The sequence below is a fragment of the Candidatus Pantoea communis genome (assembly GCF_011752685.1).
GTDB lineage: Bacteria > Pseudomonadota > Gammaproteobacteria > Enterobacterales > Enterobacteriaceae > Pantoea > Pantoea communis.
Map to the genome: position 1 here is coordinate 230,227 of NZ_VWXC01000005.1, position 44,210 is coordinate 274,436.

The window sequence follows — 44,210 nt, forward strand, 5'->3', positions numbered from 1 at the left end:
TCATCGGCAAAGGTCCAGCGCCAAAACGCCAGCGGCCAACGCATGCTGAGCGGCCAGGGGATATCACTTTTGCGATTCTCCTGACTCACCGGTTTCACACCCTGCATAAAGTAGTCATACAACGCGTGCATATCGCTGTCGCTGATTTTGGCATACGACGGGAACGGCATGGCGGGGTAGAGCGAGCTGCCATCTTTCGCCACACCGCCACGTACCGCTTTGACGAAGTCGTCGTAGCTGTAGTCGCCAATGCCGTGCGTTTTATCTGGCGTGATGTTGGTGGAGTATATGGCACCAATCGGCGTGCTCATTTTGAGCCCACCGGCGAAAGGTTGCCCGCCTGCTGCGGTATGGCATGCGGCACAATCGCCCGCTTTGGCCAGATACTCGCCTTGCTTAACCGAGGCATCGGTCGCGGCCGATGCGGCGTGGCTGATCAGTGCGCCGCCGAGAGCGAAAAAGAGTGCGGAAAATTTCACTATAACGCTCCTTATCAGGCCTGAACCAGCGGACCAGGGTTAGCCAGATAGCGGTTGCGAATCGCATCCGCCGCGAATAATGCGGTGGCACAGACAATCCCGGTTGGGTTGTATGCCAGGTTTTGCGGGAAGCAGCATGCGCCCGTAACGAATACGTTCGGTACATCCCAGCTTTGCAGGAACTTATTCACCACGCTGGTACGCGGATCGTCGCCCATCACTGCACCACCGGTGGTGTGCGTTGATTGGTAAGGGCGGACATCGTAATGGCTGTTGAGGGTTTTGAAGCCCACTTCATAGTGCTTAGGATTCATCACCTTGACGATCTCCTCGGCCTTATCTTTGATGAAGTTGGTCATCTTCAGTTCATTCTGCTGCCAGTCAAAGGTCATACGCAGCAACGGTTGGCCGTAGATATCACGGTACGTAGGATCAAGGTCGAGATAGCACTGCTTATACGGCATCACTGAACCTGACGAGCCGACGTTCATGTTGTGCAGATAATTATCTTTGATGGCCTGTTTCCAGCCGGAACCCCAACGCGGCGCATCTTTAGGGATGCCCATCTGCTGGATAGGACGTCCACCGGAGAAGGCCGCAGAAATGGTGGCACCGCCAACAAAGCCGACTTTGCTGTGATCGAAGTTTTCCGCATTGAAATCATCGATAACGGTGGAGGTGGCACCCGTGGCGGCAAATGGATTGAACCAATTGTCGTTGTCATAGAACAGCTTGATACCGCCGGTCATCTGGTAGGCATAGTTTCTGCCCACCACGCCGTCACCGGTTTGTGGATCGTATGGCTTACCGATTTTTGACAACAGCAGTAAGCGCACATTGTGCAACTGGAAGGCACTAAGGATCACCAGGTCAGCCGGTTGCTCGACTTCGTTACCTTGCGCATCGATATAGGTCACGCCAGTGGCTTTTTTACCGCTGCTGTCGGTATTGACACGAATCACGTGCGCCTGCGTGCGCAACTCAAAGTTACTAAACGGCTTCAGAGCAGGGATAACACAGCTTTGCGGTGAGCCTTTGGAGTAGTTGAAACAGCCGAAGCGTTCGCAATAACCGCAGTAGTTACACACGCCAAGTTGCACGTTGTAAGGGTTGGTCCAGGGTTCGGTGGTGTTGGCTGCAGGGCACTCAAAGGGGTGATAGCCCAGTTGCTTTGCGGCTTTAGAGAATAATTCGCCGGCATACAGCGTTTTTAACGGTTTGGTGGGATAGCCATTTTTACGAGGAGATTCGAACGGGTTACCGCCTTCGACGGTTTCACCGTTGAGGTTACCGACCTGACCGGCCGCGCCGCAAATTTTCTCAAACTTATCGAAATAGGGCTCCATCTCGGCATAAGAGAAGGGGTAATCCTGCACCGTCATGTCTTTAGGGATGAAGTCAGCACCGTATTTTTCGATGACTGTGCTGCGCATTTTTAAGTCCGCTTCCAGCGGACGCCACAGCTGACCGTTCCAGTGGGTACCGGCGCCGCCCACACCATCACCGGGCAGGAAGGAACCGAAGCGGCGATAAGGCAGCGCGGTTTCCTGCGTGGTGTGACGAACCGTCACGGTCTCTTTCGAGGCGTTTTGGAACAGTTTTAAACGAATGCCGTAAGTCAGTTCATCGGCAATACGCGGATAGGAGAAGTCGGGGTAGGTATCGCGATTTTCGCCGCGCTCCAGTGCCACAATATTCAAACCAGAACTGGCCAGTTCCATCGCCATGAGCGAACCGGTCCAGCCGAACCCGACGATGACCACATCGACGGGCGCTTTTTTTACTGCCGCCATTACACGCTCCTTTTACTGGAAATGCTGACTGGGCCAAGAGGGTAGGGTTTATTAGGCTGCTGTACGGTATCGACGAAATCCGCACGTGCACCGGGGAAACCGATCATTTTCCACGAGGCCAGCGTTTGGTTGCCGCCGTGAATTGGATCGGCGAGATAACCCTCTTTGGTGTTCTCCAGCAGTTGCTCGAAAAACTGCTTGCCGTGAATGGCATCGTTACGCAGTTTGTCGGCTTCCAGCGCACGCAAAACCTCTTCCTGTTGCGCCGTCTCCAGTTGGTAAAAATCTTTTTGGTACTGCTGCTGACAATGCTGGTCAGCTAAGGCGATGCCTAACCGATAGGTATCGCGTGGTACCAGATGGGATTGGTAACCCATTTCCGGAATCGAATCGGCGAACGGGCCTTGCATGTACCACAAGCGACCATAGCCGTAGGGCAATTCCATCTGCTTATCGATAAACACCTGTACACCTTCACTGACGGCGCCAGGACCGTTGGCATCGGCAGGGATCAGGCGATCCAGCGCGGCGAGCAGAAATTTCCACTCTTTATCGTTGAAGTAAGCGGGAACATAGTCGGATAACACGCCTTGCGGCTTGTCGGCAGCGGGGGAGGAGAGTGACACCACACCGGTACTGGCTGCGGCGGCGAGGGGAATGAGCGAGAGCGATTTTTGTAAAAATCGTCTCCTGCCCGATGGTTGCTCTTCAGGCTTTTTAAGTGACATTGCTAATCTTCCTTACGAAAAACCCACCCTGGGTTGATTTTGTTATAAGTATGTAATTTTTTGTTATGAGGAGATTAATCAGACGTCACAATAGGTTGCAAGCTAAAAGTTAGCAGCCTAATCGTTTAAGCGTTGTTGAAGGTAAAGTTATGTCAGCGCCTGAAGCGATTCAGCCACAGAGAACGCAAGGGTTTAGAATTTGTTCAATAACAATAGGAAGAGTGGGACTAAAAAGGTAACAAAATGTGAGATCGTGCAAAGGATCCGTTGAGAAAACGGATCCTGAGAAGGAATTTATGGATGAATCAGCCGCGCCAGATGAGATTGGGGCAAGGGCGCTCGGTCAGCTGTTTGCCGGTCAGCTTTTCAATCAGCATCAGACGCAGGGCAAAAGGCGAGCGTTTAAACAGGCACAGCAGCGATTTCAGCTCAAAAGCCGGTTTGCTTTGCTCAACCTGGAAGCATTTGCCACAGTCGAGGCAGTTTTTCATGGTGGTCATGTTCACCTCCCGAATGAATAACGACGTAACAGTAAGCACAAACCTGCGATAAACAGCAGGAAAAGGAGTAGCAGCAGATAGGGTGCGTTCATCGTTGCCTCCTAAATAAGCTATTCGCTTACATTACGAACAAAGATAGCACTGGCTATACTCTTTAGCCAACACTATTTAGGAAAAATTTGTGCTTATTTGTGCCTGGTTTACAATGAGCGCAGCCAGGCCCGCACCGCAGGTAAAGTGCGGCAGATAATAAAGAGGAAGCTGAATGAGTCGTCGTGCAAAGAGCGCCACCAATACGCCCCAGGGGCCGCTTAAAGATATAGAGGAGCATGTCGAAGGATTTCGCCAGGTGCGCGAAGCGCATCGACGTGAACTTATTGATGACTACGTAGAGTTAATCTCTGATTTGATTCGTGAATTTGGTGAAGCCCGCCAGGTCGATATGGCCGCGCGCCTCGGCGTTTCACAGCCCACCGTGGCAAAAATGTTGAAGCGTTTAGGCACCACCGGTCTGGTGGAACAGGTTCCTTATCGCGGTGTGTTTCTGACGCCTGAAGGTGAAAAGCTGGCTGAAGCGAGCCGCGTACGTCACCATATTGTTGAAACTTTCCTGCTGGCGTTAGGTGTCAGCCCGGAAACTGCCCGCCGGGATTCTGAAGGCCTGGAGCATCACGTCAGTGATGAAACCCTCGCCGTCTTCCAGAAGTTTTACGAGAGCCGCTAACCTACAAGGCCTTCCGCCATCATGCCCATCGTGCTGCGTTCCTTAATGCGTGATCGTATTTTGCATTTGCTGTTGCTGTTGGGTGTGATTTTATTGCCGCTGGCGGAGTATCGTTGGTCGCAATTGCCTGCCGCCGTTGACTGGCACACCATCATGACGCTAACGGGTTTATTGATGTTGACCAAAGGGCTGGAAAACAGCGGCTATTTTGATGTGCTCGGCGCACGTCTGGTACAGCGCTTTCAACATGAGCGCACGCTGGCGCTGTTTATGGTCTGTGCTGCGGCGCTGCTTTCCACTTTTCTCACCAACGATGTGGCACTTTTTATTCTGGTGCCGCTGACGCTGACGCTGCGCAAATTCTCACGTCTGCCGATTTCCCGACTGATCATTTTTGAAGCGCTGGCGGTGAATGCCGGATCGCTGTTGACCCCGGTGGGCAATCCGCAAAATATTCTGTTATGGAGCCACGGTACGCTCAGCGTGCCGGGATTTATCCTGCAGATGGCACCGCTGGCTGCAGTATTAATGATCAGCCTGATGGCGCTCACCTGGTGGAGTTTTCCCAAGCGAACCATCCAGAAGCATGCGCAAAGCGAAGCGCATCAATGGCAAAAACCGTTGTTTATCATTAGTGTGCTGCTGTATCTGGTGTTTATTGTGGCTTTGGAACTGAAAATGACCGGATGGGCACTGTTATTGGTGGCAGGCTGCTTCCTGATCATGGCGCGCAGCGTATTGATCAGTATTGACTGGAGCTTGTTGCTGGTATTTGTCGCGATGTTCATCGATGTGTTTTTACTGATGCATCTTCCCCTGCTGCAACCCTATTTCGCCGCGATAGGTCATTTAAGCGAAGGGGGGGTATATTTGCTGGCGATCGGTCTTTCACAGGTCATCAGCAATGTGCCGGCAACCATTCTTTTGCTGCAAAAAGTGCCGCCTACAGAGGCGCTCGCCTGGGCCGTCAACATTGGTGGATTTGGCTTGCTGCCGGGTTCATTGGCTAACCTGATTGCGCTTCGTATGGCGCAAGACAACAAAGTCTGGTGGCGCTTTCACCTGTTTTCTTTACCCATGCTGGCGTGGTCGATGCTGTGTGGCTGGTTGCTGTTGCGCTGGCTACACTAAGCCTGCCATTTTGTTCTGCCCGATGAGCTGACGCGCTGATTATTCAGCGCGTTATCGCACTCAGTGGCAGAAAATGCGTTGATTGTTGGCTTGTGTAAAGTTGTACTGGCATTTGTCAATTTTCGATCTAAGGTTAAGTTGACCGTTTTTGCCCGTGGATCGGGATCACAGCCAGCGATGATAACCTATGAGTGATAACCACAATCAGCCGCCCGCACGCGAGCAGCAGGATGCGCAGCACGCTTCAGACTCCAGTCAAGACAACAACGAACCACAACGTAAACGCCCCGGCAAAAAGCCACTGGTCATTCTCGCCATCGTGGTCGTGATCATGCTGTTGGTGGGCCTGTGGTTCTGGTTTACCACGCGCAACATTGAATCCACGGATGATGCCTTTACCGAAGGTGATGCCGTGACCATCGCACCGAAAGCGGCCGGTTATGTGGTGAAACTGCTGGTGAAAGATAACCAGCGGGTGAAGCAGGGCGATTTGCTGGTGGAGATCGACCCACGCGATACCAGTGCCCAACGCGATCAGGCTAAAGCCCAGCTTGGCCTGGCTCAGGCGCAACTGCATCAGGCGCAGGCACAGTTAGCGCTGTCACGCGTGCAGTATCCTGCGCAGCGCGATCAGGCGTTAGCCGATCAAGCCAAAGCGCAGGCCAATCTTTTGAATGCGCAGGCGGACTATCGTCGTCAGCGCGGCGTGGATCCGCGCGCGACGTCACAACGCAACATCGATACCGCAGCCGCGCAGCTGCGATCCGCTGAAGCACAACTGCAAAGCGCCAAAGCGCAGGTCGAAGTGGCTTCGCAGGTGCAATTGCAGATTCGTCAGCAGGAAACCAACGTAGAAGCGCGCCAGCAGCAGGTTGAGCAGGCGCAGGCTCAGCTCAATACCGCCGAACTGAATCTCTCTTATACCCAAGTGCGCGCCCCGTACGATGGCTTTGTCACCAAGCGCAACGTGCAGGTCGGTACGCTGGTACAGGCTGGCACGGCACTGTTTTCACTGGTGTCGCCGGATATCTGGATCAATGCCAACTTCAAAGAGTCCCAACTGGCGCGGATGAATCCCGGCGACAAAGTGGATATCAGTATCGACGCCTGGCCAGATATGAAGCTGGAAGGGCACGTTGATAGCGTGCAGATGGGGTCCGGCTCGCGTTTCTCCACCTTCCCGGCTGAAAACGCCACCGGTAACTACGTGAAAATTGTGCAGCGCGTGCCGGTGAAAATCGTCATCGATAAAGGATTGGATCCGAATCATCCATTGCCACTGGGCCTGTCGGTTGAGCCGAAGGTCACCGTCGAATGAGTGCGAGCGAAAGCTGGCGTCCGGCCAGCAATCCCTGGCTGGTCGCCATCACGGTGACGCTGGCGGTGTTTATGGAGATCCTCGACACCACCATCGTTAACGTGGCGCTACCGCACATTGCCGGCTCACTCTCTTCCAGTTACGACGAATCCACCTGGGTGCTGACTTCCTATCTGGTGGCTAACGGCATTGTGTTGCCCATTTCCGCCTTCTTTAGCCGCTTGTTTGGGCGTAAACAGTTCTTCCTGATCTGTATTGTCATGTTCACCATCTGCTCGTTCCTGTGCGGTATCGCCACTGAGCTATGGCAAATCATTCTGTTCCGCGTGTTGCAGGGTTTTTTCGGCGGCGGTTTGCAGCCGGTGCAGCAATCGGTGCTCCTCGATTACTTTAAAGCGGAAGATCGTGGCAAAGCTTTTGGTCTCTCCTCGATTGCGATTATCGTTGCGCCAGTGATCGGCCCAACACTCGGCGGCTGGATCACCGATAACTACAGCTGGCGCTGGGTGTTCTTCATTAACATCCCGGTCGGAATTTTAACGGTGCTGGCGATCTATCAACTGCTGGAAGATCCACCGTGGGAGCGTAAATGGGCGAAGGGCAAGCTGAAGATCGATTACATCGGTATCAGCTTGATCACTCTTGGACTCGGCTGTTTGCAGGTGTTCCTTGACCGTGGTGAAGATGAAGACTGGTTCGCCTCGCACTTTATTCGCCTGTTTTGCATGCTGGCGGTGATCGGCATTGTCGGCGCCGTCTACTGGCTGCTGTATGCACGTAAACCAGTGGTAGATATCACGGTCATGAAAGATCGTAACTTCTGGGTGGCCGGTTTGCTGATGGCAGGCATGGCGATGATTCTGTACGGCAGTTCGGTAGTACTTCCACAACTGGCGCAGCAGGATCTGGGCTATACCGCGACCTGGTCGGGGCTGGTGCTCTCGCCTGGTGCGATATTGATCGTCCTGACCATTCCGCTGGTGCTGAAGCTGATGCCGATTGTGCAAACACGCTACATCATTGCTTTCGGTTTTACCTGTCTCGCCAGCGCCTTCTTCTATTCCACGACCTTGACGCCGAACGTTGATTTTACCACCCTGGTATTAATGCGCAGTGCGCAATCGATAGGGCTGGGTTTCCTGTTTGTGCCCCTGACGACCATTGCTTTTATTACGGTGCCACAACGGCTCAATGCGGATGCATCGGCATTGTTTACCATGTTCCGTAATGTGGCGGGATCGATCGGTATTTCACTGGCAACGGCGGGGATCACTGAGCGTATGCAGGCGCGGTCGGCGAGTATGGTGCATAACATGACGCCGCTCAACGAGCCGTTCAATCTCACTTTGCAGCATTGGGCGCAGTCGATTCGCGACTTTACGTCTGCGGTGGGCGATCCCCTGACGCTGGCGACCGGTCAGCTGTACAAAGAGATGATTGCACAGGCGCGAATCTTGGCGTACATCGACGTATTTATGGGCCTGAGTATTGTGGCCTTGCTGTTGATTCCATTTTGTTGGTTGCTTTCGCCGATCAAGAGCGAAGGCAGTGCAGGAGCACACTAAGATGATCACCTCTCCGCGCTTGAGTTTGCTGGCGCTGTCTCTGCTTCTGGCGGGTTGCGCTGTGGGCCCTGATTATCAGCCACCCCATGCGCAGACGCCGGGCAGCTATCGCGATTTGCCGTCGCAGGAAGCCTCAAAACCGCAATCGGCGGCCACCAACCCGCTGTGGTGGAAAAGCTTTAATGATCCACAACTGGATAGCCTGATTGAACGCGCCATTGCCGGTAACTTATCCCTGCAGCAGTCGGTGTTGCGCATTGCTGGCGCGCGTGAGCAACTGGCGCAGGCGCGCGGCGGGCTTTTTCCGTCACTCAATGGCTCGGCTAAAGTCACACGTCAGCAGTTGGGCCTAAAAGGCATACTGAAATCCAACGGGGTTTACGATCAGGTGGACAGTGACGTCGCCAATCAACTGAACGGCCTCGATCATTCTGTCACCCTTTATCAAGGCAGCTTTGACGCCAGCTGGGAGCTGGATCTGTGGGGCAAAGTGCGCCGTCAGATGGAAGCCGCAGATGCGCAGCAGCAGGCTGCCATCGAACAACGCAATGATGCGCTGGTGTCACTCGAAGCAGAAGTGGCACGTACCTATCTGCAATTGCGCGGCGCGCAAGCGGTACTCAATACGCTGCAGCAGCAAATCGATGTGGCGCAGCAAACCTGGGAACTGACGCAAAGCCAGCAGCGTAACGGCATGGCGCCGCTCACCGATGTGGAAAATGCGCGCGCACAACTTGCCTCGCTGAACGCGCAATTGCCGGGCTATCAGTCGCAGGAACGTCAGGCCATGAATGGTTTAGCGGTATTGCTGGGCAAAACGCCGGGCGCACTGGATAACGAGCTGATGAGCAGTAAAGCGTTACCGGCGTTGCCGAAAATGGTGGCGGTGGGGATTCCATCCACGCTGGCGCGACGACGTCCGGATATTCGACAGGCGGAAGCCAATCTGCATGCGCAGACTGCCAACATTGGCGTCTCGGTGGCGGATCTGTTCCCCAGCCTGTCACTGACGGGTCAACTCGGGGTTCGCAACACCGATGCCAGCTATCTGGATGACTGGAGCAGCCATTTCTACAGTATCGGGCCCTCGCTCTCCATTCCGATTTTTCAGGGCGGGCGTTTGGTCTCCAGCGTGAAACTGGCACGCGCGCAGCAGGCCAATGCGGCGCTGGAATATCGTCAGGCGGTGCTGACTGCGTTGCAGGATGTCGAGAATGCCCTGGTCAGTTATCGCGCCGATCAGCAGCAGGTGACAGCTCTGGATGAAACCACTGGCGCATTGCAGAGAGCATTTGATCTCGCCAGTGATAGCTACAAGCAGGGGATTTCCAGCTTCCTGGATGTGTTGGACGCACAGCGTCAGTTAGCGCAGGCAGAAGCACAATCGACACAGGCACGAATGCAGAGTGCACTGGATTTAGTCGCGTTGTACAAAGCGCTGGGCGGCGGTTGGGAACCTTATCAGAACGTTAATTTGCCGGAATATTCTGTGTTTGGCCCTGCCACCGCGGTGCCTTAGTCGTAAAAGGGGGCAGTCTGCGGGTTGCCCCAGCATCAGGCATCACAATTCGCCCATTTTGAAACGAAAGTTTTCATTTTGGACTAAATGCAAATTCCCCTCTGATCACTCTTCACCGATTTACACGCAGTAAAGCCCCTTTTTGTGATCTGCTCCGCATGTAAATGCGGGGTTTATGATCTGTAGCGCAAAATTTAAATTTCATAATTATTCCTGTTGGTTGAAATAAACTATTTTTAAATCTTCTCTTACTGTTAAGGAGTGGATTATGCCGCGGGAAAACTACCTTACCCCCAACAAAGCATCAGGGCCGAACAGCAGCACGCGCACTGAACCCTTTGTGAAGGTGATAGCAATGATTGCCACCTTAGGGGGGTTGCTGTTCGGCTATGACACCGGTGTGATTTCTGGCGCACTGTTATTTATGGGCAACGATCTCCATCTGACACCCTTTACCACGGGGTTGGTCACCAGCAGCCTGCTGTTTGGCGCGGCTTTTGGTGCCCTGGCATCAGGCCACTTTGCCGCCGCGGCCGGGCGGAGAAAAATCATTCTGGTGCTGGCGGTGATTTTCGCCATTGGCGCAATCGGCACCGCGTTAGCACCTGACGTTGAATGGATGATTTTCTTCCGCCTGGTATTGGGTGTGGCGGTGGGGGGCGCGTCAGCGACAGTCCCGGTGTACATCGCGGAGATGGCGCCCGCCAACAAACGTGGCCAGTTAGTGACCATGCAAGAACTGATGATCGTCTCCGGGCAGATGTTGGCTTACATCTCCAACGCCGGTTTTAACGCGGTATGGGGCGGTGATACCACCTGGCGTTGGATGCTGGCGGTAGCGACGGTGCCTGCCGTGCTGCTGTGGTTTGGCATGCTGTTTATGCCCGACTCACCGCGTTGGTATGCGATGAAAGGGCGGTTAGCAGAAGCGCGTCAGGTGCTGGAACGCACGCGAGCTAAACAAGATGTTGAGTGGGAACTCACGGAAATAGAAGAAACCTTAGCTGAAGAGCAACATGAAACGCGCCCACGCCTGCGTGAACTTCGTCAACCCTGGCTGTTTAAATTATTTTTGATTGGCGTGGGTATTGCGGTCATACAGCAGTTAACCGGGGTGAATACCATCATGTATTACGCTCCGACCATGTTAAAAGCCGTGGGCATGAGCGATAACGCAGCATTAATTGCCACCATCGCCAATGGCGTTATTTCAGTATTAATGACTTTCGTCGGTATCTGGCTGCTGGGGCGCATTGGGCGCCGTACCATGACGATGTTAGGACAGTTTGGCTGTACCGCCTGTCTGGTATTTATTGGTGCCGTCAGTTATTTCATGCCGGAGACGGTAAATGGTCAACCTGATGTTCTGCGCAGTTATATGGTGTTGCTGGGAATGCTGATGTTTTTGAGCTTCCAGCAAGGTGCACTCTCGCCCGTGACCTGGTTGCTATTGTCTGAAATTTTCCCTACACGTCTGCGTGGGATATTTATGGGCGGCGCCGTGTTTGCTATGTGGATCGCTAATTTCCTTATCTCGCTGATGTTCCCAATCCTGTTGGCATCGGTGGGTTTATCGGGAGCGTTCTTTATTTTTGCGCTAATCGGAATAGGGGGAGCCATTTTTGTGGTTCGCTTTGTACCGGAAACACGAAATCGTTCGCTGGAACAGATCGAGCATTATTTGCACGACTGGCTGTCAAATGAAGAACCGCAACCGCAGTTGACGCACGCTGTGAAGAAAAGCTCGTAACCTGAGGTGACGTTTTTATGAGGGTAAAAGCCGGTGCATGCACTGGCTTTTTATCGATAAGTGGGGATAAAAATGCGATTGTGGTCTCAACTGTGAAAATAGAATAATCACCTGTGAAAATAGATTTTCGGCCATAACATTAATCTTCATTAATCTGCTAACACACATCAGCCAGGCAAGGCATTAGCCGCTAAATGCTTGTTTATCAGCCGGGAATAACCTCTGAAATCGGTACCAGTTCCAGTCGGTGGTACTAAAATGCTGTTGTTAATTCACCGTTAATTAAAGCTTCCCGCTGGGGATATCGCTCAAATTGTGAATACGTTAATCAGTTAGGAATTATCCGTCCGCATAAATTAATTTATTTTTTTATTTGAATTGGGTAATCTTGCCACTACAGTTTATTTAAACCCCCCTTAAGCAAGGACCTTGTGATGAGTGACGCATTTAAAGTTCTGAACAACATTCGCACATTACGTGCGCAGGCTCGTGAACTGCCATTGACCGATCTGGAAGAGATTCTGGAGAAATTAACCGTGGTGGTGACTGAGCGCCGCGACGAAGTTCATGCAGAAGAAGCGCAGAATCGCGAGAAAGAAGAAAAGCTGTCTAAATACCGCGAAATGCTGCTGGCTGACGGTATTGACCCGAACGAATTGCTGGGTGCGTTGGAAACCGGTAAAAAACGCGCGAAGCGTGCACCGCGTCCGGCTAAATATTCTTACACCGATGAGAACGGTGAAGAGAAATCATGGACCGGCCAGGGCCGTACCCCAGCAGCGATTAAGAAAGCGCTGGACTCTGGTAAAAGCCTGGACAGCTTCCTGATCAAATAATCGACACAATCCTTGTAAGCGGGAGCCGAAGACCACGTTGTCTTCGGCTTTTTTATTTCTCTATTTGCAACAACGCGTTTGGCGCCTTCGCTCGCTGCCTGCAGGCGCAGAGGTGGCGTCCCGGTGCTGCTTTCTGGCATAATGCCCGCTGTTTTTTCCTCCACTGCGTAACAAAGGTCAATGCCGTGTTAGTTTCCAGCAATATTACTATGCAGTTCGGCAGTAAGCCGCTGTTTGAGAATATCTCCGTTAAGTTTGGCGGCGGTAATCGTTACGGTTTAATCGGTGCGAACGGCAGCGGTAAATCGACCTTCATGAAAATACTGGGCGGCGACCTGGTACCGACCAACGGTAATGTTTCACTCGACCCTAACGAGCGTATCGGTAAGTTACGTCAGGACCAGTTTGCCTTTGAGCAATTCAGCGTGCTGGATACGGTGATTATGGGTCACGCCGAATTATGGGCGGTGAAGGAAGAGCGCGACCGTATTTATGCTTTGCCAGAAATGAGCGAAGAGGAAGGCTATAAAGTTGCCGACCTGGAAGTTGAATACGGCGAAATGGATGGTTACAGCGCAGAATCTCGTGCCGGGGAATTATTACTGGGCGTGGGTATTCCGGTGGAACAGCATTACGGTCCGATGAGCGAAATCGCACCAGGTTGGAAACTGCGTGTGCTGTTGGCGCAGGCATTATTCTCAAACCCAGATATTTTGCTGCTCGATGAACCGACGAACAACCTGGATATTGATACCATTCGTTGGCTGGAGCAGGTGCTAAACGAACGTAACAGTACCATGATTATCATTTCGCATGACCGTCACTTCCTGAATATGGTGTGTACGCACATGGCGGATCTGGATTACGGCGAACTGCGCGTGTATCCAGGAAATTATGACGAATATATGACCGCGGCGACGCAAGCGCGTGAACGTTTAATTTCTGATAACGCGAAGAAGAAAGCGCAAATTGCAGACCTGCAATCATTCGTTAGCCGTTTTAGTGCCAACGCCTCCAAATCGCGTCAGGCGACTTCGCGTGCCAAGCAGATTGATAAAATTAAACTGGATGAAGTGAAAGCCTCCAGTCGTCAGAACCCTTATATCCGTTTTGATCAGGATAAGAAGCTGTTCCGTAATGCGCTGGAAGTTGAGGCACTGACGAAAGGATTCGATAACGGACCGCTGTTCAGCAAGCTTAATCTGATGGTTGAAGTTGGCGAGAAAGTGGCCATTCTCGGTGCCAACGGTATTGGTAAAACCACGTTGCTGAAAACATTGGTCGGCGAATTAACGCCTGACAGCGGCACTGTGAAATGGTCCGAGAATGCGCTGATTGGTTATTATGCGCAGGATCACGCAGAAGATTTCGCCGATGACCTGAGTGTTTTCGACTGGATGAGTCAGTGGAAGCAGGAAGGTGACGACGAGCAAGCGGTGCGCAGTATTCTGGGCCGTCTGCTGTTTGGTCATGATGAAATCAAGAAGCCTGCTAAAGTGCTGTCTGGTGGTGAGAAAGGCCGCATGCTGTTTGGCAAGCTGATGATGCAGAAGCCGAACATCTTGATCATGGATGAACCGACCAACCACCTTGATATGGAATCGATTGAATCGCTTAACCTGGCACTTGAAGGTTACGAAGGCACGCTGATTTTCGTTTCGCATGACCGTGAGTTTGTCAGTTCACTGGCAACCCGCGTGATGGAGATGAAGGGCGATCGCATTATCGACTTTACCGGCAACTACGAAGATTATCTGCGTAGTCAGGGTATTGTTTAAATCGTTACATACCCATAGCTTCGCCCGCCGCATTCCTGCGGTGGGCGCTTTGTTCTGGTTTGCCATTTCGCCTGAGAGTTCTGCACCGTCAGGCATGAATGGTGGGCCGCTCCGTAAAGACGGCGTGAATACATCCCTGTAGCCTCGACTGCCGTATTCCTGCGGCGGGCGCATTGTTCTGGTTTGCCATTTCGCCTGAGAGTTCTGCACCTTCAGGCATAAATGGCGGGGCGCTCCGTAAAGACGGCGTGAATACATCCCTGTAGCCTCGACTGCCGTATTCCTGCGGCGAACGCTTTACTCCGGACCCACCATTCCTGCCTTTATCAATATTTGTGCTCTCTGTTGGTTAATTCAGTCTGCACGGCCGATGCGGTCTATACAGCAACACCATAGGTTAAAGGGAAGATAAGGTTCGCCCGAAGAGCAAAGCGTCTGGGCCATGGATGGCCCAGCCGATCGGCATGGATGCCGGTTTCCTTTGCGATCGGGCGGACCTTATCTGACCCAGCACATGACCTTCAGCGAAAAAGCCAAACTACCCAATCTGCCCAATATTCACATACTGGGTTTCCAGATACTCCTCCAGCCCAACATCCGCGCCTTCGCGTCCTAATCCTGACGCTTTTACACCCCCAAACGGCGCCACCTCTGTCGAGATAATCCCTTCATTAACGCCAACCATGCCGCTCTCCAGTTGCGGTGTCACGCGCAGTGCCCGCGCCAGATCACGCGTAAACAGATAAGCGGCCAGCCCATACGGTGTGTTGTTGGCGCGCTTGATCACTTCCTGTTCCGTACGGAAACGGAAGCAGGCCGCAACCGGTCCAAATGTCTCTTCGTGTGCCAGACGCATCTGCTCATTGGCATCGGCCAGCACCGTTGGCTGGTAAAAGCTGCCACCCAACGCATGACGCTCACCGCCGCAAACCAAACGCGCACCGTGCTGCAAGGCATCCTGCACATGTGCTTCGACCTTCTCCATGGCTCGCTGATGAATCAGTGGCCCCTGCTGTGCGCCCGGTGTCAGGCCCGGTGCGACTTTCAACGCGTTAGCCGCTGCAGCCAGTTTGGTGACGAATTGATCATACACGCCATCCTGCACGTAAAAGCGGTTCACGCAGATGCAGGTCTGTCCGCTGTTGCGGAATTTGGCTGCCATAGCGCTTTCGATTGCGGCATCAATATCGGCATCATCGAACACGATAAATGGTGCATTACCGCCCAACTCCAGCGACAACTTCTTCACTGAACTCGCGGCATCGCGCATCAGCAACTGGCCAACACCCGTAGAGCCGGTGAAAGAAATTTTCCGCACCGTATCGTGGTGCGTTAGCGTGTGGCCAATCTCCACCGTTTCCCCGCTCACCGCGTTCAGCACGCCAGCCGGAACACCCGCCTGTTCCGCCAGCACCAACAGGGCAAAAGCCGACAGCGGTGTTTCATTGGCTGGTTTAACGATTGCAGTACAACCGGCGGCCAGCGCCGGGCCCAGCTTGCGCGTCAACATCGCCAGTGGGAAATTCCATGGCGTTATCGCGGCGACTACGCCCACCGGCTGCTTCAGCGTCAGGATCAGATTGCCGGCCTTAGTTGAAGGGATCGTCTTGCCGTTGGCACGCTTGCCTTCCTCGGCAAACCACTCAATAAAACTGGCGGCGTAAAGCACTTCACCACGCGCTTCAGCCAGCACTTTTCCTTGTTCCTGCACCACCAACTGCGCCAGCGGTTCCTGATTCTCAATAATCAATTGATACCAGCGCTGCAGGATCGCAGCGCGCGCTTTGGCGGTTAAGGCACGCCAGGCGGGCAGGGCGGCGGCGGCGGCATCAATCGCGCGGTGGGTTTCCGCCGCGCCAACGTTAGCGACCTGCGCCACCACGCTGTTGTCGGCTGGGTTGGTCACATCATAAGTGCGATCGCTCTCCAGCCATTGTCCATTGCAATACCAGCCGGTACGCAGCAGTGAAGATGTCATGCGATATTCCTTGCAGATTGAAGTGCGTTATCCGTAAACACCGTGCGCGCAGCACGGCTATGACGGGCGATACGTTTTCCCGCGGTGTAATCGTTGATCACATCGCACGGCGTGTAGTTGCGTTCCAGCTCGAAGCGCTCTTCGCTATCCAGCGGGGTATGCAGCGCGGCGATGGCGCTATCGAGTTGGGCGACGCTGTCTGCACCTACTAGCATCGAATCCACGCCTGGATGGGACAGCACCCAGGCCTGAGCAATCTGCGCACTGGTTAATCCACGTGCAGCGGCGACACGGCCAACGGATTCGGCAATCTGAATCGAAGCTTCATCGGCATACATTTCACGGGTGAAGAAATCAGTTTGATTGCGGATAGATTGCGCATCGCCGCTTAACAGCCCGCGCGCCAATGGGCTAAACACGGAAACCCCCAGGCCCTGATCGCGACAGAACGGCATCATTTCGCGTTCCTCCTCGCGGTAGGCGCAGTTCAGCTGCAGCTGCATATTGATCGGTTTCACAAACCCGTTGCGCTCGCAGCACCACAAAATCTTCGCCAGCTGCCAGCAATACATGGTGGAAACCCCGACATAGCGTGCTTTGCCGCTGCGCACGATGCTGTTCATCGCTTCCCATGTCTCTTCGATCGGTGTGTTCACGTCGAAATAGTGCAGCATGTAGACATCAACATAGTCGGTGCCGAGGCGGCGCAGGCTGCCATCGATACTGTCGAGAATGTGTTTACGCGAATGGCCCTGATTGTTCTGGCCCCCGCCAAGTGGATAACCCACTTTGGTGGTCAGCACCAACTCATCACGCTGGGCGATGCGTTTGAGCACACGGCCTACTACTTCTTCACCGGCACCGCTGGAGTAGAAGTCAGCCAGATCGATAAAGTTGATACCGTTTTCCAGCGCGTGACGAATAATCGGCTCGCTTTGCGCCTCATCAAAAATCCATGGTTTCCAGCTCTTGCTGCCCATATTCATGGTGCCGAGGCAAAGACGCGACACCTGCAAACCGCTGTGGCCCAGTTTGATGTATTCCATGCTGCAACTCCTGCTACTTCGGGGAATAAAAGGGATTGCCCAACTCGGGCAGAGCATTGATTAACTGCTGGCGGCCCGGCAACTTCTCCATGGCCGCTTCTATCGCCACTTTGCAGGCGCGATAGTTATTAGCGAACACTTCATCGAGATCGGTACAGCCAGGATTCACCCAGTTAGCGGTGACAATGCACCACTCATCTTCGGCTTCCGGCGGCAACGTGCCTTGCAACTGCGCCTCGGTTACAGCTTTAGCAATCGCAGCCTGTGATGCGCCCCAGGTGGCATTGCCGTGCAAATCGCTACTGATAGCGGCTTTGTTGACATACAGCGTCATCGGCTTGGCTGGCACATTGGGTTTAATCACCACCATAAACGGGCAGTGGCCTTGTGAAGGCGTCGCCAGGCTGGTGGAGAACGCCTGACCCACCACGCCGTTGCGCGGTCCAATCATGATATTGATATGCGAGGCGTTAACGCCGTCGCCTGCAAAGCCTTCACCGATATACATTTCCATCATTGCCTCCAGTTACAGATGTTGTGTTGAAGTTGAAGCGTTAGGGCTGGGCGCTTTATCCACTGCCGGGGTCTCCTGAGAGGCGTCAGTGAGCGTCAGACCTTTGGTCTCGGGTGCCCAGGCGATGGACACCAGCGCGCCGAGCACCAGAATCGCCGCCAGCAAACCCATAGTGCCGGCGATGCCGTAATTGACGATGGCGAGGGGCAGCAGCAGCGTGCCGACCGCCGAGCCCAGTCGGCTCATTGAGGTGGCGAAACCCACGCCGCGAGAGCGCACATCGGTCGGGAAGCTCTCTGCCGGGAACACGCCCACCAGGTTGCTCACGGCCGACATAATCAGCGTAAAGGCGGCAAACAGCAGAATCAGCCAGATGCCGGGGCTGGTGTGCAGCAGGCTCAGCAGCAGCAAACAGGTCGCAAGGAAAATAAAGGAACCGATCAGGAAGCCTCGGCGCGAGCACATCGCCGTTAGCACGATGCCCAGCACCGCTCCCACCAGCAGCAGACCGCTTAGCAGCAGGTCAGTGGCGAAGCCTTGATCCAGTCCCATCTCGCGCAGGATGGCGGGCAGGAAGGTATAGATGGCGAAATAGGGGATCACCAGGCAGACAAAGAACAGACAGTTAAAGGCGGTGCGACGACGATAGCGCGGGCGGAACAGTGCGCTCAGGCTGCCATCCTGCTCCTGCTGTTTCTCTTCCTGCAAGGTGACGTGCGAGCCAAATAAACGATGAACGATAGCCATGGCTTCCTCGCGTCGACCGCGACGCAGTAACCAGCGTGGGGATTCCGGCGTACCAATGCGCAACAGCAAGATCGCTAAAGCTGGTAGAGCAGAGGATGCGAGTAGCCAGCGCCAGCCATCAACGTGTGCCTGCAGTGCCAGATGTCCGGCAAAGCTGGCGGCGACGTAGCCGACCGTCCAGAGCACGCTGAAGGCACCCAATAGCACACCGCGATGTTTGCGCGGGGCGAACTCCGCCAGAATGGTATGGCCGACCGAGAAGTCACCGCCTAAGCCGAAGCCAATCAGCACGCGCAGCAGGAACAGTTGCTCCGCCGACTGGGCAAAAAACTGCATGCCGGATGCCAGGGTAATCAGGATAAAGCTGAAGCAGAAAATCTTCTGGCGGCCGACGCTGTCGGCGATCCAGCCGAGAATCAGGCTGCCGAGGAACAATCCAATCAACGCCGAGCTGCCAATCATGCCTTGCCAGAACGGCGTGAGCGACATTTGCGGCGTCATTTGTGTCAGCGCGAAGCCAACGGAACCGAGAATGTAGCCATCGGTGAGATGCGCACCGAAGGTGAGCCCGGTGATTTTGAGGTGAAAGCGATTTAAGGGTACATCATCCATCAGAGTCGTTTGCGTCATGTTCCTTCCTCCTTCGGGGAGAGATGGTTGTTATTTTATTGTTATCTGGATGAGAAATTACTGTGACATTGGAGCCGGGTGCAGGCCAGTGCGAAAAAGTCATACCCCTATTCCGCAATTTCCTGTGATTGCACTCAAAAATTTAGGTTTACGTTCTCCGTTACCGTCTGGGTTGTGATTAGATTGGCGCGATGTTTTACCGCCTGGCTGCTGGAGTCAGAATGAGAAAGTTGCCTTCAATCAGTATGTTACGGCTGTTCGAAGAGACCTGTCGTACGCTGAGCTTCAGTAAAGCCGCCGATGCCTTGTTCATGACGCAAAGCGCCGCCAGCCGCCAAATGCGCCAGCTGGAAACCTTCCTTGGCAAAGACCTGTTCGTGCGTAGCCACAGTGGATTGATGCTGACGCCGGAAGCCATCCAGCTGCTACCCGTGGTACGTCAGTCGCTGGATCTGCTGGAAGAAGGCGTACGCAGCGTGCAGCAGCATAACCCCCGCCAGCACCTGCGTTTACAGGTCGCTCCTACCTTTGCCACGCGCTGGTTAGCGCCGCGTCTGGTGTCATTGCGTCAACAGCATCGTCAGCTGCAAATCATGCTGATCAGTGAAGCGCGGCAGAAATACAGCGACTTCGACTGCGCCATTCGCTTTGGTTCGCAGCAGGATGCGCAAGAGGCGGGCGCGGAAGGCGAATGGCTGTGCCATGAAACTTTGGTGCTGGTGGGCAGTCCGCTGTTGATGCTGGATGGCATCTGGCCAGATATCAGCCTGATGCCACAGTTGCACGTGTTGAATGGCGACAGTCGGCTGGATAACTGGTCGCGCTGGTATCAGGCCTGCGGCGAAACTGCGCCGCCGGAAGATAACGGACTGGCGTTTAGCACGCAGGATCAGGTGATCAACGCCTGTGTTACCGGAGCGGGTTTTGCCGTACTGGATCGTGCCATGGTGCGTAATGAACTCAGCAACGGCGTATTGGTTCAGATCTCGCCGCAGTTGCTTTCCAGCGCTAACGGCTACTGGCTGGAGGTGCCTTACGGCAAACAGATGTTGCCGCGTGTGGCGATATTTCGGGATTGGCTGCTGGCGGAGATGCAACGTTTCAACGCTGCCACACCCGCAGCCAGCGTTATCCTTTAGTGAATAGGTGGGTGTGCAGTGGATTTAGTTGAATTTTGAAAGAGACGCTGAAGCTCGGAGGTTCCATGGTGCACCATCACGACATCGGTAAACATCGCGTGCAGTGGGCGAAGCAAGAACACGGCAGCGCATGGCCAATTTTGCAGGCGCTGAAAACCGCGTTTGACCCGAACGGAATCATGAATAAAGGCACCATCTTCCCGCAGGAGTAAAACCACAAGGTGCGCAGCCATGCGCACCTTACTTATTTCTCGCCGCACACCTCACAATGCCGATCCTGCATCACTTTCATGCTACGAAATTCCGCACTCATCGCATCGTAGATCAACAGGCGTGAACGGGCAGGTTGCCCCAGCGCGGTCAGCGCTTTTATGGCCTCTAAAGCTTGCATCGCACCAATGACACCGACCAACGGTGCCAGCACGCCGGCTTCCACGCAGCTTAATGTCTGATCGCCAAACAAGCGGCTAATGCAGCGATAACAGGGTTCGTCCTGTTGCCAGGTAAACACGCTGAGTTGACCTTCCATACGAATGGCCGCCCCGGAAATCAGCGGCACCTTGTGCTGGTAACATAAACGATTGATCTGCTCACGTGCACTGACATTATCCGTACAGTCCAGCACCGCATCATGGCGCGCGATCAGGGCACTGAGTTGAGCATCATCCAGCTGTGCATCAATCGGTTCGAGCTGGCAATGCGGGTTAATCGCCGCCAGCCGTTGACGCGCAGATTCCACCTTGGGCTGGCCGAGGGTGGCATCGCTGTGAAGAATCTGGCGCTGCAGATTGCTTAAGCTGACGCTGTCGAAATCCAGCAAGGTAAGATGGCCCACACCGGCCGAAGCCAGATAGGGCGCAGCGGCACAGCCAAGCCCGCCGAGACCCACAATCAATACCCGCGACGCTTTGAGCTTCTCCTGACCGTCAAAATCAAAATCCCGCAGCACGATCTGACGGTTGTAACGCAGCATCTCCTCATCGCTCAGTTCGACGCTCATTAGCCCTCCAGCAGGCTATTGAAAACTTCAACCTCAACCCATTCGCCAGCTTCCACATCCGCACGATCGCGATCCAGCACAATAAAACAGTCGGCAAGGGCGAAAGAGCTAAACACGTGCGAACCCTGGGCACCGGTGCTGCGCACTTCCAGCACGCCGTCTTCACCACGATTGAGAATGCCGCGCTGGAAGTCGAGGCGTCCAGGCGATTTCTTCAAACGCTGAGTGGCACGAGCGCGTTGGCGTAGCGGCATAATGCGCGTGGTCTGGCCCGTAAGGGTCGCCAGTAACGGCTGCACCAACTGATAGAAGGTCACGGCGGCAGACACCGGATTGCCGGGCAGGCCGCAGAACCAGCTGTTGGCTAAGCGGCCAAAGGCGAACGGTTTGCCCGGCTTCATCGCCAGCTTCCAGAAGGTAATCACGCCTAACTCTTCCAGTATCGCTTTAGTGAAATCCGCTTCGCCGACGGAGACGCCACCGGTGCTGATCACGACATCCGCCTGACGATCGGCTTCACTGAATGCCTTGCGCAGCGCCTCGGGATCGTCCGCAATCACGCCCAAATCGATCACTTCGCAGCCCAGTTTGTTAAGCATCAGCGATACGGTGAAGCGGTTCGTGTCGTAGATTTGACCGTCAGCCAAGGGCTGGCCCACCGCCTGCAATTCATCGCCGGTAGAGAAAATCGCCACGCGCAGTTTGCGCAGCACGCTCACTTCGGCAATCCCCAGTGAAGCCAGCAGCGGCAACTCGGCGGCTCCGAGGCGAACACCCGCCTCCAGCACCTGTTTGCCAGCTTCAATGTCTTCACCAATACGGCGGATATTTTGCCCGGGTGTCACGGCGGCAGTGATGACGATACCGCCCGCACGCTGTTCGGTTTGCTCCTGCATCACCACGGCATCGCAGCCTGCCGGAATCGGCGCACCGGTCATAATACGAATCACGCTGCCAGCGGGCCAATCGCCGTTGAACGGCGCGCCGGCAAAAGCTTTGCCTGCGACCGGGAATTCGCGGTCCGGCACGATATCGCTGAGACGCACGGCATAACCATCCATCGCGGAGTTATCAAACGGCGGCACATCCAGTGGAGACGTCACCGGTTTGGCGGTGATGCGACCTGCAGCCTCATACAGCGAGACGCTGAGGCAATCGCTAATGGGCGTGAGCTGTTGCAGCATTTTTTGCTGCGCGTCTTCGAGGGAGATTAATCCTGCGGTGAAAGGTTCCATGTCAGTCTCTGCGTGATGAATTTCAGTTGCTGCCTATTATGGTGACATTTGTCTGCCTAGTCACATGTGACTAAAAAAGCATAATCCACAATAAAAGGTTATGACCGGAGATACACTTTCTGCTTTACAAGCCGGGAGTGCCTTTCTATAGTCGAAAATTGCCTAAAAAAGATGAAAACCATTCTAAATCAGTGTTTTTGGTTCTGATTTCCTGACAGGGTACCGGTTATGGCTAAAGCAGTTATCGCAATTCACGGCGGTGCGGGCGCAATCACGCGTGCCGCTATGAGCGCCGAAAAAGAGCAGCACTATCGTCAGCAATTGCACGCAATCGTTACCGCAGGGCAGCAGATTCTGGCCACGGGCGGCAGCGCGCTGGATGCGGTGACCGAGGCGGTGCGGCTGCTGGAAGAGTGCCCACTGTTTAACGCAGGCAAAGGCGCGGTGTTTACCCATCAAGGCACTCACGAACTGGATGCCAGCATTATGGATGGCCGCACTCTGGATGTCGGTGCGGTGGCGGGCGTGAATCACATTCGTAACCCGATCCTGGCGGCGCGTAAGGTGATGGAAAATAGCCCTCACGTGCTGTTTATCGGTGCGGGTGCAGAAGCCTTTGCCGCTGAACAGGGGTTGGAACAGGTTGCGCCGGATTTCTTCTCCACGCCTGAACGCTGGGAACAGCTACAGCGTGCGCTGAGCAGCCAGCAGATGGTGCTCGATCATGACGGCGCTGCGCAAAGCCACAGCGACGATCCGCTCGACCCCGATCGCAAATTCGGCACCGTGGGTGCGGTGGCGCTCGATCTTCAGGGTAATCTGGCGGCCGCCACTTCAACCGGCGGCATGACCAATAAGCAGGTCGGCCGCGTGGGCGACTCCCCGCTCGTCGGCGCGGGCTGCTACGCTAATAATGAGACCGTGGCGGTTTCCTGCACCGGCACCGGTGAAGTGTTTATTCGTACTCTGGCAGCGTATGACGTTTCTGCACAGATGGAGTACGGCGGCCGTAGCCTGCAGCAAGCCACTGCCAACGTGATTCATGACAAAGTCCAGGAGCTGGAAGGCAGCGGTGGGCTGATTGCCGTCGACAGGCTCGGCAATGTGGTGCTGCCCTTTAACAGTGAAGGGATGTATCGGGGATTCGCCTATGTGGGTGGCGAAGTCGAGGTAGCGATTTACCGCGATAGCTAAGGAGCAGGCATGACGCAGCAGCAGTTTGCACCCGAGCAGGTTCTGGCGGTGCGTGACCTCAACGTACGTTTTGAGCATGAAGGGCGAATCACCGAAGCGGTGCGTAACCTGTCACTGGATTTGCATCGTGGGGAAACGCTGGCACTGGTGGGCGAATCCGGTTCGGGCAAATCGGTCACCTCGCTGGCACTGATGCGTTTGATTCAGCAGGCGGGCGGGGATGTCAGCGGCGAGATCCAACTGCGTCGACGTAACGGCGAGGTGCTGGATGTGATGCGCGCTACCACCAGCCAGATGCGCAAAGTGCGCGGTGCCGATATGGCGATGATTTTCCAGGAGCCGATGACCTCGCTTAACCCGGTGTTTACCGTGGGCGAGCAGATCGCCGAATCCATCCGTTTACATCAGGGCAAAAGCCACCAACAAGCGCAGGCCGAAGCACGGCGCATGCTGGATCTGGTGCGCATACCTGAAGCCCACAATGTGTTATCGCGTTTTCCGCATCAACTCTCCGGCGGCATGCGTCAACGCGTGATGATTGCCATGGCGCTGTCATGCAAACCGGCGTTACTGATTGCCGATGAGCCTACTACCGCGCTGGACGTCACCATTCAGGCGCAAATTCTGCAGCTGATCCGCGTGCTGCAAAAAGAGATGCAGATGGGGGTGATTTTTATCACTCACGATATGGGCGTGGTGGCGGAGATGGCCGATCGCGTACAGGTGATGTATCGCGGCGATGTGGTTGAGCGTGCGCCGGTGCAGCAGCTGTTTGATGCGCCGCAACAGCCTTACACCCGCGCCTTGCTGGCGGCAGTACCGAAGTTGGGAGCGATGAGCGGCCAGCCGCTGCCCGCTAAATTCCCCTTACTGCACACCAATGGCCGTGAAGAGATTGCCAAACCGCAGGATACGGTGCGCAGCGATGAACCGCCGATTTTGCAGGTACGCGACCTGGTGACGCGCTTTGATATTCGTGGTGGGTTATTGAATCGCGTGAAACGCCGTGTGCATGCGGTGGAGAAGGTCAGCTTTGATCTGCACGCTGGCGAGACGCTGGCGCTGGTCGGCGAATCCGGCTGCGGAAAATCTACCACCGGTCGGTCGCTGCTGCGACTGGTTGCCAGCCAGGGCGGCACGATTACTTTTAATGGTCAGCGTATTGATGCGTTGCAGGGCAACGCGCTGGCTTCGCTGCGCCGCGATATTCAGTTCATTTTTCAGGACCCTTACGCCTCCCTCGATCCGCGCCTGACGGTGGGTTTCTCTATTATGGAACCGCTGCTGGTGCACAAAACCATGGATCGGCGCCAGGCGGAGAAGCGTGTAGCCTGGCTGCTGGAGCGCGTCGGTTTGCTGCCGGAGCATGCGCAGCGCTATCCACACGAGTTCTCAGGCGGTCAGCGTCAGCGTATCTGCATCGCCCGTGCGTTGGCGCTGAATCCTAAAGTGGTGATTGCCGATGAGTCGGTCTCGGCGCTGGATGTCTCGATACAGGCGCAAATTATCAATCTGATGCTCGACTTGCAGCGCGAGTTTGGCATCGCCTTCTTATTTATTTCTCACGATATGGCGGTGGTAGAACGCATCAGCCATCGCGTGGCGGTGATGTATCTCGGACAGATTGTGGAAATGGGGCCGCGCCAGGCGGTGTTTGAGCAGCCGCGCCATCCTTACACGAAAAAACTGATGGCCGCGGTGCCGGTCGCCGATCCGGCGCACCGTCATCGCGAGCGGGCGTTAATGGTGGATGAGATCCCCAGCCCGATCCGCCCGTTGGGTGATGAGCCAGAAGTGGCACCGTTACTGGAAGTGGCACCGGGGCATTTTGTTGCCCGCCACGCCATTAGCGGTGCCTGAGCAGCAAGCAACCGCGTCATCCACGGATGTCGCGCATGACAGGGATTACAGGAGAACGATAACAATGCACCACATTATGCGAAAAGGGGTTATCACTGCCGGGTTGTTGAGTTCAGCGTTGGCAATGCCAGCGTGGGCAGCGAAGGACGCGGTGATTGCTGTGGCGTCAACCTTTACCACTATGGATCCGTACGACGCCAATGACACATTGTCGCAGTCGGTGGCTAAGGCGTTCTATCAGGGACTGTTCGGCTTTGATAAGGACATGAAGCTGCAAAACGTGCTGGCGGAAAGCTATCAGGCGAGCAGCGATGGCTTAACTTACACTATCAAACTGCGCTCGGGCGTGAAGTTCCAGGATGGCACCGATTTCAACGCGGAAGCGGTCAAGGCCAACATCGACCGTGCCAGCAACCCGGATAATCATCTCAAACGTTACAACCTGTTCAAGTATGTGGCCAGCACCGAAGCGGTGGATCCGACCACGGTGAAGATTACGCTGAAGCAGCCGTTCTCGGCCTTCATCAACAATCTGGCGCACCCGGCGGCAGTGATGATTTCGCCCACCGCCCTGAAGAAATACGGTAAGGACATTGGCTTCCATCCGGTGGGTACCGGTCCGTATGAGTTCGTTACCTGGAATCAGACCGACTTCGTCAAAGTGAAGAAGTGGGATGGCTACTGGAAGAAAGGCTATCCGAAGCTGGACAGCATCACTTTCCGCCCGGTAGTAGACAACAACACCCGTGCAGCGATGTTGCAGACCGGCGAAGCGACCTTTGCTTTCCCGGTGCCGTTTGAGCAGGCTAAATTGCTGCAGGGCAACAGCAAACTCGACGTCGTCACCACGCCATCGATTATGCAGCGTTACATCAGCCTCAACGTGACGCAGAAGCCGTTTGATAATCCAAAAGTGCGTGAAGCGCTGGAATACGCCATTAACCGTGAGGCGCTGGTTAAAGTGGCGTTTGCTGGTTATGCCACGCCAGCCACCGGCATCGTGCCACCGGCGATTGATTTTGCGCAGAAATATCCAGCGATTAAATATGACCCGGCCAAAGCACGTGAGCTGTTGAAAGAAGCAGGCTTCCCGAACGGTTTCGAAACCACCTTGTGGTCATCTCACAACCACAGCACCGCGCAGAAAGTGTTGCAGTTCACTCAGCAGCAGCTGGCGCAGGTCGGCGTGAAGGTGAAAGTCACGGCGATGGATGCGGGTCAGCGTGCCGCAGAAGTCGAGAGTAAAGGGCAGAAAGAGAGCGGTGTGCGCATGTTCTACACTGGCTGGTCGGCTTCGACCGGTGAAGCAGATTGGGCACTGACGCCGCTGTTTGCCACCACCTCCTGGCCGCCAGCCATCTTTAACACGGCGTTCTACAGCAATCCGCAGGTGGATAAAGATCTGAGCGATGCACTGAAAACCACCGATCGTGAGCAGAAAGCCAAACTGTACAAAGACGCTCAGGATCGTATCTGGAACGACCATCCGTGGATTCCGCTGGTGGTTGAGCAGTTGCTCTCCGCGAACAATAAAAGCCTCACCGGTTTTTATGTCATGCCCGACACCTCATTCAATTTTGATGAGGCGGATCTGAAGTAACAGGCGCGGCCAGCCTTGCGAGGCTGGCCGCTGCTGCGCAGGATTTTGCATGCTCAACTATTTTCTCAAACGATTATTGGGGCTGATCCCCACGCTGCTGATTGTCGCGGTGCTGGTGTTCCTGTTTGTCCACCTGTTGCCGGGCGATCCGGCGCGCCTGATTGCGGGTCCGGAAGCGGATGCCTCAGTGGTGGCGCTGGTGCGTCAGGAACTCGGTCTCGATCAGCCGCTGATCCAGCAGTTCTGGCACTTTATTCTCAATGCGCTGCAGGGGGATTTTGGCCAGTCGATGGTGTCGAAACGCCCGGTCTCGGAAGAGATAGCCGCGCGCTTCTTCCCGACGCTGTGGCTGACCCTCACCAGCATGGTGTGGGCGGTGATTTTCGGTATGACCATCGGCATTACCTCCGCTGTCTGGCGCAACCGCTGGCCCGATCGCATCGGCATGACGCTGGCGGTGTCTGGTATCTCTTTTCCCGCTTTCGCCTTAGGCATGCTGCTGATGCAGGTGTTCTCTGTTGAGCTGGGTTGGCTGCCGACCGTAGGTGCCGACAGCTGGAAACACTATATCCTGCCGTCCATAACCCTGGGCGCAGCCGTGGCGGCGGTGATGGCACGCTTTACCCGCGCCTCGTTTGTCGAGGTGATGCAGGAAGATTACATGCGCACCGCGCGCGCCAAAGGGGTTCGTGAGTCGCTGGTGGTGGTCAAACACGGTCTGCGCAATGCGATGATCCCGGTGGTGACCATGATGGGCCTGCAGTTTGGTTTCCTGCTGGGCGGCTCGATTGTGGTGGAAGTAGTATTCAACTGGCCTGGTTTAGGCCGCTTGTTGGTGGATTCGGTGGAGATGCGTGATTACCCGGTGATTCAGGCCGAGGTATTGCTGTTCTCGCTGGAGTTTATTTTGATCAATTTGATTGTCGATATGCTGTATGCGGCGATCAACCCGGCCATCCGTTACAGGTAAGGAGTCGCACTTGAAGAACTGGCGACGCGCAGCGGCATTGAAAACCATGCCGATGATGACGGAAACCCGGGTACGTACGCCATGGCGTGAATTCTGGCGCCGCTTTCGCCATCAACATGTGGCGATGGTGGCGGGCTTGTTTGTGCTGCTGTTAATTGTGGTGGCGTTTATCGCTCCGTTTATCGCTCCGTTTGATGCAGAAAACTATTTTGATTACGACCGGCTAAATGATGGGCCGTCGATGATGCACTGGTTTGGCGTGGATTCGCTGGGGCGTGACATTTTTAGCCGCGTGCTGGTCGGCACACGCATCTCACTGATTGCGGGTTTCTTCTCGGTGGCGATCGGTGCGCTGATTGGTACGCTGCTGGGGTTGCTGGCCGGTTATTACGAAGGCTGGTGGGATCGCATTACCATGCGTATCTGTGATGTGCTGTTTGCTTTCCCCGGCATTCTGCTGGCAATTGCGGTGGTGGCGATCATGGGCAGCGGTATGAGCAACGTGATTGTGGCAGTGGCGATTTTCAGTATTCCAGCCTTTGCTCGCCTGGTACGTGGCAACACGCTGGTGCTGAAACACCAAACCTTCATTGAATCATCCCGCAGCATCGGCGCATCCGACTGGACGATTATCATGCGTCACATTCTGCCCGGTACCGTGTCGTCAATTGTGGTCTATTTCACCATGCGTATCGGTACGTCGATCATCACGGCGGCGAGTTTGTCTTTCCTCGGACTGGGCGCGCAGCCGCCCACGCCGGAGTGGGGCGCGATGCTGAATGAGGCGCGTGCCGATATGGTGATAGCCCCGCATGTGGCTATCTTCCCCAGTCTGGCGATATTCCTGACGGTGCTGGCCTTCAATCTGTTGGGCGATGGACTGCGGGATGCGTTGGATCCGAAGTTAAAGACCTGAAATATCAAATCGGTGCGCGTAAGTGCGCACCCTGAAAAATCCCGTTGTGCAGGTCAGGTCGCCACTTATGGCGACCTGATTGTTTCTGTTACCTCAGAACGTTTCCCAGTTGTCGTTGCTGTGTGCACCGGCAGCGGGCAAGGCTCGTGGTGGTGCTGCGACAGGGGCTTTCACCGTGTTTGCCACTGGTGCCATCACTGCACGCGTCCCGGTTTTAAAGCGCGCCACCGCCGAAGACAGGCTGCTGGCCTGCTGCTCCAGCGAAGCCGAGGCGTTAGCCGATTCCTGCACCAGTGTGGCGTTCTGCTGCGTTACGCGATCCATCTCGTTCACTGCCACACCAATCTGATCGATGCCGCGACTCTGCTCGTCAGAGGCCGACGCAATTTCGCCCATGATATCGGTCACGCGCGTCACAGCACTGACGATCTCCTGCATGGTATCGCCGGCGCTGCTCACCTGCTGTGAACCTAAATTAACGCGCTGCACGGAGCCCTCAATCAGCAGCTTAATCTCTTTCGCTGCCTGCGCACTGCGCTGCGCCAGATTACGTACTTCACCTGCCACCACCGCAAAGCCACGACCTTGTTCACCGGCGCGTGCGGCTTCAACAGCCGCATTCAGCGCCAGAATATTGGTCTGGAAAGCAATGCCATCGATCACGCTGGTGATGTCGGCGATTTTCTTCGAACTGTCGGCGATGTCGCGCATGGTTTTTACGACGCCATCCACCACGTTGCCGCCTCGGTCAGCCGTTTCCGATGCGTTTTTCGCCAACTGCGTCGCCTGACGTGCGTTATCGGCATTCTGTTTAACGGTGGCGGTCAGCTCTTCCATGCTGGCGGCGGTCTCTTCCAGCGAGGCGGCCTGTTGTTCCGTGCGGGAGGAGAGGTCGTTGTTGCCATTAGCGATCGCACTCGCACTGCCAAAAATCGCATCCGCACTGTCGCGCACATTGTTGATCGTGCCCAGCAGTGCTTGCTGCATATGATTGAGGTTCGCGGCAATGGCGGCCATTTCACTGTGTCCTTCAATCTTCAAACTGGCGGAGAGGTCGCCTTCGGCGAAGCGCTCCATCTGCTGCTGCACTTGCTTCATCGGCGCTAACAGGATGCGGCGAACCAGCAGCCAAACCACCAGCAGCAACAGCACCACAATCAGTGCCATCACAGCGACCATCACCAGCATATGCTGATAAGTGCTATCGTTATCTGCAGCGCGTATATTGATTAACTGCACGTTGTCACCGCGCCACTGCTTGTAGGCCGCTTCCAAATCATCCTGCGCTTGCTGTGCATCCAGCTCGCCATAAGCGGCGTAGTTGTTGGCTTTCAGAAAGGTCGCGGATTGATTCAGCAGTTGGTAATAGTTCGCGAATTTGCTTTCGATAAGCTCGGCGGCTGCCGCACTTTGCCCCGCAATCCGTGGGACACTTTTGTAGCGGTCAAAGTGCTGTTTCGCTTCATCAAGCGAGGCGCCCGCGGAAACCAGCAGCTTGTTGATGGCAGCGCGTGAAGCATCATCGGTCTGATTCTTCAGGATGCGAATCGCCACGCGGTTGATGATAACGCGCGTTTTCACCAGCGTTTGCCAGCTATCGGAGAACTCACGTTGTTGATGCGACAGCTGGTTACTGGCGGTGAAATTATGCTGGCCAGCGATCAGGGAAGATAAAAACAGTGAGCCGGAGATGGCCTGCATAGCGGTGAATACCAACAGCATCAATATGATGGCAGTCACAATTTTCATTTTCGTTAACATGATTTTCCCTGAGCAAAGTAGGCTAGTAGAGAAGTTATCGGTGTAAAAGCACATTGCTTAAGAGCCGCAAAAAAATAATTGCAGTAAGTGATAATGTCGTGCAGGAGAAATGCAGTGAAACCCTTTGATTACGAACAAGACTTTAAGAATATCGATTTCCGACAGCGGCCAGACCTTTATCAGGTTGGGCGCGGTGAGCAGGGGGTGTTAATGGTGGAGCCTTACAAGAGCGAAATTCTGCCATTCTGGCGCTTCCGAACCGTGGAACTGGCTCAGGAATCTTCCGTTCAGATCATGCAGTTGTTTGAGGACTATCGCGCACAGGACGACTTTGTCGGCATGGATATGGCGCGAAAATTTATTCAGATGGGCTATACCCGCGCACGTCGCTATAGCAATCACAAAGGCGGACGCAAATATGATGCAGACGGTAACGAGCTACCTCGTACCACAGAAAAAGAAAAGGCCGCAGCGGCGGCCATCTTTAAATCATGCTGGGATCGGCTGAGAGCGGATACCGATTATCTGGCGCGCAAACGTGCGCACCAGCAGCTGCACGGTTAAACGCGCGTACCCCATAAATCGTACTCATCGGCGTGTTCAACTTTAACACGCACCACATCACCGACTTTCACCTGACGGTCGCCATTCAGATACACCGCACCGTCGATCTCAGGTGCATCGGCCATGCTGCGACCCACCGCGCCTTCTTCATCCACTTCATCGATAATCACCAACACTTCACGGCCGATTTTCTCCTGCAAACGTTCGCTGGAGATTTTCTGCTGCAGCTGCATAAAGCGATCGAAACGTTCCTGCTTCACGTCGTCTGGCACCTGATCCGGCAGTTGGTTGGCCGTCGCGCCTTCAACCGGGCTGTACTGGAAGCAGCCAACGCGATCCAGACGTGCTTCTTTCAGGAAGTCGAGCAGCATCTGGAAATCTTCTTCGGTTTCGCCGGGGAAGCCGACGATAAAGGTCGAACGCAGCGTCAGTTCCGGGCAAATTTCACGCCAGCGTTTGATGCGCTCCAGCGTACGTTCAACCGCGCCTGGACGCTTCATCAACTTCAGGATGCGTGGGCTGGCATGCTGCAACGGAATATCAAGATAAGGCAGAATTTTCCCTTCGGGCATTAACGGAATCACGTCATCCACATGCGGGTAAGGGTAGACATAGTGCAGACGCACCCACACGCCGAGTTTCGCCAGCTGTTCGCACAGGCTGACCATGCTGGTTTTCACCGGGGATCCATTCCAGAAACCGGTGCGGTGTTTCACGTCAACGCCGTATGCCGAGGTGTCTTGCGAGATCACCAGCAGCTCTTTCACGCCGGCTTCCACCAAACGTTTGGCTTCATCCAGCACCGAACCAATCGGACGGCTATCAAGATCGCCACGCATAGAAGGGATGATGCAGAAGGTGCAACGGTGGTTACAGCCTTCGGAAATTTTCAGGTAAGCATAGTGGCGCGGCGTCAGCTTAACGCCTTGCTCTGGCACCAGGCTCAGGAACGGGTTGTGTTCCGGCTTTGGCACATAGGTGTGAACGTGCGACAGCACTTGCTCATAGCTGTGCGGGCCGGTGATTTCCAGTACCTTAGGATGTACTTCGCGGATCTGATCCACTTTGGCACCCAGGCAACCGGTGACGATCACTTTGCCATTCTCGTTCAGCGCTTCACCGATCGCTTCCAGTGATTCCTGTACGGCGCTATCAATAAATCCACAGGTGTTAACGATGACGATCTCCGCATCATCGTAGCGTGGCACCACATCGTAGCCTTCAGTACGCAGTTCCGTGAGGATGCGTTCTGAGTCGACGAGGTTTTTTGGGCAGCCGAGTGAGACGAAGCCTACGCGCGGCGGATTTTTGACATGGCTCATAAGGATAATAATTCATCATAATTAGTGTGGATAGGCGGGGGATTGTACAGAGGTTGCGAGGGAAAATGTATAGGTGATGTAAGAATCTCCTTAACCGCGTAATGGGCGTTTCCCGCTATGCTTAATGGAGCTGTTATCCGTTCAAATCGTCGCCGATAAGGCTGACGACTGCGAACCGTTAACGGTGATCCGAGTTGTGTAATCCAGCCTGTTTTGCTTAAATGTTCGGTTGGTGATTGTAAGTTATTCACCGCACTGAAGAATTTGAACGCGTGCTGACGGTGCAGATCGTACCGCCAGCGCAGATGCGGATAAAGTGAGAGCAGACAAATGCAAGAGATCGTTAAAGGTTTTCTGAATTTCCAACAGAATGTGTTCCCTGAAAGGAAGGATCTTTTCAAAAGTCTGGCGTCAAACCAGAATCCCAAAGCCCTGTTTATCTCCTGCTCAGACAGCCGTCTGGTGCCTGAACTGGTCACCCAATCCGAGCCAGGCCAGCTGTTCGTGATCCGTAACGCCGGTAATATTGTGCCGCCGTTTGGTCCCGAACCGGGCGGTGTGTCCGCCACGATTGAATACGCGGTCGTTGCGCTGGGTGTGACTGAGATCATCATTTGCGGTCACTCCAACTGTGGTGCCATGAACGCCATCGCGTCTAATGCGGATTTAGAAAGCATGCCAGCGGTCGATCACTGGTTGCACTACGCCAATGCGGCGAAAGCCGTGGTGGAAGAGCGTAACTATGAAGCAGTTGAAACCCGTCTCAATGAAATGGTCAAAGAGAACGTGATTGCTCAGCTGAACAATATCAAAACACACCCTTCGGTAGCGGTGGCGCTGCGTAAAGGCAAAGTGCGTCTGCATGGGTGGGTTTATGATATTGAGAGCGGCGGCATTATTGCCTTGACCAAAGGCGGCGAAAGGTTCATTTCGTTGTCTGAGAATCCTGAGACCTGCTTCGAGTGATTCCCTAACCACCTGCAATGCAGGTGGTTTCTTCTCCCATTCTGTGAAAATTTCCCGCCAAAGCGCAGCGTGCGCTCTACACTTGAGAAGCGATTTACCTCTTATAAGGGCTTTCTCATGCGATTTCGTCTTTATATTCCTGCTTTAACGCTGGCTATGCTGGCGGTGGGTTGTACCTCTCATGTCGCGGATAAACAGCAGTTTTCCGGCTTTCTTGGCGATTACAGCCAGTTAAAATCTGAACAGTCACCGAGCGGTAAACCGACATTGCGCTGGATCTCGCCGGATTATCACAGCGCGGATTACACCAACGTGGTGTTCGAACCCGTGGTTTACTATCCCGCCGCGCGACCGACTGAACGCATCAGCCAGCAAACATTGGATCAAATCCGTCAGTACACCGATAGCCAGTTAAAACGCGCGGTCGCAGAACGTAAACCGGTGGTAGGCAAGCCTGGTGCACATACGCTCAGGGTGAAAAGCGCCATCACCGCCGTGACGGCAGAAAACGAAGGGATGCAGTTCTACGAAGTGGTGCCGATTGCGGCAGTTGTAGCGAGCACCATGGCGGCCACTGGCCACCGTACGCAAAACAGTGCGCTGTTCCTCGAGGTGGAAGCGGTCGATGCGCAGACCGGTAAGCCAATGATCAAAGTCGTGCGCAAAGCCTTTGGTAAATCCCTGCCGAACAACAGTACGCCAATTACGCTCAACGATCTTCGTCCGGGCATCGACGAAATGATTCGTGATGTTGTGGCCTTCTCCGCGCCTTAATCCCGTCGCCCGGCGCTATGTCGGGCTTAATGTTTTGTAAATCCTGCACATCCTTTCTTACGGGCTGACTACCCTTAACGGCAGACCGTGATAAAGGAGAATCCCATGCGTTTACTGCCTGTCGCGCTGTTGCTTGGCGCATTGAGTTATGCCCATTCGACCCTGGCTGCTGATGTTCAGGTTCAGGTACTACAGGACAAACTTGATCATCCGTGGTCAGTGGCTTTTCTGCCTGACAATCAAACGTTGTTAATAACCGAACGCTCCGGGCAACTCCGCAGTTGGCAGCCGGGAAAAGGCTTGTCGCAACCCATTAGCGGCGTACCCAAAGTGTGGGCAAATCGTCAGGGCGGCTTGCTGGATGTGGTGCTGGCACCGGATTTCGGCCAAAGCCGCCGCGTGTGGCTCAGTTACACCACGGCAGATGACGAGGGGCGAGCGGGCGGTGTGGTCGGCTATGGTCGGCTCAGCGACGATAACCGTCAATTGAGCGACTTCAAGGTGGTGCTGGAGCAGACACCCAAGCTCTCCAGCGGTGCCAATATGGGGACCCGTCTGGCATTTGATGGTCAGGGCTATCTCTACATTGCCTTTGGCGACAACTTTTCCAGCCTCAGCGCCCAACAACTCGACAAGCTTTCAGGAAAAATCGTGCGCCTGACCCAGAACGGTGAAATCCCGGCAGACAATCCTTTTGTCCAGCGCAAAGACGCGCGGGCAGAAATCTGGTCTTACGGCATGCGCAATCCACAGGGATTAGCTTTCAATCCGTGGACACAGCAAATGTGGGAGAGTGAACACGGCCCGCGCGGCGGTGATGAAGTGAATATCCCGCAGAAAGGCAAAAACTACGGCTGGCCATTGGCCACCTACGGCATTGATTACAGTGGACAGAAAGTGCCGGAAGCGCAGGGCACGCACGTGGCGGGCACGGAACAACCGCAGTTCTGGTGGAAAGTGTCACCAGCCATCAGCGGGATGGCGTTTTACAACAGCGCACGTTTCCCGCAGTGGAAAAACTCGCTGTTTATCGGCGCATTAAAGGAAAAAAGCCTGATTCGCCTGCGGGTGAACGGCGAGAAAGTGGTCGAAGAGCAGCGACTGCTGGAGGATCGCGGTGAACGTATTCGCGATGTGCGTCAGGGGCCGGATGGTTATCTCTATGTGCTCACCGATGAAGCCAACGGCAAGCTGTTAAAAGTAGGGCTGGCGGAACCCGCCAGCGCCTCGCGTGGTTAACTTAACGTACCCAGCTGCATACTTCCCAACCCCGCTGCTGCGCTTCCTGCTGCAGCAGCGCATCCGGGTTAATGACCCAGGCGTGATCAGCGTGGTTGAGCAAGGGTAAATCGTTCATGGAGTCGCTGTAAGCCCAGGTTTTTTCAAAGCGCTTATCCTGTTGCAAAGCTTTCCAGTCGCTCAGGCGGGTGACTTTCCCTTCACGATAGGTGGCGGTGCCATAAATCTGGCCGCTGTAACGCTCGTCAACCACTTCTACGCCAATCGCCAACGCGCCGTGTACACCCAGACGTTGCGCAATCGGCACCGCCAGATGATCGCCACTGGCGGTAATGATCATCACGGTGTCGCCGCGTTGCTGATGCCAGTTTATGCGTTCCCGCGCGGCGGGGAAGACGCGTGGCAGAATATCGCGATGGATGAAACGCCGTACCCAACCCTCAACCGTCAGGGTCGCCATACCGGCGAGCGGGGAAAGCGTGGTGCTCATATACTCTTCAATCGACAGGGTGCCGGCATGGTATTTCTCCATTAAGGCTTGTTCCTGAGAGATGAGTGCTTCGGGGGCAAATCCCTGTGAGACCAGCCAGCGCAGCCACAGGCTGGTACTGTCTTCACAAATCAGGGTTTCGTCCAGATCGAAAACGGCTAAGTCCATCGTGGTTCTCCTCGGGCTGATTGGCATCAGGTTAGCGGAATTTTGTGACTGGCTTAACCGTTCTGCGAAAAATCGGAATTTCTCTCACTTTTTCCACTACGGCGTAACAGTAAAAGTGGCAGCGCGTCGGGGTTGATGCCAGGGTTACTCTAATAAACTCTATAAAACTTTACGGTTGGACGGTTTTGTTCGCAGGTGGTAAGCGTGTAGCTTTTATTAAGACATGTCTTACCTGCTAGAAAACCATGATTTAACAAGGACAATCTGGTCACGCTCATGAGAAAAAACTCCGTCATTTCTGCCTTGCGGCCGCTGGCTGCCACTTCATTATTAGTGCTTTTCCTTCCCGTCACCACTCAGGCTGAACAGGCGCCTGCTGCACCGCAAATTGAGGCCAAAGCCTGGATTTTGATGGACTACAACAGCGGCAAGATATTGGCTGAGTCCAATGCCGACCAGCGGTTGGACCCCGCCAGCCTGACCAAAATGATGACCAGCTACGTGGTCGGCCAGGCGCTAAAAGCCGGCAAGATCCACAACGATGACCTGGTCACTATCGGCCAGGATGCATGGGCAACCGGCAACCCGAAGCTGCGCGGTTCTTCACTGATGTTCCTGAAACCGGGTGACCGTATTCCGGTCTCTGAACTCAACAAGGGCGTGGTGATTCAGTCAGGCAATGATGCCTGTATCGCGCTGGCCGATTATGTCGCCGGTAGCCAGGACTCGTTTATCGGTCTGATGAACAACTACGTTAAGGCGTTTGGATTACAGAATACCCACTTTATGACCGTGCACGGGCTGGATGCCGATGGGCAATACAGTACCGCGCGCGATATGGCGATTATCGGCCAGCGTTTGATCAGCGATGTACCTGAAGAGTATGCGTTAAACAGTGAGAAAGAGTTCACCTTTAATCACATCAAGCAGATGAACCGTAACCGCCTGTTATGGAGCAGTAACCTGAAGGTGGATGGGATTAAAACCGGACACACTTCGGGCGCGGGTAATAACCTGGTCGCGTCCGCCGTGGACGGAGACATGCGTTTGATCTCGGTGGTACTGGGCACGCAAACCGATGCGATTCGCTTCCGTGAAAGTGAGAAGCTGCTGACCTGGGGGTTCCGTTTCTACGAAACCGTGACACCGATTAAAAGCGATAAGCCTTTTGCCCAGCAGCGCGTATGGTTTGGTGAGCAGAGTCAGGTCAATCTCGGTGTCGCGAAAGACGCAGCGATCACCGTGCCGAAAGGGCAGATGAAAAACCTCAAGGCGAGTTTCACCCTGAATTCACCGCAGCTGGAGGCGCCACTGGAGAAGAATCAGGTGGTGGGGACCATTGATTTCCAGCTGGATGGCAAAACCGTGGATCAGCGCCCGCTGGTGGTGATGGAAGCGGTGCCGGAGGGCGGATTTATTGGCCGTATCTGGGATTTCATTATGATGAAATTTAACGGCTGGTTTGGGAAGTGGTTTAGTTAGTCCCCTATCGGGCGGCCCGAGTGAGCCGCCCTTTACCTTATCCGCGTACCCACCCTTTTTTGATCGGCATAGCGAACAGGGCGCGATACAGTTGGTGGGTGAAGGCCAGCATGCGTTCGCCATACAACTGCCACGCCATATGCGAAGCCAGACACGCCAGCAAGCCCACCAAAAATCCGCCCAGCATATCCATCGGCCAATGCACGCCAAGATAGACGCGTGACCAGGCGATCGCACTGCCAACGGCCAGCAGAATGACGCCAGACCATAGGCGATGCCAGAAGATGAACGCCAGCGCAAAAGTAAAGATGGTGGTGCCATGATCACTGGGATAAGAGTCATCGGCGGCGTGAGCGAGGAATTGGTGCCCTAAGCCAATGGCAAATGGACGCGGATGCGGCAACAGTTGGCCCACGCACCATGAAATGCTTAATGCATAAATCAGCGCCATGCCGGTTTTCAGTACCAGCGCGCGTTGAGATTGCACCTGATCGCGCGGTCCCCAAAACCATAAGGCCACAATCAGCAGCGGGACAATGGCAATCACATCTTTGGCGATAAAGGTCGCCAGATTAATCAACCATGGCGGTGAATCCGTCGTGGCGTTGATCCATAGAAACAGGCTATGGTTGAGCGCTTCCATCACGTTTGCTTTTCCTCATCTTGTCTACCCAAAAAGAAACACCAGCAAAAATCAGCACCTGGCTCAGCCACACCCACCAGCCAGCCCACAAGTTGTGAGAGAAAAAGTGGGCACCGCGCATCACCTGTCCGTATCCCATCAGTAAGCCCACCGCGATACCGAACAACAGCGCCAGTACGGCGCGGCGCGAACGCTCGGGCCACCACAGGAAGAACAGCGCCATCAGGGCAAAGCCGCTGGAAGCGTGACCGCCTGGGAAACATTGCCCCGGACCGCTATTGACCGGAGTGGGATCCAGCAGCACAAAACTGGCTGCCTTACCGCCAAACATCGCCAAATCCCATGGACAGGAGTGCGCGCTGTGCGCCTTCAGGATGCCCACCACTAGCGGCCCCATACCAAACAGCAGGGCCACCAGCACGCGACGGCCATCGCGCTTCTGCACACCTCGTAACAACATCAATACCGCTCCAGCGATGATCACATCCTTGAACAAGCGATGATTGATCAGATCCAGCCAGCGGTTGTGTTGCCACGGAAACGTCTGCGTCTGCGGGTCAAACCACTGCTGGCTGATAGCGATATCCAGGTTTTCGTGGCGCGACCACCACATAAAAACCAGTGCTGAAATTGCCAGTAAAATAAAGTTGATAGCGTAAAAGCGACCAGACAAACAATAAATAGTCGGGCTCTTAATCTTATCGTGGGTTGTTGGAGTGTTTAACTTTGATGAAAGTTGCATGAATATTGGAAAATAGCGAAACCAGAGTGGCAGGGTCGCAATTTACGCTTAGGAGAACCTTAAGCGGCAGGAATTGCAGGCATAAAAAAACCCGCAAGTCAGTGACCGGCGGGCTCCACAATTTGGGGATTTCAAAGAAAAGCAGTGGCACTTATTCAGACTGCGCCCCAAATAGAAAGTTCTGAACGCAGTAAAAATATTTTTAAAAAGGCAAAAGCGGCCAAATTATCACAATAAGCGTGCCGGCGAGCGTCAGCAAAACGTTAGCAATCGCATAAGTTCCTGCATAGCCGAGTGCCGGAATGCTACTGCGTGCGGTATCGCTGATAATCTCCATGGCCGGGGCACAGGTGCGAGCGCCCATGATGGCACCAAACAGCAGCGCGCGGTTCATACGCAGCACGTAGGCACCAAACAGATAGCAAATCACCACCGGGATCAGACTCACCAGCAGACCGCTGAGCAACATCAAGGCGCCCGCGCTGCCAAGGCCATGTTGCAGGCCACTACCGGCGCTCAGGCCGACACCTGCCATAAACACCATCAAACCGAACTCTTTCACCATGGTCAGCGCCCCTTGCGGAATGTAGCCAAAGGTCGGATGGTTGGCGCGCAGGAAGCCGAGCATGATACCCGCGAACAGCAAACCGGCGGCGTTACCGATGCCAAAGCTGAAGTTGCTGAACTGGAAGGTGATCATGCCGATCATCAACCCAATGATAAAGAAGGCGCAGAAGGCCAGCAGATCGGTCATCTGACTGTGAATCGCAATAAAGCCGATGCGATCCGCCAGGCTTTTCACACGGCGTGCTTCACCGCTCACCTGCAATACATCGCCTTTGTTCAGCATGATGCTGTCATCAATCGGCATCTCAATCTGACTACGAATCACCCGGTTAAGGAAACAACCATGATCGGTGAGTTTCAGATGGCTCAGGCGTTTATTCACCGCATTGTGGTTCTTCACTACAATCTCTTCGGTGACGATGCGCATGTCGAGCAAATCGCGGTCGAACACCTCTTTGCCGTTACGGAAGCTGGCATCGAGGCGTGCATGTGCGTCGGGATAGCCCACCAGCGAGATTTCATCGCCGAGTTGCAGCATCGCATCCCCATCCGGGCTGGCAAGAATACCGTTACGGCGCAGGCGTTCAATGTAGCAGCCGGTCTGGCGATGAATGCCCAGCTCGCGCAGATTTTTACCGCCGCTCCATTCCACCAGTTCCGGGCCAACGCGATAGGCGCGGATCACAGGCAGGAATACTTTGCGCTGGCTGTCAGCATCCAGACCGCGCTCTCGCGCAATCTGCTGTGCACAGGTCGGTAAGTCCTGATGTTGCAGACGAGGCAGATAGCGCGCGCCAAAGATCAGGCTGACCAGACCAATCAAATAGGTGAGGGCGTAACCGAGGCTGAGGTTATCCTGCATCATGCTGAGCTGATGGTTGTCACTGATGCTTTGTCGCAGCGTGTCACCCGCGCCAACCAGTACCGGCGTGGAGGTCATGGAACCGGCCAGCATGCCTGCCGTGAGACCAATATCCCAGCCGAACACTTTGCCGAGTCCCAACGCAACGAGCAGGGCGCTGACCACCATAACAATGGCAAGAAGGAAGTAGTTTTTACCGTCGCGAAAAAAGATCGAGAAAAAGTTAGGTCCGGCTTCAACACCGACACAAAAAATAAACAACATAAAGCCGAGACTGAGTGCGTCGGTATTTATCGCAAAGTGCTGTTGACCTAAAATCAATGAAACAACGAGGACACCAATGGAATTTCCTAGCTGTACCGAGCCGAGACGTAATTTGCCTAAGCACAGCCCCAGGGCTAAGACGACAAATAATAACAGAACGTCATTTCCGCTTAACAATTCTGCGACGTTAATGTTCACGGTTTAACTTCTTCTTTACCTGTAACAAGTTGATGAAAGGGCCTTTTTTCGCTATCTTGTGGCAGCTGTGAATGTCCTTGCCGCCAGGAAGGTGCAGACCATTATTTAAAACGGCGTCATTCTAATCATAAATAACTTCCTCAGCTATCAGCAGTTTTTAATCCTTCTGCCAGCGGCTGTTTCTTTTTATTTCCACTTGTGCGCATCAGGGCAGTAAACGTTTCAATATTGTTAACAACAAAGTTGAGGATGGTTATGTTGCAGCGCAATAATCGCTGGCCAGCATCGGTTCTGGGTATGATGCTTTATACGCTGGTGTTTATTTTTGCACACCATTTTTGGGCCGTTGCCGCGGAACAAGCGATGCGGGGACAGCCTGAATTATTGCTGTTTTTATTGCCGGGCATGTTAATGGCGCTGTTGCAGCCGGATAGTCCCCTGGTCAGTACATTGTGGGTCGCCGTGGTGGGCACGCTTTTGGGTATGGCCTGGATGTGGCTCACCGTCACGCAGATGCACAGTTGGCTGCTGATTGTTGCATGGAGTTTAAGTGCGCTGTTTTGGGCTGGATGCGGGGCGTTACTGGTACGCCTGATGAGGATTATGCTGGCGATGCGTGCCGAATAGCACGATCAAAAACGGGCCCGCAGGCCCGTTTGCTTAGGCTTCAACACCCAGATTTTCTTTGGTCCATGCTGCAAATTCGGTGTAACCACCGATGTGCTGGTCATCAAGGAAAATCTGCGGCACGGTGGTCACCGGTTTGCCGGCACGTGCTTCCAGGTCGGCCTTGGTGATGCCGGTCGCCTGAATATCGACGTACTGATAGTTGAAATCATCGCGCTCGCTGGTCAGCTTGGTGGCTAACTCTTTCGCACGTACGCAGTATGGGCAGCTTGAACGGCCAAAAATCACTGCAATCATTGCTTCTCTCCTTCCGCTGCTGTTTTGTGACCAGTTTCACATTACAGCGTGAATAATGGCTAACATCATGCCCGCCCATCCTGCTTAAGCAAAGAAGAAAATGCCTGTTACTCTAATGACCGCAATCTATGTCCATCATACTTCACTCCGCAGACGCGTTTGGCTTCAGTTAAGCTGCTGGTGATAGCCATGCCTTGCTGCAGAGCGAATTATTCGGGTCTAAAATGCGACTGACCTATTGAGCAACTGAGGAAATCGCCCATGCGTAATCTGGCCACGTTGCCGAAACCGGTTTTGCTGCTGGAAGTGCTTGGCGTGCTCGCGGTGATTGGTGCGCTATTACTGGTTAATAACTGGATTGCGGCACCTGATTTTATGGCGCAGAAGTCGCTGGCGACGCTGCTTTTTTTCCTTGGCATTGCGCTGATGCTGCCTGCCGCCTGGCTGATGATGTGGCGTACCGCGCAAGCGATGGCACCGCAGTTGTTCAATCACAACCACAAAAAGAAGTAACCGGAGAGGATTATGACGCCGACCATCGATTTACTGTGCAGCCACCGTTCCATTCGCGCCTTTACCGAGCAGGGCATTGATGATGCTCAGCGCAGCGCGATCATTGCTGCAGCACAAGCGGCCTCGACCTCCAGTTTTTTACAATGCTCCTCGATTATTCGCATTACCGACCAGGAAAAGCGTGATCAGCTGGTGCAACTCACCGGCGGGCAGCCATGGGTGAGTGCCGCCGCTGAGTTTTGGGTGTTTTGTGCCGACTTTAATCGTCATCAGCAGATTTGCCCGGATGCGCATCTCGGACGCGCCGAGCAACTGCTGTTGGGTTGTGTCGATACGGCATTAATGGCACAAAACGCCATGGTCGCGGCGGAATCGCTGGGGCTGGGTGGTGTGTTTATTGGTGGCATACGTAATAGCATCGCGCAAGTCACCGATTTGCTGGAACTGCCGAAATTTGTGCTGCCACTGTTTGGCTTCTGCATCGGCCATCCAGCCTCTGCCCCAGACGTGAAACCGCGTATGCCAGCGGCGATGCTGGTGCATGAAAATCGTTATCAATCTGTCGATAAAAGCGTGCTGGACCAGTACGATAACCAAATCACGGCTTATTACCAGCAACGTGACAGCAACCAGCGTTCGGAAACCTGGAGCGAACTGATTCAACGCCTGATCATCAAAGAAACGCGTCCGTTTATGCTGGATTATCTGCATCAACAGGGCTGGGCAACGCGCTAAGCACAAGGAATTCTGCAATGAAGATGGCCATTCTCACGCGTGATGGAACGCTGTACTCGTGTAAGCGCCTGCGCGACGCCGCGGAAGAGCGTGGTCATCAGGTGCAGATGATCGATCCACTCTCCTGTTACATGAACATCAATTCCGATTCTCCCGCGGTGCATTATCGTGGCGAACCGCTGGGCCACTTTGATGCCGTTATCCCGCGTATTGGCACGGCGACCACCTTTTACGGCACGGCGGTGCTGCGCCAGTTCGAGATGTTGGGCAGCTATCCGCTGAATGAATCGGTGGCCATCACCCGGGCGCGTGACAAACTGCGATCGCTGCAGCTGCTGGCGCGCGAAGGCATTGATATGCCGATCACCGGGTTCGCCTCTTCGCCTGATGATACCCAGGATGTGATCGCCATGGTCGGTGGTGCGCCGCTGGTGGTGAAACTGGTCGAGGGCACGCAGGGGATTGGCGTGGTGCTGGCGGAAACGCGCCAGGCGGCTGAGAGCGTGATTGATGCCTTTCGTGGCCTTAACGCCCACATTCTGGTGCAAGAGTTTATCAAAGAGGCACAGGGGCGAGATATTCGCTGCCTGGTGATCGGCAATGAAGTGGTGGCGTCGATTGAGCGTGAAGCGAAAGAGGGGGATTTCCGCTCAAATCTTCATCGTGGCGGTAAAGCGCACGCTGTGACCATCACCGAAAAAGAGCGCGAAATCGCCGTGAAAGCCGCATCCACGCTCGGGCTGGAAATCGCAGGGGTGGATATTTTACGCGCCAATCGCGGTCCACTGGTGATGGAGGTGAATGCCTCGCCAGGGCTTGAGGGCATCGAAGGGACCACCGGCCTCGACATCGCTTCCATGATGATTCATTGGGTAGAAGCGCATGCTTGCCCCGGCTATCGTCTTAAAACCGGGGGCTAGGCGTAATGCCGATCAGTTAAGACAAAAATGATCGGTTGAACGATCCGGCAGTTCTGCAAGAATCCGTAATCTCTCAGGGATTACGGATTTTTTTATGCTTCTCAGTCAGGCTCTCGATATCGTTCA

Annotated in this window: 40 protein-coding genes and 1 pseudogene (1 of these 41 running past the window's edge); 24 read left to right on the top strand and 17 right to left on the bottom strand. The window is 54.5% G+C overall.

The features are described 5' to 3' along the window. The 4 genes from F3J37_RS09585 to F3J37_RS09600 all read right to left on the bottom strand — a co-directional run. On the bottom strand, positions 1–482 hold the 5' end (the start) of the coding sequence (locus F3J37_RS09585) for a c-type cytochrome (protein WP_370662129.1). 787 nt of this gene lie to the left of the window's left edge; only the first 482 of its 1,269 coding nucleotides appear in the window; it begins with the start codon at positions 480–482; the stop codon falls past the left edge of the window. A gap of 11 nt (positions 483–493) precedes the next feature. Then, positions 494–2,272, bottom strand: a complete 1,779-nt coding sequence (locus tag F3J37_RS09590; RefSeq protein ID WP_097119369.1) for a GMC family oxidoreductase — start codon at positions 2,270–2,272, stop codon at positions 494–496. Beyond that, positions 2,272–3,000, bottom strand: a complete 729-nt coding sequence (locus tag F3J37_RS09595; protein WP_166933170.1) for a gluconate 2-dehydrogenase subunit 3 family protein — start codon at positions 2,998–3,000, stop codon at positions 2,272–2,274. The genes F3J37_RS09590 and F3J37_RS09595 overlap by 1 nt, the downstream gene beginning before the upstream one ends. 305 nt (positions 3,001–3,305) lie before the next feature. Beyond that, positions 3,306–3,500: a hypothetical protein gene (locus F3J37_RS09600; RefSeq protein ID WP_045814029.1), complete on the bottom strand. Its 195-nt coding sequence runs from the start codon at positions 3,498–3,500 to the stop codon at positions 3,306–3,308. A 265-nt stretch (positions 3,501–3,765) separates the two neighbouring features. Between F3J37_RS09600 and mntR the strand changes: the two genes are divergently transcribed. The 8 genes from mntR (at position 3,766) to F3J37_RS09640 (ending at position 14,121) form a co-directional block, all read left to right on the top strand. Further along, a complete protein-coding gene (mntR, locus tag F3J37_RS09605) occupies positions 3,766–4,224 on the top strand; it encodes a manganese-binding transcriptional regulator MntR (RefSeq protein ID WP_034820884.1) in 459 nt (152 codons plus the stop codon). A 21-nt stretch (positions 4,225–4,245) separates the two neighbouring features. Next, entirely contained in the window at positions 4,246–5,355 is a 1,110-nt protein-coding gene (locus tag F3J37_RS09610) for an SLC13 family permease (protein ID WP_166933172.1), read from the top strand. A 187-nt stretch (positions 5,356–5,542) separates the two neighbouring features. Further along, positions 5,543–6,673, top strand: a complete 1,131-nt coding sequence (locus F3J37_RS09615; RefSeq protein ID WP_058961954.1) for an HlyD family secretion protein — start codon at positions 5,543–5,545, stop codon at positions 6,671–6,673. Then, complete coding sequence (locus tag F3J37_RS09620; RefSeq protein WP_034820876.1) at positions 6,670–8,238, top strand: DHA2 family efflux MFS transporter permease subunit; 1,569 nt, start codon at positions 6,670–6,672, stop codon at positions 8,236–8,238. Before F3J37_RS09615 ends, F3J37_RS09620 begins: the two co-directional genes overlap by 4 nt. 1 nt (position 8,239) lies before the next feature. Then, positions 8,240–9,757 (top strand): efflux transporter outer membrane subunit, encoded by a 1,518-nt coding sequence (locus tag F3J37_RS09625; protein WP_166933174.1) that lies wholly within the window; start codon positions 8,240–8,242, stop codon positions 9,755–9,757. A gap of 268 nt (positions 9,758–10,025) precedes the next feature. Beyond that, entirely contained in the window at positions 10,026–11,507 is a 1,482-nt protein-coding gene (locus F3J37_RS09630) for a sugar porter family MFS transporter (protein WP_166933176.1), read from the top strand. A gap of 434 nt (positions 11,508–11,941) precedes the next feature. Then, positions 11,942–12,343, top strand: coding sequence for an H-NS family histone-like protein (locus tag F3J37_RS09635; RefSeq protein ID WP_034820857.1), 402 nt, complete (start codon positions 11,942–11,944; stop codon positions 12,341–12,343). A 185-nt stretch (positions 12,344–12,528) separates the two neighbouring features. Next, complete coding sequence (locus F3J37_RS09640) at positions 12,529–14,121, top strand: ABC-F family ATPase (protein ID WP_097119365.1); 1,593 nt, start codon at positions 12,529–12,531, stop codon at positions 14,119–14,121. A 538-nt stretch (positions 14,122–14,659) separates the two neighbouring features. Here the strand turns inward: F3J37_RS09640 and F3J37_RS09645 are convergent. The 4 genes from F3J37_RS09645 to F3J37_RS09660 are packed head-to-tail and all read right to left on the bottom strand — an operon-like array spanning position 14,660 to position 19,036. After that, entirely contained in the window at positions 14,660–16,099 is a 1,440-nt protein-coding gene (locus F3J37_RS09645; protein WP_166933178.1) for an NAD-dependent succinate-semialdehyde dehydrogenase, read from the bottom strand. Beyond that, the gene (locus F3J37_RS09650) at positions 16,096–17,145 is read right to left on the bottom strand and encodes an aldo/keto reductase (protein WP_034820847.1); all 1,050 of its coding nucleotides are present in this window, start codon (positions 17,143–17,145) and stop codon (positions 16,096–16,098) included. Before F3J37_RS09650 ends, F3J37_RS09645 begins: the two co-directional genes overlap by 4 nt. 13 nt (positions 17,146–17,158) lie before the next feature. Beyond that, positions 17,159–17,659, bottom strand: a complete 501-nt coding sequence (gene fae, locus F3J37_RS09655) for a formaldehyde-activating enzyme (protein WP_034820831.1) — start codon at positions 17,657–17,659, stop codon at positions 17,159–17,161. A 12-nt stretch (positions 17,660–17,671) separates the two neighbouring features. Beyond that, positions 17,672–19,036 (bottom strand): MFS transporter, encoded by a 1,365-nt coding sequence (locus F3J37_RS09660; RefSeq protein ID WP_160869702.1) that lies wholly within the window; start codon positions 19,034–19,036, stop codon positions 17,672–17,674. A gap of 221 nt (positions 19,037–19,257) precedes the next feature. On the opposite strand from F3J37_RS09660, the gene F3J37_RS09665 reads away from it, so the two are divergent. After that, positions 19,258–20,175 carry a LysR substrate-binding domain-containing protein gene (locus tag F3J37_RS09665; protein ID WP_166933180.1) on the top strand — a complete coding sequence of 306 codons (918 nt, stop codon included), beginning with the start codon at positions 19,258–19,260 and terminating at the stop codon, positions 20,173–20,175. Positions 20,176–20,207: 32 nt separating this feature from the next. After that, positions 20,208–20,387: pseudogene (locus F3J37_RS09670) on the top strand (FAD-binding oxidoreductase); the annotation flags it as partial. Between the two features lie 32 nt (positions 20,388–20,419). Here the strand turns inward: F3J37_RS09670 and moeB are convergent. Both moeB and moeA read right to left on the bottom strand, forming a co-directional pair. After that, a complete protein-coding gene (moeB, locus tag F3J37_RS09675; protein ID WP_166933182.1) occupies positions 20,420–21,175 on the bottom strand; it encodes a molybdopterin-synthase adenylyltransferase MoeB in 756 nt (251 codons plus the stop codon). Further along, positions 21,175–22,410, bottom strand: coding sequence for a molybdopterin molybdotransferase MoeA (gene moeA / locus F3J37_RS09680; protein WP_166933184.1), 1,236 nt, complete (start codon positions 22,408–22,410; stop codon positions 21,175–21,177). The genes moeB and moeA overlap by 1 nt, the downstream gene beginning before the upstream one ends. 228 nt (positions 22,411–22,638) lie before the next feature. Between moeA and F3J37_RS09685 the strand changes: the two genes are divergently transcribed. The 5 genes from F3J37_RS09685 (at position 22,639) to gsiD (ending at position 28,950) form a co-directional block, all read left to right on the top strand. After that, positions 22,639–23,604: an isoaspartyl peptidase/L-asparaginase family protein gene (locus F3J37_RS09685; RefSeq protein ID WP_166933186.1), complete on the top strand. Its 966-nt coding sequence runs from the start codon at positions 22,639–22,641 to the stop codon at positions 23,602–23,604. Positions 23,605–23,613: 9 nt separating this feature from the next. Further along, positions 23,614–25,464: a glutathione ABC transporter ATP-binding protein GsiA gene (gsiA, locus tag F3J37_RS09690; protein WP_166933188.1), complete on the top strand. Its 1,851-nt coding sequence runs from the start codon at positions 23,614–23,616 to the stop codon at positions 25,462–25,464. Positions 25,465–25,528: 64 nt separating this feature from the next. Continuing rightward, complete coding sequence (gsiB, locus tag F3J37_RS09695; RefSeq protein WP_166933190.1) at positions 25,529–27,064, top strand: glutathione ABC transporter substrate-binding protein GsiB; 1,536 nt, start codon at positions 25,529–25,531, stop codon at positions 27,062–27,064. 49 nt (positions 27,065–27,113) lie between these two features. Further along, positions 27,114–28,034, top strand: a complete 921-nt coding sequence (gsiC, locus tag F3J37_RS09700) for a glutathione ABC transporter permease GsiC (RefSeq protein WP_034820789.1) — start codon at positions 27,114–27,116, stop codon at positions 28,032–28,034. 10 nt (positions 28,035–28,044) lie between these two features. After that, the gene (gene gsiD, locus F3J37_RS09705; protein WP_166933192.1) at positions 28,045–28,950 is read left to right on the top strand and encodes a glutathione ABC transporter permease GsiD; all 906 of its coding nucleotides are present in this window, start codon (positions 28,045–28,047) and stop codon (positions 28,948–28,950) included. A 93-nt stretch (positions 28,951–29,043) separates the two neighbouring features. Here gsiD and F3J37_RS09710 read toward each other — a convergent pair whose 3' ends face one another. Further along, positions 29,044–30,711 (bottom strand): methyl-accepting chemotaxis protein, encoded by a 1,668-nt coding sequence (locus F3J37_RS09710; RefSeq protein ID WP_166933195.1) that lies wholly within the window; start codon positions 30,709–30,711, stop codon positions 29,044–29,046. Positions 30,712–30,825: 114 nt separating this feature from the next. Between F3J37_RS09710 and F3J37_RS09715 the strand changes: the two genes are divergently transcribed. Continuing rightward, positions 30,826–31,275 carry a DUF4385 domain-containing protein gene (locus F3J37_RS09715; RefSeq protein WP_166933197.1) on the top strand — a complete coding sequence of 150 codons (450 nt, stop codon included), beginning with the start codon at positions 30,826–30,828 and terminating at the stop codon, positions 31,273–31,275. Here F3J37_RS09715 and rimO read toward each other — a convergent pair. Then, a complete protein-coding gene (gene rimO / locus F3J37_RS09720; protein WP_166933199.1) occupies positions 31,272–32,597 on the bottom strand; it encodes a 30S ribosomal protein S12 methylthiotransferase RimO in 1,326 nt (441 codons plus the stop codon). The two genes, F3J37_RS09715 and rimO, sit on opposite strands and share 4 nt — an antisense overlap. 330 nt (positions 32,598–32,927) lie before the next feature. Between rimO and F3J37_RS09725 the strand changes: the two genes are divergently transcribed. The 3 genes from F3J37_RS09725 to F3J37_RS09735 all read left to right on the top strand — a co-directional run bounded on the left by F3J37_RS09725 (position 32,928) and on the right by F3J37_RS09735 (position 35,576). Further along, on the top strand, positions 32,928–33,563 hold the full coding sequence (locus tag F3J37_RS09725; protein WP_058961964.1) for a carbonic anhydrase: 636 nt from the start codon (positions 32,928–32,930) through the stop codon (positions 33,561–33,563). Between the two features lie 117 nt (positions 33,564–33,680). Then, the gene (locus F3J37_RS09730; RefSeq protein ID WP_160832410.1) at positions 33,681–34,337 is read left to right on the top strand and encodes a DUF3313 domain-containing protein; all 657 of its coding nucleotides are present in this window, start codon (positions 33,681–33,683) and stop codon (positions 34,335–34,337) included. Between the two features lie 105 nt (positions 34,338–34,442). After that, on the top strand, positions 34,443–35,576 hold the full coding sequence (locus F3J37_RS09735) for a PQQ-dependent sugar dehydrogenase (protein ID WP_058961966.1): 1,134 nt from the start codon (positions 34,443–34,445) through the stop codon (positions 35,574–35,576). A 1-nt stretch (position 35,577) separates the two neighbouring features. Here F3J37_RS09735 and F3J37_RS09740 read toward each other — a convergent pair whose 3' ends face one another. Next, the gene (locus F3J37_RS09740; RefSeq protein ID WP_058961967.1) at positions 35,578–36,234 is read right to left on the bottom strand and encodes an HAD family hydrolase; all 657 of its coding nucleotides are present in this window, start codon (positions 36,232–36,234) and stop codon (positions 35,578–35,580) included. A 276-nt stretch (positions 36,235–36,510) separates the two neighbouring features. Between F3J37_RS09740 and F3J37_RS09745 the strand changes: the two genes are divergently transcribed. Next, positions 36,511–37,716: a serine hydrolase gene (locus F3J37_RS09745; protein ID WP_166933201.1), complete on the top strand. Its 1,206-nt coding sequence runs from the start codon at positions 36,511–36,513 to the stop codon at positions 37,714–37,716. A gap of 37 nt (positions 37,717–37,753) precedes the next feature. Here F3J37_RS09745 and ybjG read toward each other — a convergent pair whose 3' ends face one another. The 3 genes from ybjG to F3J37_RS09760 all read right to left on the bottom strand — a co-directional run bounded on the left by ybjG (position 37,754) and on the right by F3J37_RS09760 (position 40,992). Continuing rightward, entirely contained in the window at positions 37,754–38,359 is a 606-nt protein-coding gene (gene ybjG, locus F3J37_RS09750) for an undecaprenyl-diphosphate phosphatase (protein WP_160868976.1), read from the bottom strand. Then, positions 38,340–39,101 carry a phosphatase PAP2 family protein gene (locus tag F3J37_RS09755; RefSeq protein WP_166933203.1) on the bottom strand — a complete coding sequence of 254 codons (762 nt, stop codon included), beginning with the start codon at positions 39,099–39,101 and terminating at the stop codon, positions 38,340–38,342. Before F3J37_RS09755 ends, ybjG begins: the two co-directional genes overlap by 20 nt. Positions 39,102–39,303: 202 nt before the next feature. Beyond that, the gene (locus tag F3J37_RS09760; RefSeq protein ID WP_097119352.1) at positions 39,304–40,992 is read right to left on the bottom strand and encodes an aspartate:alanine antiporter; all 1,689 of its coding nucleotides are present in this window, start codon (positions 40,990–40,992) and stop codon (positions 39,304–39,306) included. A gap of 255 nt (positions 40,993–41,247) precedes the next feature. Between F3J37_RS09760 and ybjM the strand changes: the two genes are divergently transcribed. Beyond that, positions 41,248–41,619: an inner membrane protein YbjM gene (ybjM, locus tag F3J37_RS09765; protein ID WP_166933205.1), complete on the top strand. Its 372-nt coding sequence runs from the start codon at positions 41,248–41,250 to the stop codon at positions 41,617–41,619. A 33-nt stretch (positions 41,620–41,652) separates the two neighbouring features. On the opposite strand, the gene F3J37_RS09770 is transcribed toward ybjM, so the two are convergent. Beyond that, positions 41,653–41,916 carry a GrxA family glutaredoxin gene (locus F3J37_RS09770; RefSeq protein WP_034820748.1) on the bottom strand — a complete coding sequence of 88 codons (264 nt, stop codon included), beginning with the start codon at positions 41,914–41,916 and terminating at the stop codon, positions 41,653–41,655. 261 nt (positions 41,917–42,177) lie between these two features. Between F3J37_RS09770 and F3J37_RS09775 the strand changes: the two genes are divergently transcribed. Genes F3J37_RS09775 through rimK form a run of 3 tightly spaced genes read left to right on the top strand, consistent with a single transcriptional unit; the run spans position 42,178 to position 44,084 of the window. Beyond that, positions 42,178–42,429: a DUF1418 family protein gene (locus tag F3J37_RS09775; RefSeq protein ID WP_097119351.1), complete on the top strand. Its 252-nt coding sequence runs from the start codon at positions 42,178–42,180 to the stop codon at positions 42,427–42,429. 12 nt (positions 42,430–42,441) lie between these two features. Further along, the gene (gene nfsA, locus F3J37_RS09780; protein ID WP_097119350.1) at positions 42,442–43,164 is read left to right on the top strand and encodes an oxygen-insensitive NADPH nitroreductase; all 723 of its coding nucleotides are present in this window, start codon (positions 42,442–42,444) and stop codon (positions 43,162–43,164) included. A 17-nt stretch (positions 43,165–43,181) separates the two neighbouring features. Continuing rightward, positions 43,182–44,084, top strand: a complete 903-nt coding sequence (rimK, locus tag F3J37_RS09785; RefSeq protein ID WP_038647884.1) for a 30S ribosomal protein S6--L-glutamate ligase — start codon at positions 43,182–43,184, stop codon at positions 44,082–44,084. Positions 44,085–44,210: the final 126 nt, after the last annotated feature.

Excerpts from the sequence above, each read along its gene's own strand:
- F3J37_RS09590 (WP_097119369.1), bottom strand. The coding sequence starts at position 2,272 with ATGGCGGCAGTAAAAAAAGCGCCCGTCGATGTGGTCATCGTCGGGTTC.
- F3J37_RS09595 (WP_166933170.1), bottom strand. The coding sequence starts at position 3,000 with ATGTCACTTAAAAAGCCTGAAGAGCAACCATCGGGCAGGAGACGATTT.
- F3J37_RS09600 (WP_045814029.1), bottom strand. The coding sequence starts at position 3,500 with ATGACCACCATGAAAAACTGCCTCGACTGTGGCAAATGCTTCCAGGTT.
- mntR (WP_034820884.1), top strand. The coding sequence starts at position 3,766 with ATGAGTCGTCGTGCAAAGAGCGCCACCAATACGCCCCAGGGGCCGCTT.
- F3J37_RS09610 (WP_166933172.1), top strand. The coding sequence starts at position 4,246 with ATGCCCATCGTGCTGCGTTCCTTAATGCGTGATCGTATTTTGCATTTG.
- F3J37_RS09615 (WP_058961954.1), top strand. The coding sequence starts at position 5,543 with ATGAGTGATAACCACAATCAGCCGCCCGCACGCGAGCAGCAGGATGCG.
- F3J37_RS09620 (WP_034820876.1), top strand. The coding sequence starts at position 6,670 with ATGAGTGCGAGCGAAAGCTGGCGTCCGGCCAGCAATCCCTGGCTGGTC.
- F3J37_RS09625 (WP_166933174.1), top strand. The coding sequence starts at position 8,240 with ATGATCACCTCTCCGCGCTTGAGTTTGCTGGCGCTGTCTCTGCTTCTG.
- F3J37_RS09630 (WP_166933176.1), top strand. The coding sequence starts at position 10,026 with ATGCCGCGGGAAAACTACCTTACCCCCAACAAAGCATCAGGGCCGAAC.
- F3J37_RS09635 (WP_034820857.1), top strand. The coding sequence starts at position 11,942 with ATGAGTGACGCATTTAAAGTTCTGAACAACATTCGCACATTACGTGCG.
- F3J37_RS09645 (WP_166933178.1), bottom strand. The coding sequence starts at position 16,099 with ATGACATCTTCACTGCTGCGTACCGGCTGGTATTGCAATGGACAATGG.
- F3J37_RS09650 (WP_034820847.1), bottom strand. The coding sequence starts at position 17,145 with ATGGAATACATCAAACTGGGCCACAGCGGTTTGCAGGTGTCGCGTCTT.
- fae (WP_034820831.1), bottom strand. The coding sequence starts at position 17,659 with ATGGAAATGTATATCGGTGAAGGCTTTGCAGGCGACGGCGTTAACGCC.
- F3J37_RS09660 (WP_160869702.1), bottom strand. The coding sequence starts at position 19,036 with ATGACGCAAACGACTCTGATGGATGATGTACCCTTAAATCGCTTTCAC.
- F3J37_RS09665 (WP_166933180.1), top strand. The coding sequence starts at position 19,258 with ATGAGAAAGTTGCCTTCAATCAGTATGTTACGGCTGTTCGAAGAGACC.
- moeB (WP_166933182.1), bottom strand. The coding sequence starts at position 21,175 with ATGAGCGTCGAACTGAGCGATGAGGAGATGCTGCGTTACAACCGTCAG.
- moeA (WP_166933184.1), bottom strand. The coding sequence starts at position 22,410 with ATGGAACCTTTCACCGCAGGATTAATCTCCCTCGAAGACGCGCAGCAA.
- F3J37_RS09685 (WP_166933186.1), top strand. The coding sequence starts at position 22,639 with ATGGCTAAAGCAGTTATCGCAATTCACGGCGGTGCGGGCGCAATCACG.
- gsiA (WP_166933188.1), top strand. The coding sequence starts at position 23,614 with ATGACGCAGCAGCAGTTTGCACCCGAGCAGGTTCTGGCGGTGCGTGAC.
- gsiB (WP_166933190.1), top strand. The coding sequence starts at position 25,529 with ATGCACCACATTATGCGAAAAGGGGTTATCACTGCCGGGTTGTTGAGT.
- gsiC (WP_034820789.1), top strand. The coding sequence starts at position 27,114 with ATGCTCAACTATTTTCTCAAACGATTATTGGGGCTGATCCCCACGCTG.
- F3J37_RS09710 (WP_166933195.1), bottom strand. The coding sequence starts at position 30,711 with ATGTTAACGAAAATGAAAATTGTGACTGCCATCATATTGATGCTGTTG.
- rimO (WP_166933199.1), bottom strand. The coding sequence starts at position 32,597 with ATGAGCCATGTCAAAAATCCGCCGCGCGTAGGCTTCGTCTCACTCGGC.
- F3J37_RS09725 (WP_058961964.1), top strand. The coding sequence starts at position 32,928 with ATGCAAGAGATCGTTAAAGGTTTTCTGAATTTCCAACAGAATGTGTTC.
- F3J37_RS09730 (WP_160832410.1), top strand. The coding sequence starts at position 33,681 with ATGCGATTTCGTCTTTATATTCCTGCTTTAACGCTGGCTATGCTGGCG.
- F3J37_RS09735 (WP_058961966.1), top strand. The coding sequence starts at position 34,443 with ATGCGTTTACTGCCTGTCGCGCTGTTGCTTGGCGCATTGAGTTATGCC.
- F3J37_RS09740 (WP_058961967.1), bottom strand. The coding sequence starts at position 36,234 with ATGGACTTAGCCGTTTTCGATCTGGACGAAACCCTGATTTGTGAAGAC.
- F3J37_RS09745 (WP_166933201.1), top strand. The coding sequence starts at position 36,511 with ATGAGAAAAAACTCCGTCATTTCTGCCTTGCGGCCGCTGGCTGCCACT.
- ybjG (WP_160868976.1), bottom strand. The coding sequence starts at position 38,359 with ATGGAAGCGCTCAACCATAGCCTGTTTCTATGGATCAACGCCACGACG.
- F3J37_RS09755 (WP_166933203.1), bottom strand. The coding sequence starts at position 39,101 with ATGCAACTTTCATCAAAGTTAAACACTCCAACAACCCACGATAAGATT.
- ybjM (WP_166933205.1), top strand. The coding sequence starts at position 41,248 with ATGTTGCAGCGCAATAATCGCTGGCCAGCATCGGTTCTGGGTATGATG.
- F3J37_RS09770 (WP_034820748.1), bottom strand. The coding sequence starts at position 41,916 with ATGATTGCAGTGATTTTTGGCCGTTCAAGCTGCCCATACTGCGTACGT.
- F3J37_RS09775 (WP_097119351.1), top strand. The coding sequence starts at position 42,178 with ATGCGTAATCTGGCCACGTTGCCGAAACCGGTTTTGCTGCTGGAAGTG.
- nfsA (WP_097119350.1), top strand. The coding sequence starts at position 42,442 with ATGACGCCGACCATCGATTTACTGTGCAGCCACCGTTCCATTCGCGCC.
- rimK (WP_038647884.1), top strand. The coding sequence starts at position 43,182 with ATGAAGATGGCCATTCTCACGCGTGATGGAACGCTGTACTCGTGTAAG.